The sequence below is a fragment of the Kitasatospora sp. NPDC059146 genome, assembly GCF_042786665.1.
Classification (GTDB): domain Bacteria; phylum Actinomycetota; class Actinomycetes; order Streptomycetales; family Streptomycetaceae; genus Kitasatospora.
Genome location: NZ_JBHZCY010000011.1, coordinates 37,406 through 94,782, shown reverse-complemented (window position 1 = coordinate 94,782; position 57,377 = coordinate 37,406). Strand labels below are relative to the sequence as shown.

Annotated in this window: 46 protein-coding genes and 2 pseudogenes (1 of these 48 cut by a window edge); 20 read left to right on the top strand and 28 right to left on the bottom strand. The window is 72.4% G+C overall.

The annotated features are described in order from the left end of the window. The 5 genes from ACFXPX_RS07370 to ACFXPX_RS07350 form a co-directional block, all read right to left on the bottom strand. Positions 1–326, bottom strand: the 5' portion of a protein-coding gene (locus ACFXPX_RS07370; protein ID WP_380525326.1) for a TlpA family protein disulfide reductase. Its footprint begins 280 nt before the window's first position; the window shows 326 of its 606 coding nt (coding positions 1–326); its start codon is at positions 324–326; the stop codon falls past the left edge of the window. A 218-nt stretch (positions 327–544) separates the two neighbouring features. Next, positions 545–1,645: a chemotaxis protein gene (locus ACFXPX_RS07365; RefSeq protein ID WP_380525325.1), complete on the bottom strand. Its 1,101-nt coding sequence runs from the start codon at positions 1,643–1,645 to the stop codon at positions 545–547. Between the two features lie 198 nt (positions 1,646–1,843). Next, the gene (locus ACFXPX_RS07360; RefSeq protein ID WP_380525324.1) at positions 1,844–3,064 is read right to left on the bottom strand and encodes an NAD(P)/FAD-dependent oxidoreductase; all 1,221 of its coding nucleotides are present in this window, start codon (positions 3,062–3,064) and stop codon (positions 1,844–1,846) included. After that, positions 3,061–3,258, bottom strand: coding sequence for a ferredoxin (locus ACFXPX_RS07355; RefSeq protein ID WP_375895754.1), 198 nt, complete (start codon positions 3,256–3,258; stop codon positions 3,061–3,063). The genes ACFXPX_RS07360 and ACFXPX_RS07355 overlap by 4 nt, the downstream gene beginning before the upstream one ends. Before the next feature lie 65 nt (positions 3,259–3,323). Next, entirely contained in the window at positions 3,324–4,523 is a 1,200-nt protein-coding gene (locus tag ACFXPX_RS07350) for a cytochrome P450 (RefSeq protein ID WP_375895757.1), read from the bottom strand. 280 nt (positions 4,524–4,803) lie between these two features. Between ACFXPX_RS07350 and ACFXPX_RS07345 the strand changes: the two genes are divergently transcribed. Beyond that, positions 4,804–5,361, top strand: coding sequence for a MarR family winged helix-turn-helix transcriptional regulator (locus ACFXPX_RS07345; RefSeq protein WP_380525322.1), 558 nt, complete (start codon positions 4,804–4,806; stop codon positions 5,359–5,361). A 7-nt stretch (positions 5,362–5,368) separates the two neighbouring features. Here the strand turns inward: ACFXPX_RS07345 and ACFXPX_RS07340 are convergent, their stop codons facing one another. The 3 genes from ACFXPX_RS07340 to ACFXPX_RS07330 form a co-directional block, all read right to left on the bottom strand. Continuing rightward, the gene (locus ACFXPX_RS07340; protein WP_380640004.1) at positions 5,369–6,232 is read right to left on the bottom strand and encodes an RNA-binding protein; all 864 of its coding nucleotides are present in this window, start codon (positions 6,230–6,232) and stop codon (positions 5,369–5,371) included. An 82-nt stretch (positions 6,233–6,314) separates the two neighbouring features. Further along, on the bottom strand, positions 6,315–6,896 hold the full coding sequence (locus ACFXPX_RS07335) for a hypothetical protein (RefSeq protein ID WP_380640002.1): 582 nt from the start codon (positions 6,894–6,896) through the stop codon (positions 6,315–6,317). A 26-nt stretch (positions 6,897–6,922) separates the two neighbouring features. Further along, positions 6,923–18,265 (bottom strand): LamG-like jellyroll fold domain-containing protein, encoded by an 11,343-nt coding sequence (locus ACFXPX_RS07330; protein WP_380640000.1) that lies wholly within the window; start codon positions 18,263–18,265, stop codon positions 6,923–6,925. A gap of 618 nt (positions 18,266–18,883) precedes the next feature. Here ACFXPX_RS07330 and mycP point away from each other — a divergent pair. Together mycP and ACFXPX_RS07320 are read left to right on the top strand one after the other, a co-directional pair. After that, positions 18,884–20,113 carry a type VII secretion-associated serine protease mycosin gene (mycP, locus tag ACFXPX_RS07325; protein WP_380639998.1) on the top strand — a complete coding sequence of 410 codons (1,230 nt, stop codon included), beginning with the start codon at positions 18,884–18,886 and terminating at the stop codon, positions 20,111–20,113. A gap of 32 nt (positions 20,114–20,145) precedes the next feature. Continuing rightward, positions 20,146–20,676 carry a hypothetical protein gene (locus ACFXPX_RS07320; RefSeq protein ID WP_380639996.1) on the top strand — a complete coding sequence of 177 codons (531 nt, stop codon included), beginning with the start codon at positions 20,146–20,148 and terminating at the stop codon, positions 20,674–20,676. A 21-nt stretch (positions 20,677–20,697) separates the two neighbouring features. Here the strand turns inward: ACFXPX_RS07320 and ACFXPX_RS07315 are convergent, their stop codons facing one another. Then, positions 20,698–22,038 (bottom strand): M14 family zinc carboxypeptidase, encoded by a 1,341-nt coding sequence (locus ACFXPX_RS07315; protein WP_380525321.1) that lies wholly within the window; start codon positions 22,036–22,038, stop codon positions 20,698–20,700. Between the two features lie 159 nt (positions 22,039–22,197). Here ACFXPX_RS07315 and ACFXPX_RS07310 point away from each other — a divergent pair, with 159 nt between their 5' ends. After that, the gene (locus tag ACFXPX_RS07310) at positions 22,198–25,002 is read left to right on the top strand and encodes a BTAD domain-containing putative transcriptional regulator (protein ID WP_380639994.1); all 2,805 of its coding nucleotides are present in this window, start codon (positions 22,198–22,200) and stop codon (positions 25,000–25,002) included. 62 nt (positions 25,003–25,064) lie between these two features. Further along, positions 25,065–25,820 (top strand): DUF6193 family natural product biosynthesis protein, encoded by a 756-nt coding sequence (locus ACFXPX_RS07305; protein WP_380639992.1) that lies wholly within the window; start codon positions 25,065–25,067, stop codon positions 25,818–25,820. 20 nt (positions 25,821–25,840) lie between these two features. On the opposite strand, the gene ACFXPX_RS07300 is transcribed toward ACFXPX_RS07305, so the two are convergent. Then, the gene (locus ACFXPX_RS07300) at positions 25,841–26,254 is read right to left on the bottom strand and encodes a hypothetical protein (protein ID WP_380639990.1); all 414 of its coding nucleotides are present in this window, start codon (positions 26,252–26,254) and stop codon (positions 25,841–25,843) included. Positions 26,255–26,363: 109 nt separating this feature from the next. Beyond that, positions 26,364–26,735 (bottom strand): peptidoglycan-binding protein, encoded by a 372-nt coding sequence (locus tag ACFXPX_RS07295; RefSeq protein ID WP_375895775.1) that lies wholly within the window; start codon positions 26,733–26,735, stop codon positions 26,364–26,366. Between the two features lie 542 nt (positions 26,736–27,277). On the opposite strand from ACFXPX_RS07295, the gene ACFXPX_RS07290 reads away from it, so the two are divergent. Beyond that, a complete protein-coding gene (locus ACFXPX_RS07290; protein WP_380639988.1) occupies positions 27,278–28,165 on the top strand; it encodes a PIG-L family deacetylase in 888 nt (295 codons plus the stop codon). A 45-nt stretch (positions 28,166–28,210) separates the two neighbouring features. On the opposite strand, the gene ACFXPX_RS07285 is transcribed toward ACFXPX_RS07290, so the two are convergent. The 6 genes and pseudogenes from ACFXPX_RS07285 to ACFXPX_RS07260 form a co-directional block, all read right to left on the bottom strand. Next, complete coding sequence (locus ACFXPX_RS07285) at positions 28,211–29,518, bottom strand: cation:proton antiporter (protein WP_380639986.1); 1,308 nt, start codon at positions 29,516–29,518, stop codon at positions 28,211–28,213. 210 nt (positions 29,519–29,728) lie between these two features. Then, a complete protein-coding gene (locus ACFXPX_RS07280; protein ID WP_380593601.1) occupies positions 29,729–30,091 on the bottom strand; it encodes a hypothetical protein in 363 nt (120 codons plus the stop codon). Between the two features lie 70 nt (positions 30,092–30,161). Then, positions 30,162–31,498: pseudogene (locus tag ACFXPX_RS07275) on the bottom strand (RNA-guided endonuclease InsQ/TnpB family protein); the annotation flags it as partial. A 350-nt stretch (positions 31,499–31,848) separates the two neighbouring features. After that, complete coding sequence (locus tag ACFXPX_RS07270; protein WP_380525312.1) at positions 31,849–32,307, bottom strand: MarR family winged helix-turn-helix transcriptional regulator; 459 nt, start codon at positions 32,305–32,307, stop codon at positions 31,849–31,851. Then, positions 32,300–33,067, bottom strand: coding sequence for an alpha/beta fold hydrolase (locus ACFXPX_RS07265; protein ID WP_380525311.1), 768 nt, complete (start codon positions 33,065–33,067; stop codon positions 32,300–32,302). Before ACFXPX_RS07265 ends, ACFXPX_RS07270 begins: the two co-directional genes overlap by 8 nt. Before the next feature lie 86 nt (positions 33,068–33,153). After that, positions 33,154–33,810 (bottom strand): TetR/AcrR family transcriptional regulator, encoded by a 657-nt coding sequence (locus ACFXPX_RS07260; RefSeq protein WP_380525309.1) that lies wholly within the window; start codon positions 33,808–33,810, stop codon positions 33,154–33,156. Positions 33,811–33,970: 160 nt separating this feature from the next. On the opposite strand from ACFXPX_RS07260, the gene ACFXPX_RS07255 reads away from it, so the two are divergent. From ACFXPX_RS07255 to ACFXPX_RS07240, 4 genes are all read left to right on the top strand, one after another. Further along, entirely contained in the window at positions 33,971–34,567 is a 597-nt protein-coding gene (locus ACFXPX_RS07255; protein ID WP_380525308.1) for an SRPBCC family protein, read from the top strand. A gap of 151 nt (positions 34,568–34,718) precedes the next feature. Beyond that, on the top strand, positions 34,719–36,161 hold the full coding sequence (locus ACFXPX_RS07250) for a uracil-xanthine permease family protein (RefSeq protein WP_380639984.1): 1,443 nt from the start codon (positions 34,719–34,721) through the stop codon (positions 36,159–36,161). Positions 36,162–36,284: 123 nt separating this feature from the next. Further along, a complete protein-coding gene (locus ACFXPX_RS07245; RefSeq protein ID WP_375895796.1) occupies positions 36,285–37,028 on the top strand; it encodes a heparin lyase I family protein in 744 nt (247 codons plus the stop codon). Positions 37,029–37,183: 155 nt separating this feature from the next. Continuing rightward, a complete protein-coding gene (locus ACFXPX_RS07240; protein WP_380593596.1) occupies positions 37,184–37,960 on the top strand; it encodes an SAM-dependent methyltransferase in 777 nt (258 codons plus the stop codon). A 109-nt stretch (positions 37,961–38,069) separates the two neighbouring features. Here the strand turns inward: ACFXPX_RS07240 and ACFXPX_RS07235 are convergent, their stop codons facing one another. The 7 genes and pseudogenes from ACFXPX_RS07235 to ACFXPX_RS07205 all read right to left on the bottom strand — a co-directional run bounded on the left by ACFXPX_RS07235 (position 38,070) and on the right by ACFXPX_RS07205 (position 42,069). Next, positions 38,070–39,266, bottom strand: coding sequence for an MFS transporter (locus ACFXPX_RS07235; RefSeq protein WP_380639982.1), 1,197 nt, complete (start codon positions 39,264–39,266; stop codon positions 38,070–38,072). Between the two features lie 162 nt (positions 39,267–39,428). After that, positions 39,429–39,998 (bottom strand): RNA-guided endonuclease TnpB family protein, encoded by a 570-nt coding sequence (locus ACFXPX_RS07230; protein WP_380640038.1) that lies wholly within the window; start codon positions 39,996–39,998, stop codon positions 39,429–39,431. 27 nt (positions 39,999–40,025) lie between these two features. Beyond that, a complete protein-coding gene (locus ACFXPX_RS07225; RefSeq protein WP_380639980.1) occupies positions 40,026–40,289 on the bottom strand; it encodes a hypothetical protein in 264 nt (87 codons plus the stop codon). Between the two features lie 211 nt (positions 40,290–40,500). Next, positions 40,501–40,734 (bottom strand): annotated as a pseudogene (locus ACFXPX_RS07220) (IS607 family transposase); the annotation flags it as partial. 72 nt (positions 40,735–40,806) lie between these two features. Then, entirely contained in the window at positions 40,807–41,019 is a 213-nt protein-coding gene (locus ACFXPX_RS07215; RefSeq protein ID WP_380525303.1) for a DUF397 domain-containing protein, read from the bottom strand. Positions 41,020–41,029: 10 nt separating this feature from the next. Continuing rightward, the gene (locus tag ACFXPX_RS07210; protein WP_380525302.1) at positions 41,030–41,245 is read right to left on the bottom strand and encodes a DUF397 domain-containing protein; all 216 of its coding nucleotides are present in this window, start codon (positions 41,243–41,245) and stop codon (positions 41,030–41,032) included. Next, positions 41,242–42,069, bottom strand: coding sequence for a helix-turn-helix domain-containing protein (locus tag ACFXPX_RS07205; RefSeq protein WP_380593595.1), 828 nt, complete (start codon positions 42,067–42,069; stop codon positions 41,242–41,244). The genes ACFXPX_RS07210 and ACFXPX_RS07205 overlap by 4 nt, the downstream gene beginning before the upstream one ends. Positions 42,070–42,196: 127 nt before the next feature. Here ACFXPX_RS07205 and ACFXPX_RS07200 point away from each other — a divergent pair, with 127 nt between their 5' ends. Together ACFXPX_RS07200 and ACFXPX_RS07195 are read left to right on the top strand one after the other, a co-directional pair. Then, a complete protein-coding gene (locus ACFXPX_RS07200; protein ID WP_380593594.1) occupies positions 42,197–42,421 on the top strand; it encodes a hypothetical protein in 225 nt (74 codons plus the stop codon). 31 nt (positions 42,422–42,452) lie between these two features. Further along, on the top strand, positions 42,453–42,959 hold the full coding sequence (locus tag ACFXPX_RS07195; protein WP_380525298.1) for an NUDIX domain-containing protein: 507 nt from the start codon (positions 42,453–42,455) through the stop codon (positions 42,957–42,959). Positions 42,960–43,001: 42 nt separating this feature from the next. On the opposite strand, the gene ACFXPX_RS07190 is transcribed toward ACFXPX_RS07195, so the two are convergent. Then, positions 43,002–43,169, bottom strand: a complete 168-nt coding sequence (locus ACFXPX_RS07190; RefSeq protein ID WP_380525296.1) for a hypothetical protein — start codon at positions 43,167–43,169, stop codon at positions 43,002–43,004. A gap of 486 nt (positions 43,170–43,655) precedes the next feature. On the opposite strand from ACFXPX_RS07190, the gene ACFXPX_RS07185 reads away from it, so the two are divergent. From ACFXPX_RS07185 to ACFXPX_RS07170, 4 genes are all read left to right on the top strand, one after another. Next, the gene (locus ACFXPX_RS07185) at positions 43,656–45,341 is read left to right on the top strand and encodes an RNA-guided endonuclease InsQ/TnpB family protein (protein ID WP_380639978.1); all 1,686 of its coding nucleotides are present in this window, start codon (positions 43,656–43,658) and stop codon (positions 45,339–45,341) included. 143 nt (positions 45,342–45,484) lie between these two features. After that, positions 45,485–46,447, top strand: coding sequence for a quinone oxidoreductase family protein (locus ACFXPX_RS07180; protein ID WP_380639976.1), 963 nt, complete (start codon positions 45,485–45,487; stop codon positions 46,445–46,447). A 32-nt stretch (positions 46,448–46,479) separates the two neighbouring features. Next, entirely contained in the window at positions 46,480–47,079 is a 600-nt protein-coding gene (locus ACFXPX_RS07175) for a TetR/AcrR family transcriptional regulator (RefSeq protein ID WP_380593591.1), read from the top strand. A 338-nt stretch (positions 47,080–47,417) separates the two neighbouring features. Beyond that, complete coding sequence (locus ACFXPX_RS07170; RefSeq protein ID WP_380525291.1) at positions 47,418–48,806, top strand: MFS transporter; 1,389 nt, start codon at positions 47,418–47,420, stop codon at positions 48,804–48,806. A gap of 65 nt (positions 48,807–48,871) precedes the next feature. Here ACFXPX_RS07170 and ACFXPX_RS07165 read toward each other — a convergent pair whose 3' ends face one another. Further along, positions 48,872–49,816: a hypothetical protein gene (locus ACFXPX_RS07165; RefSeq protein WP_380639974.1), complete on the bottom strand. Its 945-nt coding sequence runs from the start codon at positions 49,814–49,816 to the stop codon at positions 48,872–48,874. A 273-nt stretch (positions 49,817–50,089) separates the two neighbouring features. On the opposite strand from ACFXPX_RS07165, the gene ACFXPX_RS07160 reads away from it, so the two are divergent. From ACFXPX_RS07160 to ACFXPX_RS07150, 3 genes are all read left to right on the top strand, one after another. Next, on the top strand, positions 50,090–51,346 hold the full coding sequence (locus ACFXPX_RS07160; protein WP_380639972.1) for an RNA-guided endonuclease InsQ/TnpB family protein: 1,257 nt from the start codon (positions 50,090–50,092) through the stop codon (positions 51,344–51,346). A gap of 87 nt (positions 51,347–51,433) precedes the next feature. Continuing rightward, positions 51,434–51,730 (top strand): hypothetical protein, encoded by a 297-nt coding sequence (locus ACFXPX_RS07155; protein ID WP_380639970.1) that lies wholly within the window; start codon positions 51,434–51,436, stop codon positions 51,728–51,730. A gap of 55 nt (positions 51,731–51,785) precedes the next feature. Beyond that, positions 51,786–52,889, top strand: coding sequence for an NADH:flavin oxidoreductase/NADH oxidase (locus ACFXPX_RS07150; protein ID WP_375897118.1), 1,104 nt, complete (start codon positions 51,786–51,788; stop codon positions 52,887–52,889). Between the two features lie 163 nt (positions 52,890–53,052). On the opposite strand, the gene ACFXPX_RS07145 is transcribed toward ACFXPX_RS07150, so the two are convergent. Then, positions 53,053–55,266, bottom strand: a complete 2,214-nt coding sequence (locus ACFXPX_RS07145) for a DUF6571 family protein (RefSeq protein WP_380640036.1) — start codon at positions 55,264–55,266, stop codon at positions 53,053–53,055. A gap of 2 nt (positions 55,267–55,268) precedes the next feature. Beyond that, positions 55,269–55,580, bottom strand: a complete 312-nt coding sequence (locus tag ACFXPX_RS07140) for a hypothetical protein (RefSeq protein WP_375897123.1) — start codon at positions 55,578–55,580, stop codon at positions 55,269–55,271. A 332-nt stretch (positions 55,581–55,912) separates the two neighbouring features. Between ACFXPX_RS07140 and ACFXPX_RS07135 the strand changes: the two genes are divergently transcribed. Then, the gene (locus ACFXPX_RS07135) at positions 55,913–57,148 is read left to right on the top strand and encodes a cytochrome P450 (protein WP_380595136.1); all 1,236 of its coding nucleotides are present in this window, start codon (positions 55,913–55,915) and stop codon (positions 57,146–57,148) included. Positions 57,149–57,377 lie beyond the last annotated feature (229 nt).

Here is a 57,377-nt window from a genome sequence, read left to right as displayed (position 1 = left end):
TGGTAGTGCTGCCGCAGGCGTTCCAGGGCGGGCGCCTCCGTGCGGCAGGGGCCGCACCAGGAGCCCCAGATGTTGACGACGACGACCTTGCCCCGGTGGTCGGCGAGGGCCGCCGGGCCGCCCTCCAGGGTCTGCCCGGTCACCTCGGGGGCGTCCCGGCGCCCGTCGGCGGCGGCCCGGCCGATGCTGGTGCCCTTCTCGGTGACGAAGACCGCGCCCTCGCCGCCGGAGGAGCAGCCCGCGAGGAGCGCGGCGGTGAGGGCGGCGGCGAGCGCGGCGGGGGCCGCCGCGGTCCGGCGGCGGCGCGGTGGTGGGTCGACGTCCATGGCCGAAGCCTCGCACTGCTGACGCCGGGCGGGTCATGAGGGTGCGTCATCCCCGCCGCGGGGGCGTGCTGGGACCGGCCGGTGGAGCACCTGACGCGGCGTCTGCGGACCGTACTGCCGTGCGGGGCCGGGGAGTTGACGGCCGTCGCGCCCGGGCGGCGCGGCGCGGGACGGGCGCTGAGGCGCGGCCCGGGCGCGACGGTGAGGGGTCGGTGCGCTCAGTAGCGCAGGTCGGCGGCGATGCCGCGGGCGTCGGCGAGGGTGCCGTCGGGGACGAAGGCGACCCGGGCCCCGGTGTCGAGGGCGCGCTCGACGACCTCGTCGACGATGTCCTCGCGGGCGCCGGCCTCGCCGGCCTCGGCGGGGACGAGGTGCTCGCCGGCGTCGCGGACGGTGGCGCGGTGGTTCTCCTCGACCACCAGGAGCGCGACGCGCCCCTCCCCCACCGCCTGCCAGACCTCGTCGAGGCCGGCGGCGAACCCGGAGCGGCCGCGGGCCTTGTCCAGCCGGGCGAGGGCGTCGGCGGTCTCCTGCTCGGCGTGGGCCCGCACGGCGGGCCCGACCACCTTGCGGACGGTCTCGACGTCGGCCTGGGCGAGGCCGCCGTGCGGGATCTGGGCGGTGGCCTCCTTGGCGATCGGGCCCGCGGCGTCCAGCAGGGCCAGGGCGGGCGCCTCCCCGACCACGTACAGCGGGCGGGGGTCGGCGGCCAGGACCTTGCCGAGCGCGGTGTCGGCCTGGCGCAGGAAGGTCTTGGTCTCCTCGTCGCGGAAGGTGCTGGGGGTGTCGCCGATGCGCTCGCGGCGCTCCGGGTCGGGGTTGTCGAAGAAGGCGCGGGTCAGCGGGAAGCCGTGGGCGCGGTCCTCGGTGACCCGCTCCGGGGTGCCGCTCCACAGCACGGCCCGGTCGGCGGCGACGGCCAGCACCCAGTAGGGGCGCTCGGCGGCCTGGGCGGAGACCAGGTTGCGGGTGAGGAAGGTGTCGGACAGCACCACCCGGGCGGGGGCCGTGCGGGCGAAGGTCCACACCTGGTGCTCGCCGGGCGCGGCGAGGATCGCCAGGCCGTCCTCGGCGTGCACCAGGTCGACCTCGGCGAGGGCCTTGTCGAGCTGCCCGACCACGTCGATCCGGTCGGCCCGGGAGACCTCGGGGTCGGCCTGGAGGCGTTCCTTCGCCTCGGCCAGCAGGTTGCGCAGCCGTACCGGGTCCTGGGTGTTGTCGGGTTCGCGGCGGTGGGTGGGCATCAGGACGGACACCGCCGGGTAGGGCCGGGGCCGGCGCAGTTCGGCGAGGACGGCGGGGCTGAGGGCGGGGTGCATGGGGACCCTTTCCGAAGGCGGTCGGCCTTCTCTGCGTGGGCGCACGGTGCCTGGCGCTGCTGCTGCCAAATGCCCCTAATGTAGCGATTTGCCCCCGATACCGCCGGGTCGGCCGGCCGCCGCCCCTTGCCGGCCGGGCGGCCGGGCGGCCTCCCAGCACCCGGCCCCGGCCCCGGCCCCCGGCCCTCGGCCCCCGGCTCAGCCGACCGGGGCGGCCTCCCGTTCGGCGGCGGGCGGCCAGGGGCCGTGGGCGGCGACCTGGGCGCGCAGTCCGCGCAGGGCGCGGGCGGCGGCGATGCCCACCGCGCCGGTGACCCGGCCCTCCCGCAGACAGGCGGCGGCGAACCGGTGCTCGGCGAGGCTGCCGTCGACCAGTTCGAAGCGGTCGGCGGCGCCCGGGCTGCCGAAGGCCTGCACCCGCAGGCCGTACTGGTCGGTCCACAGGTACGGGACCGGCGCGTAGGCCTGGCGGGTGCCGTCCGGGCCGGCCAGCAGGTTGCGGGCGGCGAGCAGGGCCTGGTCGGTGGCGTTGGTGCGCTGTTCGAGGCGCCGGCGGCGGCCGGTGCGCGGGTCGGGCCAGGAGGCGGCGTCGCCGGCCGCCCAGACGCCGGGGCCGGCGGCGCAGTGGGCGTCGCAGGCCACGCCGTCGGCCAGCGGGACCCCGCTGCCGGCCAGCCACTCGGTGGCCGGCACCGAGCCGATCGCCATCAGGACGGCGTCGGCGGCCAGCTCGCCGCCGTCGGCGAGCCGTACGCCGGCGGCCCGGCCGTGCCGCCGGAGCACGGCGGCGGCCGCGCCCCGGTGGATCCGCACCCCGTGCTCGCGGTGCAGGCCGGTCAGCAGCGCGGCCGTCTCGGCGCCCAGGACGGCGGCCAGCGGCGCGGCGGCCGCCACCAGCCAGGTCACCTCGGCGCCGAGCCCGACGGCGGTGGCCGCCGCCTCGGCGCCGAGCAGTCCGCCGCCGACCACCAACAGCCGTGCGCCCGGCCGTAGTTCCTCGCGCAGGGCGAGGGCGTCGGGCAGCGTGCGCAGCACGTGGGCGCCGGGCAGCGGCGTCTCGGCGCCGGGCAGCCGGCGCGGGCGGACGCCGGTGGCCACCACCAGGGCGTCGCAGCGCACCTGCCGGCCGTCGGCCAGGTGCAGGGTGCGGGCGCCGCGGTCCAGGCGTTCGGCCGCCACCCCCAGGCGCAGGTCCAGCCGCAGCTCCGCCAGGGCGGCGCTCCCGCGCAGGGCCAGCTTGTCCGCCGGCAGCCGGCCGTCGAGCAGCTGCTTGGACAACGGCGGCCGGTCGTACGGGGGTTCGGGCTCGGCCCCGACGAGGGTGAGGCGGCCGTCGTAGCCGGCCCGGCGCAGCGCCTCGGCGGCGTGCAGTCCGGCGGCGCCGGCCCCGACGACGGCCACCTCGCGCAGTGCGGTCACACGTTCTCCAGGGTGATCGCCGCGGCCGGGCAGACCGCGGCGGCGTCCTGGACGGCCTGGTGGAGGCCGGCCGGGGGGCGGGCGTCGAGCAGGACGACGATGCCGTCCTCGTCGCGCTGGTCGAAGACCTCGGGGGCGGCGAGCACGCAGTGGCCGGCGCCGCAGCACTTCTCCTGGTCGATCAGGACGAGCATGGGGTTCCCTTCGGGGGTGGTGGGGAGTTCGGGGGCGAGGGTTCGGGGGGGGGGGCGGGCCCGGACTACCAGGCGATGGGCAGCTCGTGGACGCCGTAGATGAGCATCTCGCCGCGGAAGCGGACGTCCTCGAAGGCGGTGGCCAGGCGCAGTTCGGGCAGGCGCCGCAGCAGGGTGTCGAGGGCGATCTGCAGTTCCAGCCGGGCCAGCGGCTGGCCCAGGCACTGGTGGACGCCGAAGCCGAAGGCGAGGTGGCGGCGGGCGTCGCGGGTCAGGTCGAGGCTGTCGCCGTCGGTGAACTGCGCGGTGTCCCGGTTGGCGGTGCTGATCATGCAGACGACGCCCTCGCCGGCCCGGATCCGCACCCCGCCGAGCTCGACGTCCTCGGTGGCGACCCGGGTGAGGCCGGAGTGCACGATGGTCAGGTAGCGCAGCAGTTCCTCGACGGCGCCGGGGACGGCCTCGGGGTGGCGGCGCAGGTGGTCGAGCTGGGCGGGGTGGCGCAGCAGGGCGAGGACGGACAGCGCGGTCATGTTGGCGGTGGTCTCGTGCCCGGCGACCAGCAGCAGCCGGCCCATCGCGCCGATCTCAGCCGTGTTGAGTTCGCCGCGTTCGACCAGGCGGCTGAGGATGCCGTCGTCGGGGTGGGTGCGCTTGGTGTCGGTGAGTTCCTCCAGGTAGTCGGTCAGCCGGGCCTGGGCGGCGATGACGTCCTCGACCGAGGAGTCGCGGCGCAGCAGGACCCGGCTGCACTCCTGGAAGAACTCGTGGTCCTGGTAGGGGACGCCGAGCAGCAGGCAGATGACCAGGGAGGGCAGCGGCAGGGCGAACTCGCGGACCAGGTCGGCCCCGGTGCGGCCCTCGGTCATCCTGTCCAGCAGTTCGTCGGCGATGCGCTGGACCTCGGGGCGCAGCGCCTCGACCTTCTTGATCATGAATTCGCCGGTGAGCATCCGGCGCAGGCGGGCGTGCTCGGGGTCGTCCATCCGGATGAAGACGGGCTGGCCGTTGTTCAGCTGGCGGGCGCCGGCGCTGACGAAGGGGAAGCCGGGGCGGGTGGAGTCGGAGCTGAACCGGGCGTCGGAGAGCACCGCCTTGATGTCCTCGTGGCGGGTGAGCAGCCAGCTGGGGGAACCGTCCCAGAGGGAGATGCGGCTGATCGGCTCGTCCTGCTGGGCCTGCTGGTAGGCCGGCGGCGGGGCGAAGGGGCAGGTGCCGCGGGCGGCGGGGTGGGTGAAGCGGGGGGTCTGTGCGGCGGTGGCCATGGGGGGCTCCCCTCTCGGAGCTGGCTGTGCCGGATGGGTCGGTCCGGTCCGGCCCGCGGTGCCGTGCGGGGCACGCGAGGGTGCGGCCGTGCGGGGCACGCGGGTGCGGCGGGCGTGCGGGCCCGGAGCATTTACGTGCCAAAAGCAACTAACTCGCTGTCACGCTAACTCGCGGTCCGTGGCGGCGAAAGGGCCCATCCGGTGGGCGCCGAATCTGTCCGAAATCCGGTGACCGGTCTGCGCCGCAGCCGGGAGGCGCACCGGCCGCTAAAGTTCCCCCATGTCGGACGCCGCAGACGATCGGACCGCCACCGCGGACACCGCCACCGCAGACCTGGAGGCCGTACTGGCCTCGCTGGCCTACCTGCTGACCCGCTCCCAGGAACACGAGCGCCGCACCGCCAAGGCCGGCATCACCGCCGCACGCTCGGACGTCTACCTGCTGCGCGCCCTCGCCGAGGCCGACGGGCCCAGCCGGGTGGGCGACCTGGCCGCCCGGCTGATGGTCAAGCCCTCCCACGTCACCCGGCAGATCGACCGCCTGGAGGGCCAGCACCTGGTGGCCCGCACCCCCGACGCCCTGGACCGCCGGGCCCGCCGGGTCGCCCTCACCGCCGACGGGCGCGCTCTGCTCGAGCGGCTGAAACAGGCCAACATCACCGGCCTGACCGACGCCCTGGACGGCGTCCCGGAACCGGACGTCGCCGCGACCGTCAGCGTGCTGTGCCACCTGATCGAGCGCTACGTCCAGCGCGTACGGGGCTCACTGCTCTCCGAGGACGACCCCGCTCCCCCGCCTTCGGCCCACGCCGCCCTGCGCGACCCCGTCGAGTCCTGAGCCCGCCCTACTCGGGCCCCGGCTCCCGGTCCCCCGGCGCCGGCTCGGTGCGCCAGCGGGCGCGCAGGACTCCGTCGGCGTCCGGCAGCACCGCGGTGAACAGCGGGCCGCGCTCGCCGGCGTACACCGACAGGACGGCGGCGGCCCGGGCCCCGGACAGCTCGGCGGCCCGCTCCCTGAGATCCTCCGCGTCCGCGACCGTGCCGGTGATCCGGCCGTCGCGGCCCTCCCGGAGGAACTCGACCGGGCCGTCCTCGGGCAGGGCGGCCAGGGCCGCGGCGACGTCGGTGAGCAGTTCCGGCCACACGGCGAGTTGGGCGCGCGGGACCAGCAGGGCGCGCACCGCGTCGACCGCCTCCTCCGCCCTTGTCACCTCCGCCGCCGTCCTCGCCGCCGTACCGTCGCCGAGCCGGTGCCAGCGGGAGGCGTTGTCGGCGGGCACCTCCTCCAGCAGCGCCGCCCGGCCCTCCACCACGTACCGGCGCAGCCGGGCCCAGAACTCCTCGTCGGCGGGGCACTGCTCGCCCGGCTCGTCGTCCTCGGCCTCGTACGGGGAGGCGTCCATCGGTTCCGGGTGGAGGCCCAGCGCGCGGGTGCGCGCCACCGCCGCCGGGCAGGGCGCGTCGCTGCCGACGTAGAGGTACTGGTCCCAGCCGACGTGCACGGCGAAGGCGGGCTCGGGGCCGTACCCGGCGTCGGGCTCGGTCTCCAGGCGGCACCAGGCGCCGCTGTCGCGGAGCATCGCCCGCACCAGTTCCAGGCCGACCGCGACCGGCACCCGGGCGCCGTCGTGGAAGCCGGGGTGGAATCCGGTCGGGTCGGGCGGGAACAGCCCCGCCAGGCCGCCGCCCTCGACCGCCCCGGCACCCACGCCAGCACCACCCTCAATGACCGCACCGCCGCCGACCTCACCCGATACGGCGAGTGCGGTTCGCTGCCCGGGTACCGCTGATTCAGTTCTCGAAGTACCCGAGGGGCTCGATCCGGAAACGGGGGCTCAGCGGAGTCCCATCGCTCGGGGAGAATCGAGTGTCAGACCTTTTCGGAATCTGATTCATAAACGGGACGTGAATCCGACGGTCAAACAATTTTGCCAAGAACTCCGTCATCGGCCCGTGGAACTCGTATACCTCTTCCTTCGCATCCCCGAGCACCACCGTGGACCATGAGTCCGGATCATCCGTGTCAACTCGCCAATGGAATGTCTCGGCGGTCGCTGAGTTACCCCACCTCAGCAGTCCCCCGGGCTCCGGAAAGATGGGGAACGGTTGCTGCTCACGGACAATGGGATGCTGAGTCAGCAGCTCGTTCAGGATATTCGACTGATGCACAAGATCACTGGATGAATCCGCCACCCCCGGAATCAGAACGCCCAGATAGTTGCTCCAGCCGCCCGGACCGAAATGACCAACGTATTCAACATAGTCGAATGGCACTCCAATGCCAAGCTCTCGCTCGACGTCCTGCCAGGGCGCCACAAACCTGCGCGCCTCAGCTAGACCACCGAGCGCCGCCAGTTCTTCGATGAATCCCAAGATCTCCATCTTTCAGTCACACGCAGCTACATGTTGTCGATGGGCACGCTAATATTCAGGCCGCCCGTCCCGCGTGCATTGAACCATATTCGGCGGGGATTCGGATCCGTCTTGTCCCAGTACTCGACCTGAGAGCTGAAATAAACTGTCTGGGAAGGGTTCTGATCGAGCGCCGCTCGAACCTGATCTTCGTAGCTCTTCATAACGACGGAGTTTGCGTTCGTGTAGAGCGGCACCAGATTCCTCATCTCCAACCCTGAGCCACCCAACTGCCTGGCAAGGAGGTGGCCCCGAGCCTGCTTGGTGCCATCCACGAACCCCGGCGGATCATAGGTGCCGGCGGCCGTCGAGCGAGTATCGCCACCGATGATAAAGGTATTCTTGTTCGGATCCGGCATACGCCCCCGGTCCTGATAGTCGATATCTGCGGCATTTAGACAGGCGGTGACACCGGTTGCCCTCCCGGCCTGATCGCGAGGTTGGTAGTAGACCCACGTCTTCCGTGTCGAACGGCATCCCTTTTCGCTGTCCTGCTCGTCAAGTTTAGGGTTGTACGCGATAGCCGCGTCCTGAGGCCACAAGAACAGACCATCATTGGTCACTGCCCCGGGCTGGTACGGATCGAGCAGCGTCTGCCCACCAAGCTCGGGGAGCGGCTTCCCTTGTTGCGTCAGCCCGAGCTCCGGGCCGTTGAGCGGTGTGCCGGAGGGTGCCGTGGTCGAACAGTGCGTGCACTGGACGGGGTCGATCGTATGAGGGTCGACCTTCGGCTGGCTCGGGCTCGTCGACCCGCTGTCGTGCGGCCGTGGGCGATGGTGGCCGGTGGGGGTGTCGCAGCTGCTCCGGGAGAACGGGTTCAGGGCGAGGGCGCCGCCTTCGAAGAGGCCTGTCCAGGGGACGCTGCCGAAGATCTCCGGGATGGCTCCGGCACCGAGCGGGGTGCCGTACAACCCCCATGACGGCATATCGAGCGACCCGCCAGAGTAGCCGAACGGATGCATCGCGTTGTCGAGGCGCTGCTGTTCCAGCATCTGCTGGAGGCTGTACTCCTGACTGGCCGCCAGCCCGAAGTCTTTCTGTGCCCGGTCTGGAAGCGCGACCGGCACATCGGCTGGCGGAGGCGTGGACTCGGCAGGAGGCGTGCGGTCCTGGTCGTCCCCGCCACCACCACCGCCTCCCCACGGGGTTGTTACCGGGAACGGAGCGCAGGCGCGGTGTCCGCTGGGGTCGGCCGCGTTCATCGGGTCGCCGTTGGCGTAGGCGTAGAGGTTGGCGGCCGATGAGGTGCCGGTGGCGAGTTGGGCCGAGTCGCGGCTGGTGAACTCCGCGGTGGTGGGGTCGTACCAGCGGCTGGCAGTGCTGACCTGACCGCTTGCTGGGTCGGTCCAGCCGCCCTGGTACCCGAGCTTGCTGCCGGTCGTCGCCGCGCCGTCCGGCTTGCCCCACGGGTCGTAGGCTCCGGAGCCCGCCATGGCGGTGCCGTTCGCGGTGAACGTACCGACCAGGTCACCGTGGCGGTTGCTGTAGGCGAAGTTGGCGGCGCCGCCGGCGCTGACGGAAACGAGGCCACCGCTGGGCGCCCGACTGTACGTCTCCGTGCCGTCCGTGACGAGGTGACTACTCTCGTCGTCGTATCCGAACGTGCGGCCGGCCGTGGAGGCCAGTCGGCCGAGGGCGTCGTAGGAGTAGGTCTGGCTTCCCTGGGTCACGAGTTCGTCGAACGCGTCGTAGCCGGCGGTGGTGGTCGTACTGCCACTGCTGACGGATGACCTGGTGCCCCGCGGGGTGAACGTGTAGGTGTTGACCCCGGCAGTGAGCAGCTGATTGCGCTGGTTGTAGGTCGCGTTCGTGGCACCCGACTTGGTGAGGTTGCCGTTGTCGTCGTAGTTGTAGGAGGTGGTGCTGTCCCCCTTGTTCCAGATGGACAGCCGCCCGGCTTGGTCGTAGGTGTAGTTGGCGTTCGGCGTGCCGGTGAGCCCGGTCGTGTTCTGGGTCTTCAGACGGCCCGACGAGTAGTAGCCGTACGCCACGGACGCCTTGGTGACGCCGGACGTGCTGAGGGTGTCGCTGGTGAGGTTCTGCTTCCCGTCGTAGGTGAACGACCGGGTCGTGCTGCCGTAGTTGACGGACTGCAGGGTCCCGGACGGGTAGTAGGTGTAGCCGACCGTACTTGCGGTGAGCGGGTCGGCGAACGACTTCAGGCGTCCGGCCGGGTCGTAGCTGAAGTTGGCGGTTCCCGCCGCGTTGGTGCGGGAGCTCAGGAGGCCGTCCGCGTCGTAGGTGAAACTCGCCTGGCCCTGCGGACCGGAGCTGGTCCACAGCAGTCCGCGGTCCTCGTAGCTGAAGGTCTGCGGGCCGTTCGGGGTGGAGACGGAGGTGATCCGCCCGGCGAGGTCGTAGCCGACGTTGCGAGTAGGTGTCGGCGCCTCGCCTCCGCTGCCGCTCTGAGCGGTGATTCGTCCTGCGGGGTCGTAGGCGTTCTGGATCTTCACGCCGCCCGGCTTGAGGACGGTGATCGGCTGCAGGTTCGGATCGTATGCCGTGGTGTAGGTGCGGTCGACGGCGTTCGGGTAGGCGGAGGTCGCCGGTTCGACGGTGGACTCGGCCAGTCCGAGGGTGTTGTAGGTGAAGTAGGTGCTCTGCCCGTTGCCGTCGGTGTAGACGGTGCGGTGACCCGCGGCGTCGTAGCCGAGCGCGGTGGCGATGTTGTGGTTGGCGTCCACCGGCTGGATCTGGCGGACCGCCTGGCCGACTCCGTTGTACTCGGTGCGGCGGGTGTTGCCGTCCGCGTCAGTGGTTGCCAGGGCGTTCCCGTCGGCGTCGTACTGGATGCGGCTCGTCGACACCACCGCCCCGTTCTCGTCGAGGTTGGCGATGCTCAGCGGTCGGCCGGCCTGGTCGTAGGTCGTGGCGGTCGCCCGCCCGCTTCGGCCCGGTGAGTCGGCGGGCGCGGTGGTGCGCACAGGGGCGCCGACGAGGTCGTACGAGGTGGTGCTGGTGTTGCCCAGCGGATCGGTGGTACTGACTCGATCCCCCGCCGCGTCATAGGAGTTGAGAGTGGACTCCCGGTTGGGGGTGATCACGTTGGTCCGGTTGCCGGCGTCGTCGTATCCGAAGCTGCCGGTGTAGACGGCGGGCGTGCCGCCGCTGGCGCCGTGGGAGGTCTGGCGGACCTGCCTGCTGAACGTGACGGGGCGGCCGAGGTCGTCGTACGTCGACAGCACGACGGCACCCGTCGGGTCGGTGACCGACTGGCTCTCACCGTCGAGGTCGTAGCTGTAGAGCCACTTCGGGGTCACTCCGCCGGTGCTCGGCAGGTCCTTCTCGACCAGGTTGCCCAGCTGGTCGTAGACGCTGGTGGTGGTGTTGCCCTTGGCGTCGGTGAGGACCTTGGGACGGCCCATGGCGTCGAAGTCGGCCCGGGTGACGGCGGTGAAGGTGCCGCTGCCGTCGGGGGCGGTGTAGGTGTTGCTCGCGACGGCGAGGTGTTCGCCGGTGGCGTCGAAGGTGTGGGTGGTGGTGGTGACGGCGCCGGTCGGGTCCTTGGTCTCAGCGGTCTCACCGAAGGTGTTGTAGCCGGTGCGGGTCTCGGGGGCGACGGTCAGCGTGAGAGGCTGCCCGGTCGCGGGATTGAAGGTCGTGGTGGGCACCGGTGGTTCGGTGGTGACGACCTGCTGACCCGCGGCATCGTAGAGGTAACTGGCTGTGTAGGCGGCCGGATTGGCGCCGCTGACATTGCCGTTGGGGCTGGTCCGGGTGAGCGGCAGGCCGCGCTGGTCGTAGCTGAACGTGGTGGTGGAGTCCTGCGGCGGGTTCTTGACAGTCTGCGCGGTGACGTTCCCCGCGACGTCGTAGCTGAAGTCACTCTCCCGGGTCTGGGTCCCGTCGGTGATGGTGGAGCGCAGCACGTGGCCGGCCGCGTCGTAGGCGTTGCCGCTGGTGCGGTTGAGTCCGCCGGGGTCGACCGTGGTGCTGGTGGCCCGCCCTGCGGCGTCCCAGGTGTTGGCGACGGTGGTCTTGCCGCCGCCGGTGACGCGCTGGGTGAGGTGCCCGGCCGCGTCGTAGGTGTTCTGCTGCAGGAGGACGTTGCGCAGGGTGCCGTCGAAGGCCTTGGCGACCGGGTCGAAGGTGTGGAACGCGTCGGCGTCGACCTCGGCGACGGTGTTGTCGTCGTTGTAGTAGGTGTGGGTGGAGCGGCCCATCGCGTCGGTCACCTTGGCCAGGCGGCCGGCGGGGTCGTAGGCGCGGGACTCGAGGATCTGCCAGCGGGCGCTGACCGGACTGGTGGGGCTTCCGGTGTAGTTGGTGACGGCTACCTGCTGCAGCCAGCCCATCGGGGCGTAGTCGTAGCTGTAGGTGGTCCCGGCGGCGTCGGTGCTGCTGGCCTTGTTGCCGTACTTGTCGTAGGTGTAGCCGGTCGAGCGGCCGGCCGGGTCGGTGACCTTCGAGAGCTGGCTGGTCGTGCCGGAGTACGCCCAGCTGGTGGTGCGCGGCGCGTCGCCGCCGGTGAGGTCGGCGACGGTCCGGGTGAGGGGGTTGCCGTCGGTGTCGTAGGCGGTCGTGGTCCGGGGGGTGTGGACGGTGCCGGTGACGGCGTCCGTCGTGGCCGGGTCCGTGCGGGTGAGCGGATTGCCCTGGCCGTCCCAGGTGTAGGCGGTGGTGACCTTGGTGGGGGTCTGTCCCTGGCCGCAGTTGGTGCAGGCCTCGGTGCTGGAGGTGAGGTGGCCGAGGTTGTCGTAGGTGTAGGTGGTGACCAGGCCCAGCGGGCTGACGCTCCTGGTGAGGTCGCCGGCCGCGTTGTACGCGTTGACGGTGCTCAGGTTGGCGGGCACCGCCGCCTGGTTGGGGTAGGCGGCGTGGTCGACGTACGGGGACTGGGAGGTGACCAGCCCGGCGGGCTGGGTTCCGGTCGTCGGGTTGCCGTCGCTGCCGACGGCGGCCTCGCTGCCGCTGGTGCGGGCGAGGTAGGAGGTGCGGCCCTGCGGGAAGTCCGCGGTGGCGGGCACGGTGGTGGACAGGAGGTCGCCGGCCGGGTCGTAGCTGTACTGCGTGCGGTAGGTGGCGTCGCCGGACCCGCTGGAGCGGGCGTCGCTGCGGTCGGTCACCGTGTCGTTGACGGCGCCGAGGTGGTCCGTGGTGGCGTCGAGGTAGTAGTGGGCGTAGCTGGTGTGGCAGTGGGTGGTGTCCTGGCAGGTGGTGCGGGAGACCTCGTTGCCCCGGTCGTCGTGGCCGGTGGTGACGGTGTGTCCGTCGGCGTCGGTCACGGTGTGCAGGAAGCCGTTGGTGTCGTACGAGTAGCGGGTGGTGTCGCCCCAGGCGTCGCTGCGGGAGATGAGCTTGGCCGAGTGGGCGTCGTAGCGGTACGCGAGGGTGTTGCCCGTGGGGTCGGTGACGTTGGCGGCGGTGACGGGCGTGGCGGTGCCGCCGTCGCCCATGGCCTTGAAGTGGGCGGCGACCGTGGCGGCGTCGAGGCGGCTGGTGTAGTAGGAGGCTTCCGCGATGCTGCCGGTGAAGTGGTCGCCGCCGCCGGCGGGCCAGCCCCAGCCGGTGGTGGTGCCGGCGCCGAGGTAGACGTACGGGGTGCCGTTGAAGGTGATCTTGCGTCCGCTGGTGTCGGTGGCGCTGGCTTGGCCGTCGATGTAGATGGTCTGGCCGCTGTCGTCGGCGGTGAGGACCACCTGGTGCCACTTGCCGTCGTTGACGGTCCGGTCGGAGGTCATGACGGCGCCCGAGCCCATCCAGAACTCGCCGTGGACGCGGCCGTCGGAGCCGACGTACAGCGCCGGGTTCCAGCTGTGTCCCAGCGGGGAGCCGACGGGGAAGTCCTGGTAGCTGTACAGCGGGCCGCCGCTGGTGGTGTTGAACCACAGCTCCATGCTGGCGGGGCCGTGGGTGGGTGCGGCATCGGCGGGGAGCCGGACCTGCGAGGTGGTGCCGTCGAAGACCGCTGCGCGCTGGTTGCCGTAGTCGTTGGTCGGGCCGTTGGCGTTGAGTGTGACGCTGTTGTAGGTGCCGGCGGTCAGGTCGGGCATGGCGGTGCCGAGTTCGGCGGCCGCGTACCAGGAGCCGGAGGGGTCGTTGAGGCGCCAGTACTGGATCGGTCCGGCCTGGACGACGGCGGCGCGGTAGGCGCCCGCGGCGTCGAGGCCGCCGGTGGTGCCGGGCGTGGTGGCGGCCCGGTAGTGGTCGGCGACCGCGCCGGCGACGAGCGGGTAGCTGTAGATCGAGAAGTCGGCGATGGCGCCGTTGAAGTGGCCGACCTGGTCGGCGGGCGGGTTGGGCCAGCCGCCACCGGTCCAGCCGGCGCCGAGGAAGTCGTAGGCGGAGCCGTTGTAGGTGATGGGCAGCGCCGTGTTGCTGGTGGCGGTGGGCGCGCCGTCGAGGTAGAGGGTCTGGCCGCTGCCGTCGCCGGTCAGGGCGACGTGGTGCCAGTTCCCGTCGGCGACGGCGGTGGTGGAGACCAGGGCGTTGGTGGCCGAGCCGGTCCACAGGGCGCCGTAGAGCTTCTTGTCCGAGCCGATGTAGAGCGCCGGGTTCCAGCGGTCGGTGGAGCCGTTGGGTTTGCCGTCGATCGGGAAGGACTGGTGGCTGTAGAGCACGCCGGGGGCAGTGGTCTTGAACCAGAGCTCGACGGCCGTGCCGCTGTAGGGCTTGGGCGCGGTGTTGGCCGGCAGCTGGACGTAGGAGGTGGTGCCGTTGAAGCCGGTGGCGGTGGAGGTGCCGGACGCCCAGGGGCCGCTCTGGCAGCAGGTGGTGTTGTGGTAGCTGCCGTGGTTCTGCGCCAGTGCCGCGGAGGAGATCACTTCGGTGGCCTGGTTGCCGGTGGTGTCGCCCATGCGCCAGTAGCCGGTGGGGTGGGCGTCGACGACGGCCGCGTCGTACTGGGCGGCGCCGCTGGTGGTGGCCTGCTGGTAGAGGCTGGTGACCGTCCCGCTGTCCAGGCCGCGGGGGAACGCCATGACGTCCGCGATCTGGCCGTTGAAGTGGCCGGAGTCGTCGCTGGGGGCTGCGGGCCAGCCGAGGGAGATGGCGCCCGCGCCGACGAAGACGTGCTCGACGCCGTTGGGGGTGATGCTGCCGGTCAGTGGTCCGGCGCTCTGCGCGCCGTCCACGTAGAGCTGTTGGGTGGTGGGGCTGTCGGCGGAGAGCACGGCGAAGTGCCACTTATTGTCGTTCACCGTGGCGGCGCTGGCCATCGTGTGGGAGGCGTCGCCGGTCCACAGCTGGGCGTGGAGCTTGCCGTCGGTGCCGACGTACAGGGCCGGGTTCCAGTGCAGGCCCGCCTGGGTGTGGGGGGCGTTGACGGGGAAGGACTGGTAGCTGAGCAGGACGCCGGCGCTGCCGGTCCTGAACCAGACCCCGAGCGTTCCCGGGCCGGACTGGGGGGCGTAGGCGGCCGGCAGTTCGGCCCAGGAAGTGCTGCCGTTGAAGGAGGCGGATCCGGTGGAGCCCGTCATCGGTCCGGCGGCGCCGAGTGCGACATCGGAGTACGTGCCATTGTTGGGCGTGGGCCGGGGGCTGTAGACCTGGTTGGAGGCCTGGATCCCCTGGCTCTCCGACAGACGCCAGTATCCGGCGGGCTGGGAGCCCATGACCTGGCCGCGGTACTCCTGGGAGGAGCCGGACACGGTCGGGTTGCCGAGCTTCCAGGTGCCGCCGTTGCCGTCGGTGATCTGGGAGGCGCGGTCCTTGACGGTGTCGTAGGCGGCTGCGAGCCGGGTCTTGCCGGAGGGGAGCTTCAGGCCGGACAGCTCGGTGGAGGGCCGGCTTCCGGCCTGCCACAGGGCCTGGACGGTCGGGGCCCCGAGGGTCCGGTTGTAGAAGGCGACGTCGCTGATGCTGCCGTTGAAGTAGCTGGCCCGGCCGGTGAAGTCGGTGAACGGGCTGTCCTGCCACCAGGCGCTGGTGAAGCCGCCGCCGATGGCTCCGGCGCGCTCCCCCGGTGCGAGGACGGGGCCGGCCAGCGTGTCCTGGGCCTGGCCGTCGAGGTACAGCGTCTGGGTGACGCCGGCGGCCGACAGGACCGCGAAGTGCCACTGGCCGTCATTGACCGCCTTCGACGACTGCATGGGGACGGAGGAACCAGCCCAGAACTTGCCGCGGAGCTTGCCCGACTGGCCGACGTAGAGCGCCGGGGTGTAGTCGCCCGCCGTGGTGCCGCTGCCCGGGAAGTTCTCCGCCTGGTAGCTGAACAGCACGCCCGAGCCGGTGGTCCTGAACCAGAGCCCGACCGACATGTAGGACGAGCTGGACAGCCCGGTCTGCGGCAGCGTCACGTAGCCGCTGCTCCCGTCGAAGGTCGCCGCCGTCGCGGCCGCCGCCGGGCCGGGGGTGCCCAGGGTCACGCCCTGGGCGGAGTAGGTCGCGTTGTCGTTGCCCTGGTTCTCGATCACCTCGCTGGCCGCGGTGGCGCCGGAGGACTCACCGAGGCGCCAGTACGAGGAGGGTCCGGCGTCGAGGACAGCCGAGCGCAGGTGGGAGCCCGGGGTGTAGGTGTAACCGGTGCAGGGCCTGGTCGTGTTGGTTCCGGCCGGCGGGGTGCAGACGCCGTTCAGCTGGTCCGGGTTGCCACTGTCGTAGGTGTAGGTCCAGGTCTGGGCGGTGTTCCAGTCCGTTCCGGTCGTGGGGTCGGTGTAGACCTTGGCGACGTGCCGGTTGTCCGTGGTCCACTCGAAGTGCAGGGACCGGCCCGACGCGGTGTCCTTGACCGTGGTGAGCCTGCCGTTTGCGTAGGTGAGGTCCTGGACGTGGCCGGCCGCGTCGGTGACCCGGGACAGCGCGAAGGCGCTGCCGCTGGGTATGTGGAACTGGTAGACCACACCGTCCTTGGCCGTCAGGTCGAACCCGGCGTCGACCTTGGTCAGGGAGGCGAACTCGCCCGGCGGCGGGGTGAAGACGTTGCCGCTGCCCAGTCCGAAACGTCCGGTGCGGCCGTTGGCGGTGGTCAGCACGACCGCGCCGGTGCCGTCCTGGTCCGGCTGCACCTGCATGTCGAAGGCGGACGTCCAGCCGGCTCCGAAGAGCGTGGAGGTGCGCGGGTCGAGGGAGTTGTACGAGCGGGTCACGGTCAGGGCCGGCCCGACCGTCTTCACGCTCGCGTCCGTCGCGGCGGTGGTGTAGTTGCCCACGTGGGCGTCGAAGTCGTGCCCCGCGCCGTCGCCGGCGGCCCCTCCCAGGTGGGAGGTGATGACGGGCTGCTGCAACTGGGTGGAGAACGTCGCGTTCCCCGACCACGGACTCGCGCCGATGTGGTCACCGGCCATGACGGTCCACTGATAGCTGCTGTTCCAGGCCAGCTTGCCGGCCGGCACGGACCAGGTCTGGCTCGGCTGCCAGCCCGACTCGGCGAGCAGCTGGGAGTCGCCCGAGGCCGGGTTGGTGTAGACGCGGAAGTCGTAGTCCACGCCCGTGCCCGGGTAGTTGTCCGGGTCGTGGCCGCCCGCGTAGAGCTGCGGGGAGAGCGTGCCGACCACGGAGTTGGACAGCGGCACCATGGTGTCGATCTGCGGGTTGACGTTCTTGGCGGCCACCCACGTGCAGGTGTGGTACGGGATGCCGAAGTCGTCCTTGAGCGAGTACGTGCCGTTGACCACGCCGTCCCAGCACAGCTGGTAGCTGCTCCCCGGTGCCATCGGCGGGATGGTGGCGGTGAAGGTCACGGTGTCGCCCGTCTTGACCAGCCCCGGAACGCCCGTGGTGGTGCCCGCACCCGGCCAGTACTCGTGCCAGTTCGCGTCGAAGAACCTCGGCTTGACCCGCATGCTGTTGGAGTTCCACCAGTTCGCGGCGAGATTGGTCATGGTGACCTGCTGCGAGCCCGGGGTGACGGCGGTGGGCTGGATGTAGTCCCCGGGGATGGAGTAGTCGGCGGCCCAGTCGACGTAGGTGAGCTTCAGGAACGGCGGGTGCTGGGTGTTGACGCTGTCGAACTGCTTCCAGGCCTGGATGTCGCTGGTGTCGGAGGTGAGCGCGAAGCCGTAGTTGCCGGCGCCGTGGGTCCAGCCGTTGACGAGCTGGACGCCGGCGGTGGTCGGGTCGCCGCCGAGGTTGAACGGCACCGTGACGGGCGAGCCGGGGCAGTAGCTGCTGTTGGGCGCCTGGAAGTTGGCGGAGGCGAGCACCGCGGGGTCGTAGGGCACCTGGGAGAAGTTGTTGACACTGCCCGGGTCCCAGGCGGAGGTGATGGCGTGCACGGCGACGTCGCGAGACTGGCAGCCGCCGCTCCAGATGGCGTTCAGGTCCAGCTCGGCCTTCTGGACGTACATGTTGCCCAGGTTCGAGCCGAGGGAGTCGAAGACGAGGTAGCTGGCGTCGTAGGACGCTCCCCCGTTGTAGCTGCCGGTCTTGAGGCTGTTCTCGCTCGCGTGGTTGGTGGCGCTGTTCGACACGATGTAGGTGGAACGCGTGCCGTTGATCTGGCCGGTGGGGTCCACCTTGACCGGGAAGACCCGCTTGGGGTCCTTCAACCAGGCCGTGTCGAGGTCCATTTGCAGGGCCGACTTGCCGTCCACGGTGGTCAGCTTGTAGGTGACGGCGTCGGAGGTGGCCCCTTCGCCGGAGTGCGGGTCGAGTGCCGAGTCCTCCATGTACCCGTGCGGGATGGTCATCCGGACCTTGCCGGCCTCGTCGGTGAAGCGGACGTTGCCGGAGGAGTCCAGGGAGGCGGACAGTCCCGTGGTGTTCAGCGGGAACACCCAGGTGGTCGGGGCAGAGGTGCTGTGCAGGACCAGCGATTCCTTGATGCCCTGCGCGAGGGTGTTGTAGACGACGTCGGAGTCCGCGAGCGCCGCGGGGTAGGTCAGCGTGTTCGCCGCGGCGGTGGCCGCGACCGGCTTGGCGCCCCGGAGCGTGTAGGAGATGCGGTGGCCGGTGTCCAGGGTCCAGTCGATCAGCGCGCTGCCGTCGGCGCTCGGGGAGAAGCTGAGCGCCTGGTCGTTGGCGGCCTCGGCCCACCTGCCGTCCCGGCCCCGGGACAGGCCTGTGTCGATGTTCTCCCAGGTGCCGTCGGGCTTCCGGAAGTGGACGGGCTGGCTGTAGACGCGCATCGTCTTGGTGCCGTCGGGGTTCTCGAAGACCGAGGTGGTGGAGGTCCTGGCCCCGGTGACCTCGGTGGCCCCGGCGTCCGGGTCGGTCGGGCCCACCCAGCCGGCCGGCGAGTCCTTGGTCGGCGTGACCTTCCCGGTGGCGGCCTCGCCCTGGCTCTTCGGCGAGCCGTCCGGACCGGTCGCCTGGGGCCTGGGCAGCACGGGGGGCGTCGTCTGCTTGCCCTTCACCAGCTCCGGGGCGACCGGTGCGTGGGGCTTGCCGCCGTCCTGGCTGTCCGTCTTCTCGGCTGCCTCGCCGGGAGCGGGCACGTGCCCGGCTGCCACACCGGCGGCCTCGTGACGCGAGGTCTCGTTCGCACCGACCTGGTGCCCCTGCCCAGTGGCATCGTCAGAACGCTGCTGCGGAACTCGGGGGGCCTGTGCCGACACGGCCGGTGTCGGGGCATGCGCCTGGGCGAAGGCCTCCGCGGGCTGGAGTGCCACCGCCTGCAGCAGGGACAACGACAACAGCGCAACGGGCCAACGTCGCCTCGGAACGGACGTGCGGTCCGAGCCGGTTGCTCCGCTCCACGCACGACGGGCCGCACGCAGGGGATTGCTTCCGCCCCCCAGGCGCGACGTCTTCTGCGATTCACGGCGTGACAAGCGGCGCACGGCCGACCCTCCAGGAAAACGAGTCCGAGACCCCCCATCGGGCAGGCCGATAGATCTTCTATCGACCACGACCGCTTCCGGTCCAGCGTTCAACTGCCACCCGGCATCCGAGATGCCGGGCTATCTCCCGCTTTGCCTTCAAATGGCCCTGGCAAAAGTTCCGCAAAGCGCGGCCCTGACGCCTGATCACGAGGCCGCGGGGAAGGCGCATGTGTATAAGATCGCCACCGATCTAGGCATCTCCATGCCTTCTTGAGTTACCGTCACTCCGCCCCAGGAGCAGCACCCATGGCCGCAATACGCCGGTTTTTCAACGCCTGTGGTGTTGCCGTATTCACCGTGTCCGCCCTGGTCTCCGGAACGCCCGCGAGCAATGCCGAGAGCATCCGCTCCAGTGAATGGCCGCTGGACGCGGAGCACTTCAAGGCAGACCGGGTCTGGTCGATCAGCCGCGGCGCCGGAACGACGGTCGCCGTCGTCGACAGCGGGGTCTCGGCCTCGCATCCCGACCTGGCCGGACAGGTCCTTCCCGGCGCCGGCCTGATCGGTGACGGTGACGACGGCCGGACGGACACCTCGGGCGAATCCCACGGAACCGCCATCGCCGGCATCATCGCCGGCACCGGTGGCCCGGCTCCCGGTGAGGGCATGACGGGCCTCGCGCCGGACGCGAAGATCCTCCCAGTCCGCGTCGGCACCGGCAACCAGATCTCCGCACCGATGGTCGCGCGTGGCATCGTCTGGGCGGCGGACCACGGTGCGCGGGTCATCAACGTCTCCCTCGGCGCGCCCGATCCGGACCCGCTGCTCAAACAGGCCGTCACCTACGCGATGGGCAAGGACGCCGTCGTCGTCGCCTCCGCCGGCAACGAGGGCGACCGGGGGAACCCTCCGATGTATCCGGCGGCTTTCCCCGGAGTCGTGTCGGTTTCCGGAGTCGACGAGAGCGGAGGTTTCTGGAAGGCCAGCGAATCCGGCCGCGGCATCGTCGTCGCGGCACCCGCCGCCGAGATCTACTCGACCAATAACCAAGGCCGATACGTGAAGGCCGACGGCACGAGCTACGCGGCGGCCTATGTTTCGGCCACTGCCGCACTCATCCGCTCGGCACATCCGGATTTGACGGCGGGACAGGTGATCCACCGCCTCATCACCACGACAGTCGAACGAAACAAAAGCCCCGACCCGAGACTCGGTTTCGGCAGGGTCGACCCGGTCGCGGCGCTTTCCTCCACGGACGACGGAGAGCGTGAGAACCCCCTTCTTCGCGAATCGCACGATTCAACCGGCGCCGGATCCGGTTCGGATTCCGGCTTGTTCGTCGCTATAGCCTCAGGCACCGCAATCACCCTGGCCATCGGCGCCGCAGCCGTCCTGTGGCACAGGTCCCGCAGTCGCGGAAGCACCCGGAAGGCCGCGCGAAACCTGCCTGCGGTGACGGCGACCGGCAAGTCCGCCCGGCCGGGCCCCCGTTCACGCACCGCGTCCAACACATCCCGTTCCAAGCGGAACAGCTGACCGGTTTCCCGCTCTCAGGAGGGCCCCGTCCCATGCCACTTCGCCTCCGTCCACGCCGCCCGGCCCTGGTCGTTTCCGTCCTGGGCATTGCCACCGCTGCCGTGCTCGGCTGTCTGCTGTTCACCAGTAACAGCTCCCCCCGTGCGACCGCTGCCAAGGCGGACGACGTCTCGGGGCGGGCGAGCGCCTGCCTGGCGGCGGACAGCGCGAGCTCGACCGGCGGCGGCACCGTTGCCGGGATCTGGTCCGCCATGCAGTCGGCCGGAACACAGCACGGCACCAACGTCCAGCAGATGATCGAACCGGCGACCACGGCGGAACAGGCCGCTCCGCACCTCGCGGGACTGCTCGTCCAGCACTGCGATCTGATCGTCACCGTCGGCGCGCCCTTCGGCCGGGCGACGACCGGCCTCGCCTCGGCCGCGCCGTCCGTCCCGATCATCGCCGTCGACTCGATGCTGTCCTCCTCGCCCGCCAACGTCACCCTCCTGACGGGCTCCGACGCCGCGGCACGGATCGCCGAGCGGGTCAACAGCCTTCAGCGGCACACCGCGCGGTCCTGAGGTACCGCGCGGGGCGGGCGGTCAGGGGAGGGGGACGGCGGCCGCGGCGGCTTCGGCGGTGTTGGCGTGGTGGGCGGCCTGGCGGGTGACGGGGAGCCAGGTGGGGCGGAAGCGGTGGCGGTAGTGGGCGCACCAGGTGTCGAGGAGGGCGGCGGGGCGGGGGTCCTGGGCGGGGATGGCGCGGCGCAGCAGGGCGGCGGCGCGGACCGGGATGCGGTGGGCCCACAGGTCGATGCCGGCCAGGTGGGCGCGGGTGAGCGGGGGCGGTGCCGGGCGGGGGCCCTCGGGGGTGCGCGGGTCCCAGGCGTCGGCGAGTTGGCGCAGTGCGGTGAGCTGGGTGCGGGTGGCGCGCAGCAGCGGGGTGTCGTGCGGGTCCTCGTGCGGGGGGAGGGCGGTCAGTAGGGCGGTGAGCTGTCGGCCGCGCTCGCGCAGGTGGTCGGCGGCGGCGCGCAGGTGGCGGTCGGCGTCCTGGGCGGGGACGGGGGCGTCGTCGCCGAGGTGGTGGCTGGTCCAGGCGGGCACCTCGACGACGACGGTGCGCCCGCCGTGGCGCCGGGGGGCGAACCAGGTGGCGGCCCGGGCGCCGCCCCGGGCCTCGTCCTGGTCGGTGAGCATGCCGGTGGTGTTCTCCTGGGTGTCGATGTGCTCGGGCTCCATCAGGAAGACGCCGGGGCTGACGGCGGGCAGCCGGTGGGTGTCGAAGGAGCCGGTCTCCACCGGGATGCCGAGGGCGGCGGCGGAGCGGGTGAAGGGGGCGGCGAGGGCGGTCGGGTCGGCGGTGGCCTGGAGGAAGGTGCCGCCGACGTCCGCGGTGTGCAGGGAGAGCTGGAGGGCGGGCCGCAGTTCGTCGATCAGGTCGAGCAGGATCCGGCTCTCGGGGAGGCGGCCGCCGATCGCCGGGGCCCATTCGGGCTGCTCCTCGGCGGCGGGGCGGTAGTAGCCGGCGAAGTAGGCGGGCAGGGTGCGGGCGAGCAGGCCGCCGCCGGCCAGGTGGGCGCCGTCGGGGTCGAGGCAGAGCAGCAGGTGCCAGGTGGTGGCCGGGTGCCGGGCGGGGCGGGCCAGGGCCCGGTGGGCGAGTTCGACGAGGCCGGCGCGGCCGGAGAACTCGTCGGCGTGGGCGCCGGAGACGACCAGGACGTCGGCGCCGGGGCGGGGGCCGTCGGCGGGGCGGGGGTCGGCGGGGCCGATCGAGAGGAGCTGGAGGGGGCGCCCGGCCCGGGAGGTGCCGAGGGTGCGCAGCCGGCAGCGTCCGGGGTGGCGGGCGGCCAGGTGGTGGGCGGTGGCGGTGAGCTCGTCGAGCGTGGGGTAGCGGTCGTGGAGCAGGATCGCCCTGCCCGCGGCGGTCGAGGTGTCGGTCAGCATCGGTCCCCTGCCCTGGTGTCCGGAGGTGGTATTGGATCCGATCGGGTACGGGTCCGTCCAGGGCGCCGGGCGGGGTGGTGCGAGGTGCTCCGGACAGGGGGCACCGTGTGTTATCGACAGATCCCTTACTGTCATATGCTTGTTATATTTGCTGGTCAGGTGGGGGCGTTGGTGGACTTCCGGTTGTTGGGCTCGGTGGCCGTGGTGACCGCGGACGGGCGGGAGCTCGCCCTCGGCTCGCCCAAACGCCGCAGCCTGCTGGCCACGCTGGCGCTGAACCCCGGCGCGCCGGTCGGCATCGACCGGCTGACCGAGGCCCTCTGGGAGGAGGAGCCGCCCCGGCACGCCCGCACCGTCATCCACAACCACGTCTCCGGGCTGCGCGCGGTCCTGGCCGAGCACCGGGCCCCCGAGGCCGGGGTCGAGCTGGCCACCGACGGCAGCGGTGGCAGCGGCGGCTACCTGCTGCGGGTGCCCGAGGCGGCGGTGGACGCCCGGCGCTTCGAACGGCTCGTCCAGGAGGCCGGCGCCGCCCGTGAGCCCGACCGGGCGGTGACGGCCCTGCGGGAAGCGCTCGCGCTGTGGCGCGGACCCGCGCTCGCCGGCACCGAGCCCAGCCTGCCGCTGCAGTGCGCCGCCCGGGCGCTGGAGGAGCTGCGGCTGTCCGCCGTGGAGGAGCTGGCCCGCGCCCACGGGCGGCTCGGCGACCACGGCGCGGCTGCGGGCGTGCTGGCCGCCGAGGCCGCGCTCAATCCGCTGCGGGAGTCGCTGGTCGCCGCGCTGGTGACGGCTCTCGGCCGGGCCGGACGGCGCCCGGAGGCGCTGGAGTGGTTCCACCGCGCCCGCCGCACCCTGGCCGAGCAGCTGGGCATCGACCCCGGGGCGGAGCTCACCGAGGCCCACGAGCTGGTGCTGCTCGGCGACGTGGCACCGGGGCCCGCGACGGCATCCGGGCCCGCGACGACGCCCGCCCCCGCGCCGGTCCCCGCCCCCGCCCCCGTGCCGGCGGAGCCCGTCCCCGCGCCGTGGCCCTTCCCCCGGCGGCCCCGGGGGTTCTCCGGGCGCGAGGACGAGCTGGCCGCGCTCGACCGGGCCGCCCGCGCCCCCGGCGCCATCACCGTCGTCACCGGCGGGGCCGGGGTCGGCAAGACCGCCCTCGCCGTGCACTGGGCGCACCGGCGCCAGGCCGACTTCCCCGACGGGCGGCTGTTCGTCGACCTGTGCGGGCACAGTCCGCTGCCCGAACGCGCCACCGGCGCGGTGCTGCGCGAACTGCTGCTCGCCCTCGGCCTGCCCGCGGAGCAGATGCCCTCCTCCCCCGAGGCGCTGGCCGCCCGCTACCGGGAGCTGACCGCCGGGCGCCGGATGCTCATCGTGCTCGACAACGCCCGCCGCTCCGAGCAGGTCCGCCCGCTGCTGCCCGACGGGGACGGCTGCGTCACCCTGGTGACCAGCCGCGACCGGCTCGGCGGGCTGGTCGCCTCGGACGCCGCCCGACCCGTCCCGCTGGCCGAACTGTCCGCCCCGCAGTCCGTCAGCCTGCTCGCCACCACCCTGGGCCCCGACCTGGGCCCCGACCTGGTCGGCGCCGAGCCCGAGGCCGCCGCCCGGCTCGCCCGGCTGTGCGACGGGCTGCCGCTCGCCCTGCGCCTGGCCGCCGCCCGCCTCGCCACCTGCCCGCACCAGGGGCTTGCCGCGCTCGCCGACGAACTCGCCGACGAGCAGGGCCGGTTGGGGCTGCTGGAGGTGGAGGACACCAGTGTCGCCGCCGCCCTGGCGCTGACCGTCCAGCACCTGTCCACCCCCGCCCGCCGGCTGTTCCGCCGCCTGGGCACCCACACCGGCACCACCCTCGACAGCCGCACCGCCGCCGCCCTCGCCGACGTCGAACTGCCCCACGTCGCGGGCGCGTTGGGGCAGCTGGCCACCGCCCACCTGGTGGTCGAGATCGACCGGGACGCCTACACCCTGCACGACCTGGTGCGCCTCTACGCCCGCAGCCTGCGCACCCCGCCCGAGGAGGACGACTCCGACACCCTGCCCCGGCTCCTCGACCACCTGCTGAACACCCTGCTCGCCGCGAGCGCCGCCGCCGAGCCCGGCAGCGAACCGTGCTGCGAGCTGCCCGCCGGGGCCCGGCGGCCCGTCGAGGTGCGCCCCTTCCCCGACCGGGCGAGCGCCCTGGCCTGGTACGCCGCCGAACGCGACACCCTGCGCGGCGCGGTCGAGGCGGCGGTCGGGGCCGGACTGCACGACCGGGCCTGGCGGCTGGTGCTGCTGCAGTGGCCGCTGATCGTGTGGCAGGTCCGGGACGGCTGGGTGCCGCTGCTCGAACACGGGCTCGCCGCCGCCGAGGCCGACCTCGACCCCGGCGCCCAGTCCCGGGCCCGGGCCCTGCTCGGCTGGGTGCTGCTGGAGGAGGGCCGGCCCGAGCAGGCCCTGGTCCACCTCGAACGGGCCCCCGGCCTGGCCGCCCTGGCCGGCGACCGCAGCGCCCAGGCCGTCGCCCTGGTCAACCTCGCCGCCGCGCTCGCCCGCTACGGCCGGCCCGGGTCCGGGAACGTCCCCGCCCGGGTGCGGGACCTGCTGGGCAGCGCCCTCGCCCTGGCCGAACAGGCCGGCCGCGCCGACCTCGTCGCCCTCGCCCGCCAGCACCTCGCCGACACCTGCCTGGCCGGCGGCGACCCCGAGGCGGCCGCCCACCACGCCGCCTGCGGCCTCGCCGTGGCCGAACCGCCCTTCCCGGCCGCCCGCCGGGTCGTCCTGCAGACCCTGTACGGCCGCGCCCTGGCCGCCAGCGGCCGCCGCGCGGAGGCCACCCGCCACCTCGACGCCGCCCTGCTCGCCGCCCGCGCCCACCAGTACGACGAGGGCGAGGCCGCCGCCCGGGCCGCCCTGCGGGCCCTGTCCGGCGGCGCGGGCGCGGCCCGCGGACACCACCCGGGGCCCGACCGGCGCTGCTGACGGCGGCGCAGCGGCCCGTGCCCGCCCTTCCGTTCACCGCGCGGCGGCGACAGAGTGCTGCCATGGACTGCGACCTCTACCCCGACGTGGCTGCCGCGGGCAGCCTGGCCGCGCTGCTGGAGCGGACGGCGGCCGGCCTCGGCATCGCCCTCGCGGTGACGCCCCGAGCACCGGGCTCGCTCACCGCGGCGCGCATCGCCTCCTCGACCCCCGGCCGCGAGCCGCTCTCCGTCTACATCGACGAAGCCCCGCGCCGGCGGTTCGGCATCGCGGGCCGCAGCGGGAGCAACCAGCTCATCGGCGGCGGGACGACCGACCTCGCGGCCGTCGTCCGGGCGGGCGTGGCCTGGGGAGCGGGCCGGAGCCTGCGGGAGATGGCGGCGGAACTGCCCTTCGAGTGCGCCGTGGAGTTCGCCGACGCCCTCGCCCAGGGGGCGGCCGCGGTGGTGGCCCTGCAGTGGCGGCACGTGCGGGAGCACGCGGCCCGGACCGAGGACTTCCCCGAGTTCACCGCCCTCGTGGAAGCGGCCCACGCCGAACCGCGGCTGCGGCGGCTCTCCGTGTACCTCAGCCACTGGACGGTCGCGTTCAGCTCCTGCACCGACTTCCCGTTCCGCGACGAGGTGGCCGTCACCCCCTCGCCGAACGGCCCCTACTACGTCCGGGACAACCCGCTCTACAACTCGCCGGGCAAGGAGCCGCTGTCCCGCGTCCTCGCCGAAGCCACCTCGGCCGCCGAGGCCGTCGCCCTGGCGGCGGGCCACCTGCCCGCCGACCTCGGCCCGGCCGTCCTGGGCCGCGGGCTCGACGACGACTGACCGCAGGACCCGGCCGGGCGTCAGCGGTAGAGGCGGGCCGCCCGCCCGGGGGCGGCCAGGACGTCGGCGGCGAACAGGCCGTAGGCGTCGAAGTCCTCGGCCTCGACGAACGGGGTCGGGTCGTCGGCCAGGCCGTACCACTCCGGCGGCACCGGGTAGCGCAACTCGACGGCCTGGCCGACGGTCAGCACGCACTGCGGCTCGGCGATCCGGTGCCGGACGGTGGTGGCGGTGTCGAGGAGCAGGTCCCGCTCCCCCACCCGGATCCGCAGCCCGTCCCCGGCCCGGTAGAACACCACCTGGGTGCCGCCGAGCCGGCCGTAGTGGCCGTGCGTCGGCTGCCCGGGGTCGGCGGTGCGGTCGGGACCGAGCCGTCCGGTCGCCGGGTCGAAGTCGGCGACCCGGCCGTAGGCGTCGAAGTCGGCGATCAGCACGGTGGACCATCTCCTTGACGGGGCCGGTGCTCGGACGGCGCCCGGGGGCGGGGCTCCGGATGCCCCGCCCCCGGGTTTGCCACGAGCTGTTCCTACCAGCTGTTCCTACCTAGATGGCCGTGCAGTTGGGGTAGGCGTCCTTGGAGCTCCACCAGTCCAGCTGGCCCCAGGTCTGCGGGCCGACCTGGCCGTCGACCTGGAGGTTCGGCATACAGTTCTGGAAGATGCGGACGCGGCGCAGGGTGTCGTCACCGAAGACCCCGTCGACGGTGGTCTTGCCGAAGACGTCGGGGTTGAGCGAGTAGTTGAGCTCGCACTGGAGCTCCCTGACGGCGTCGCCGGTGGCGCCGTACTTGAGCAGCGGCTCGGCGGTGCTCCAGTCGCCGCAGCGGGTGCCTGCGGCCTCGGCGGTGCCGGCGGTGGCGACGGTGCCGGCGAGGAGCAGACCGGTGGCGGCCAGCCCGATGATGATCTTGCGCATGGGTTCCCTCCCGTTGGCGTGCGCCCGTTCTCGCGGCGCAGCGTGTGCCTCGACCCTAGCCAGGACCGATGCCCCAATGGGGTATCCAATTGACCGCCGGATCTGTGGGCCATTCGGGCCGGACGGGCGGTCAGGACGGTTGTCAGGGCCGGTAGCCGGCGAGGGTGTGGCGCGGGTGCCGATCCTCGGGGCCGCCGCCGGGTGCACGGCCCCATGCTGGTGCGCGCGGCGCCGGGCCCACCCGAGTACGGGTACTCGGGTGGGCCCGGGCGGATACCCGCTCGGGTAGTGCGGGCTACCCGGACGGGAGTCGGGGGCGGCCTCAGGGGGCCGCCTCGGGGACGGCCTCAGCGGGCGGGGGTGCCCTCGGGTGAGGATGCGTCAACTGTTGTGAATGGCTTGTCCGAAGAACATTCATATCAGTTCGCGGCGAACGGCGCGGAACGGCGCCGGCCACGGCGTCGGGCGAGGGCGGGAGGCGGGGTGTCGGAGCGGCCGGGCAGACTGGGGGTGGATCACCCGAACGAACCGAGGACGAGACCATGGCCGACCGGCCCCTGACCCTGATGGCAGTGCACGCCCACCCCGACGACGAGGCCACCGGCACCGGCGGCGTCCTCGCCCGCTACGCCGCCGAGGGCGTCCGCACCGTCCTGGTCACCTGCACCGACGGCGCCTGCGGCGACGGCCCCGGCGGCGTCAAGCCCGGCGAGGACGGGCACGACCCGGCCGCGGTGGCCGCGCTGCGCCGCAAGGAACTGGAGGCCAGCTGCCGGGTCCTGGGCGTCGAGCACCTCGAACTCCTGGAGTACGGCGACTCCGGGATGATGGGCTGGCCCGCCAACGACGCCCCCGGCTCGTTCTGGGGCACCCCGGTCGCCGAGGGCGCCGCCCGGCTGGCCGAACTGCTGCACCGCTACCGGCCGGACGTCGTCGTCACCTACGACGAGAACGGCTTCTACGGCCACCCCGACCACATCCAGGCCCACCGGATCACCATGGCCGCCCTGGAGCTGGTCCCGGACGTGACGTCCAAGGTGTACTGGACCACCGCGCCGCACTCGTCGATGAAGCGCTTCTTCGAGGCGATGCAGGAGTTCGGCACCGACTGGGACGAGCAGGCCGGCGAGGCCGCGGACGCCGGGGACGCCGGGGAGGCCGCCGCCGGGGCCGGACGGGCCCCCGAGCCCGAGCTGCCCCCGATCGGGCTGCCCGACGAGGAGGTCACCACCTGGGTGGACACCCACGCCTTCGGCGGCCAGAAGTACGACGCGCTGGCCGCGCACGCCAGCCAGGGCGAGAACATCTTCTTCCTGCGGATGGGCAAGGAGCGCTTCACCGAGCTGATGGGCACGGAGACCTTCGTCCGGGTCCGCGACACCACCGGCGCCGCCCTGCCGGAGCAGGACCTCTTCGCCGGCCTGCGCTGACGCGGGCCCGGTCGCCCCGGCCGGAGGGCGACCGGGCGCCCCGGGTCAGCCGCCCGGGGCGCCCGGGGCGCCCGGGGCCGCCCGGGCCTCCAGGAGCGGGCGCGGCGCCGGTGCGCCGGCCCGGCCGGCGAGGCGGTGCACGAGGGGGTTGACCGGCAGGGTGGCCGCGAGGGCGGTCAGCAGCAGGACCGTGAACAGCCGCTCCCCGATGATGCCCAGGTCCCGCCCCAGCGTCAGGATGAGGACCTCGCCCAGGCCCTTGGTGTTCAGCAGCACCCCCAGGGTGGCGGCCTCGCGGCGGGGCACGCCGGTGAGGCGGGCGCCGAGGACGGCCCCGGCGAACTTGCCGCCCCAGGCCACGGCCAGCAGCAGCGCGGCGGCGAGCAGGCCGGCGGCGTCGATGCCGTGCAGGTCCACGGACAGCCCGGTGAGGGCGAAGAAGACCGGGACGAGCAGGGCGCCGGCGTTGCGCAGCGGCAGTTGGACGGCCCGGCGCAGCTCCTCCCCCGCGTCCCGGGGCATGGCCAGGCCGAGGGCGAAGGCGCCGATCACCGCATGCAGGCCGAGCCGGGAGGCGGTCCAGGCGCAGAGCAGGGCGGCGCCGGCGACGGCGAGCAGGACCAGCAGCGGCCGGTCGGTGACGGCGCGCCGGGCGGGGCCGAGCAGCAGGCGGCGCAGCAGCGGGCGGACCAGCAGGACCAGGGCGGCCGCGCAGCCGGCGATCCGGGCGAGGGCGGCCGGCAGGCCGCCGTGGTCGGGGCCGTGGGCGGCGGCGGCCACGGCGGCGACGGCGCACCACAGGAGGATCTCGGTGAGGGCGCCGCAGGCGGTGGCGAGCACGCCGGTGCCGTCGGCCTGGAGGCGGTTCTCCTCGACGATGCGGGCCAGGACGGACAGGGCGCTGGCGGACAGCGCGATGCCGAGGAAGACGGTGAACAGGGCCGGGGTGGCGGCCGGTCCGGCCAGGGCGGGGTGGCGGGCGAGCAGGGCGGCCGCGAGGACGGCGGCGAGGGCGAAGGGCAGGGCGAGGGAGGCGGTGGTGACGGCCAGCACGGTGCGGGCCCGGCCGGCCAGCCGGCGCAGGTCGAGCTCCCAGCCGGCGGCGAACATGAAGAGCACGATGCCGAGTTGGGCGAGGACGGCGAGGTGGGCGCGGGCGGCGGGCGGGAAGAGCCGTTCGGTGGGGTCGCCGGGCAGCAGGCCGAGCACGCCGTGGCCGAGGACGACCCCGACGGCGATCTCGCCGACCACGGCGGGCTGGCGCAGCCGGGTGCGCAGCGGGGTCAGGGCGACGCCGGTGAGCAGGACCACGGCGACGTCGGCCAGGACGGTCGTGGCGGAGGTGCTGTCCATCGTGGCGTTCCCCTGGTCGCACGTACACGGTCGTGCACGGTTCACCGCATTGTGTGCGGTCGGCGTGGGGGCGGGTGGGGTGCGGCGCGGGCGGATCGGGGTGCGGTGCGGCGCCGTACGCCCCGGAACGCGTGCGCCCGCCCCGGCCCGCGTGGGGTGCGGGCCGGGGCGGGCGGTGCGGTTACGGGCGGTGGCAGTGGCGCGGGGGCGTCAGGCGGGGACGATGGCGAAGGCGCCGTTGCTGAGCGGGGTCTCGGTGTACTGGCCGCTGTTGATGGCCTGCGGCGAGTAGCTGTCGAAGACCTGGCCGTTGACGGTGACGCCGGAGAAGTCCAGGCGGTCGAAGGACGGGTAGCTCTGGCTCGGGGACTCTATGACGGCCTCGGCGCTGACGTTCTGTCCGTCGAGCTGCTGGTCGGTGGTCTCGGTCCAGCCCTTGGTGGTGTCGGTGATCCGCAGCGTGTAGGTGGAGCCGCCGCTGTTGACCACGGAGGCGGTGAAGCTGTCGCCGGCGTCCACCGGGTCGTTGAAGTACTGCGGCGGGTCGACGTTGGCTGCAGGAGCAGCGAGCACGAGATTGCCGATGCGGGAAAGGGCCGTGACTCCTCCCCCAGCTGACGCCGGGGGCTTCTCGCTAACCCTTCCGAGCGTCGCGACGGACCAGCCCGGCCCGTAGAACATTGACGGCTCCCACCGTGTCAGCGTGCGCCTGGTAGCCGCACACGACGCAGTGGAAGGTGTCCTGGGTGGGCCGGTTCTCCGCCGCAACGTGCCCACACTGATCACGGGGGCAAGTGCGGGAGGTGTTGCGGGGGTCCACGGCGATCACCTCCCGTCCGGCGCTTTCAGCCTTGGCGTGCAGGATCGTCAGGAACACCCCCCAACCGGCATCCGAGATCGACCGATTGAGCCCGGCCTTCGCTCTGGCCCCGTTGGGCTGGAAGCTGTCTGGCCGGTCGGAGTCGGGCTTCGGCACGGGAGCCTTGACCATGTTGCGGATCTTGAGGTCTTCGTGCGCGATCAGGTCATGTTCACGGACCAGGACTAAGGCGGTCTTGTGGGCGTGATCGAGACGCTGGCGACGAACCTTGCGGTGCAGGTCGGCTAGGGCCTGTCCGGCGGATCTTGGCAGATCAGCGCGCGGCGTTGGGCGCCCGGCTGGGCGTGCGCCCGAGTCGGCCTCGTACTGGACGTACTTGGGCGATTCGGGCGTGCGTCCAGGCGGGATGCCCGGCGTCGCGCGCCTGGCAAGATCCGCCGGACAGGCCCTAGGCGCCGGACGGCCTTCTTGCGGCGGTTGCCACGCCGCTTGCATCGTGACAGGGCCTGCTGCGCGGCTTCGAGTTTCGCGGCTGCCTTGGCCCTGTGGCGGGGGTTGGGGACGAACTCACCGTTGGAGTCGGCGAGGAAGTTGGCTATGCCCATGTCGATGCCAACCACGGAGCCGGTCGCGGGCAGCGGCTCCGGTTCACCCTGTTCGGCAGTCAGCACCACGTACCAGCGCCTGCCCTCACGCTTGACCGAGAGGGTCTTGACATTCCCCATCACCAGCCGGTGCCGATTGACTTTGACGTGTCCAACACCTTGGAACCGGACACGGGTGACCGGATCATGTGGTGTGGAATCCCAGCGGCAGCCGTCCCCGTCCCTGGGGAAGTCCACCGTGTCGAACCAGTTCACCCCACGAAAGCGCGGATAGCCCGGCGTCTCACCGGACTTGACCCGGCGGAAAAATGCGGCAAACGCCTTGTCCAACCTGCGCAACGTGGCCTGCTGCGAGGAAAACGACCAGCGGCCCTGACGCTCCGGATCGAACGCCCGGATCTCCTTGAGCTGCGCCGACTGATCGCCGTACCGGATCGTGGTCTTCGACCCGTGCCCGAAGGCGTCACGCCGTTCCTGCAACGCGCCATCGTAAAGCGAACAATGATCCCCCAACGTCTGAGCAAGCGCTTGCTGCTGACCCATGGTCGGCCGCATGAGGAACTTATACGCACGGATCACCCGGCCAACCCCCTTTCGGTCAACGCGATCACCATAATGCGCCCCACTGACACTGATAGTCGCAACTGGGTCTCCGGTGGTCGTGGCTCTGCCACTGACTGACGCTCTGCTGGGCTGTCCAACGCCAGGAATACGGTGCTTCGCGCATACCCATGCGAGATCAGGTGATGGACCGCTTCGGGGCCCGGACCCGGTTCCAGACGGGCATCCAGGCGGCACGGGCGAAGCTGCTGTGACGTCCCGTCGGCATCTCCTGCGAGCGGAGCGTGCTGTCGGTCGAGGCCGTGGTGCCGGTCGGCGCCGTGGCGCCGGTCGGGGTCGTGGTGTCAGTCGAGGCCGAGGCGCTTGTTGAGGGCCTCACCCGAGGGCAAGGGGTCGATGAACCGGTGCAGGAAGGCGAGCATCGCGTCGGTGTCCAGGCCCTCGGCGGCGGCGTCCATCCCGGCGTATAGAGACTCCTCGATCTCGGCGACGGCGGTGGCCAGGCGCACGCCCTCGGGGGTGAGGCTGAGCTGGAGGTAGCGGCGGTCCGCCTCGTCGGGGCGGCGCTCGACCAGCCCGGCCGCGACGACGCGCTCGACCAGGCGGCTGGGGTTGGTGCCGCTCTCGCACACCAGCAACTGCCCGAGCCCGTTGAGGCTCAAGGTGCCGTGCTGCTGGAGCAGGCGCAGCACCTCGGCCTGCGACGGGGTGATGCCGTGGGGCTTGAGAGCCTGGATCAGCAGCCGGTTGCCCTCGCGCTGGGCCGCCAGGATCGCGAACCGCAGGTGTTCGGCCTTACGCACCGGCGTCCTTCCGGGTGGTGGGGTCGATGGTCGGCAGGGTGTCGAGGAAGTCCTCGACCGCAGCAGCGTAGGTGGCCGGGTGGGAGAAGCGGAACATGTGACCGGTGCGCGGCAGCACGACCTCCCGGGCGTCGGGGATGCCCGCGAGCATGACCTTGGCGGCGTCCTCGCCGATCAGCACGTCGTGCGAGGGGCTCAGAAGCAGGGTCGGGACCTGGACCCGGCCGAGCACGCCCACGTAGTCGGCGGTGAGGACGGCCCGCAGTCGGGCGCCGAAGGAGCCGGCCGGGGTGTTGACGAGGAACAGCTCACGGCTGCGCGCCTCGCTCCAGGGCACCTGCCCCTCGCCGTCGAACGGGGAGGCGAGCCGGTGGGCGTGGGCGCGCAGCGTCAGCTGCCGGTACAGCGGGCCGCGGGCCGAGCCGATCGCCCGCATCAGGGCCTTCCACGCCGTGGAGTCGACCGGGTTGGCCGCGAATCCGCCGGACAGGACCAGGGCGCGCAGGCCGCGCGGGCGGCGGGTCGCGAGCGCGAGGGCAATGTTCGCGCCGAAGGAGTCGCCGACCAGCACGTAGTCGTCCAGGTCCGCGACCGCGTTCTCGACGTGGTCGGCGTAGCGCTCGATGTCGTCGACGACCTCGGGCAGGCGCAGCGTCCGCCGGGGCGCCTCACCGTAGGGGGCGAGCTGCTCGGCGCTCCACGGAGCGCCGGAGAAGCAGGGGACGAAGACAAGGGTCGGGGTTTTCGCTGTAGTGCTCATACCGAAGACAGTACACGATATATGTCACGACACATGTGTTGTGACATATGTAATACGGATCACATTCAAGGGCCGGCGGCAGGCGCTCAGGCGAGCAGGTCGTCGAGTTCGGCGGCGTAGAGCAGGGCCGGGTCGAAGCCCATCCCGGCGAAGTGGCCGGCCAGCTCCAGGGACAGCACGCCGTGCAGGCGGGTCCACAGGCTCAGGAAGCGGTGCAGCGCTTCGGGCGGGGCGGGGTGGCCGGAGGCCCAGTCGCGGTGGTCGGCGAGGTGGTCGGCGAGCACGGCGGGGGGCGACCCCCGCCCGGCGGGGGCGGCGGCGCAGGCGTCCAGCAGGACCGTCATGATCTCGCCGGAGATCGCGGTGGTGTCCTCGGGGGCGTGGTAGCCGGGCACGGGGGTGCCGTAGATCAGGAAGTAGCGCTGGGGGTCCGCGAGGGCCCACAGCCGCAGGGCGTGGGCCAGCGCGCGCAGGTCGGCGCCGCCCTCGGCGCCCACCCGCAGGGTGTCGGCGAGGCTGCGGTAGGCGTCGCGGACGAGTGCGGTGATCAGCTCGTCGCGGCCGGCGAAGTAGCGGTAGAGCGCGGGCCCGCTCAGGCCCATCCGCTTGGCGATGGCGTTGAGGGAGAGCGCGGAGGCCCCGGCCGCGGCGATCTGCTCCCGGGCGTGCCGCTTGACCTCCTCGCGCACCTGGGCGCGGTAGCGCTCCCTGGGGGTCGCGGTGTCCGCCTCCGCCTTCGCCATGCTCCGCCGCCTTCCGTGCCGGTGGGCTACATCCTCACGTTTTGGTTAGAGGTTATCACTGGCCCTGTTGACCCCGGCCGGACTCAGGAGTTACAACTTCTAACGAACGACAGAACACCTAACGGATCCACCAGACCTCCGTCGACCCAAGGGGACCGCCATGTCCGGCATCCGCACCGCCCTGTCCGCCGCCCTGTCCGCCGCCGCCCTCGCCGCCGCCCTCGCCGCCACCGTGCTCGGCACCGCCGCCGTGCCGGCCCAGGCCGCCACCGCCGCTTCCCCCGCCGCCCGGGTCCGCTACCGCACCGAGGCCGTGATCCACGCGCCGCTGTCCACCGTCTGGCGGCTGCAGACCGACGTCGCCCGCTGGCCGTCCTGGCAGCACGCCGTGTCGGGCGCCGAGCGCCTGGACCGCGGTCCGCTGCGGGCCGGCTCGGCGTTCCACTGGACCACCCCGCTGCCGCCCAACCCCGCCACCACCGCCCCCGCCCTGGACATCACCTCCACCGTCCGGCAGCTGCGCCCCGGCGCCTGCATCCGCTGGACCGGCCCCGCCGTCGCCGAGGGCCTGCACATCGACGGCGTGCACGTGTGGACCTTCACCCCGGTGCGCGGCGGCGTCCTGGTGCGCACCGAGGAGACCCACACCGGGCCGCAGGTCGACGCGGACGTCCCGGCCGCCACCGCGATCCTGCGTCAGGGCCTGGACGCCTGGCTGGGCGACCTGGCGAACGCCGCCGTCGACGCCCGGGGCTGACGCCCCGTCGCACTCCCCCGGCCCCGGCCCCACCCCCGCCGCCCGCGTGCGAGTGCGCAGGTCAGGAGCGGGCCGGTGGCGCGATCCGGGACCGGGACGCACCAGAATGGTGCGGACACCCCCCGGAAGTTGACAGAAAGTGAACCCCCACATGGATCTCGGCGTGCGCTGGAAGCTGCACGGTGACGGGCGGACGCCCGCACCGGGAGCGGTCGTCCGCCCCGACGAACGGCTCTCCTGGCCCCGTACGGCAGGGCTCGGCGCCCAGCACGTGGTCGCCATGTTCGGGGCGAGCTTCGTCGCCCCGGTGCTGATGGGGCTCGACCCCAACCTGGCGATCATGATGTCCGGCGTCTCGACCGTGATCTTCCTGCTGGCCACCCGCGGCCGGGTGCCCAGCTACCTCGGCTGCTCGCTGTCCTTCGTCGGGGTCGCCGCGGTGATCCGGGCGCAGGGCGGCACCAGCGCGACGGTGACCGGCGCGGTGCTCGTGGTGGGCGTGGTGCTGTTCCTGGTGGGCCTGGCGGTGCAGTACTTCGGGGCGCGGATCATCCACGCGACGATGCCGCCGATCGTCACCGGCGCCGTCGTCATGCTGATCGGCTTCAACCTCGCCCCGGTCACCGCCTCCACGTACTGGCCGCAGGACCAGTGGACGGCGCTGCTGGTGATGCTGTTCACCGGGCTCGCGGTGGTGTGCCTGCGCGGCTTCTGGTCGCGGGTGGCGATCTTCCTCGGGCTGGTCTTCGGGTACGGGATCTCCTGGGTCTTCGACCGGGTCTTCGGCAGGATCCACTCGGTGAGCCCGGGCGGGCAGCTGACCGACCACTGGCGCCTGGACCTCTCCGGCGTCGGCAAGGCGGACTGGATCGGCCTGCCCGCCTTCCACGGCCCCTCCTTCCAGTGGTCCGCCGTCCTGGTCGCGCTGCCCGTGGTGATCGCGCTGGTCGCCGAGAACGCCGGGCACGTCAAGGCGGTCGGCGAGATGACGGGCGAGAACCTGGACGACAAGCTGGGCACCGCGATCTCCGCGGACGGCATCGGCTCGGTGCTCTCCACCGCGCTCGGCGGCCCGCCCAACACCACCTACTCCGAGAACATCGGCGTCATGGCCGCCACCCGGGTCTACTCCACCGCCGCCTACTGGGCCGCGGCCGGCTTCGCCCTGCTGTTCGGCGTCTGCCCGAAGTTCGGCGCCGTCGTGGCGGCCATTCCGGGCGGGGTGCTCGGCGGCATCACCGTCATCCTGTACGGCATGATCGGGCTGCTCGGCGCCCAGATCTGGATCAAGTCCGGGGTCGACCTGCGCAACCCGCTGAACCTGGTGCCGGCCGCGGCGGGCATCATCATCGGCATCGGCAACGTGACCCTCAAGTTCAGCGACACGTTCAGCCTCAGCGGCATCGCGCTGGGCACCCTGGTCGTCATCACCGGCTACCACGCGCTGCGGGCGCTGGCCCCCGCGCACCTCAAGACCCAGGAGCCGCTGCTGGACGAGGGCACCTCCTCGTACGACGCGCCGCCGCCCGGAAGCTCCCGGGGCGAGGGGGACTCCCGGGGCTCCGGGGGCGAGGGGCAGCGGCCCACGCCGTAGGCAGAATTGACCCGAACATGACCTAAAAGTACTTCCGCCGGTCGTTCCGCCTGGTCGGCCCGGCCGTCGGGTGGTCGAATCGCAGCCAGCGATTTCGACCACCCGATTTCCGTTGGGAGCGTCATGTCCCCCCTGTCCCGTCACCGCCGGCTCGCCGTCGGGGCCCTGGCCCTGGCCACCTGCGCGGTCTCCTGCGGCTCGGCCGCCGCCGACAGCCCCGCCGCCGCCCCGGCGGCGGCGGGCAAGGTCCTGTGGACCCCGAGCACCAAGACCGGCCCCTCCTCCTTCCCCGGCGTGCAGTGCGCCGCCCCGAGCACCTTCGGCGTCGTCAAGGACCCCGCCAAGGGCGACGTGTGGCGGGCCTTCCAGGCCGCGAACCAGGAACGCTGCGAGACGGTCGGCCCGGACCTCAGGAGCGGCGACACCTTCTACCTGGGCTGGTCCTCCACGGTGGACATCAAGGACGACCAGAGCCGGTACGTGTTCCAGCTCAAGTGCTCGCCCAGCGAGGGCACCGCCAACCACCCGATCGAGATCGACATCACCAACAGCCGGGTGCGGCTCCAGGAATGGGACACCGAGCACGTGGCGCACCCGCTGTGGACGGCGCCGGTGAACAACGGCGAGTGGCACGCGTACGCGCTCAAGATCCACCTGGGCCGCACCGACGGGACGATCGACTTCTGGTTCGACGGCAAGAAGCAGACGTTCAGCACCGGCGCGGGCACCTTCAAGGGCACCACCTGGGACGGCGACCGCAACTACCTCAAATGGGGCTCCTACCACCAGAACCCGGGCGCCGCGACGAACACCTTCACCAGCCCGGTGATGGCCACCACCCTGGCCCTGGCCACCGCCGGCTCGTAGGCACGCCCACGGCCCCGGACCCGGTCCCGGACCCGGACCGCAACGGATGCGGGCGATCGCCGCAGCCGTCCCGTCGGCCCGCCCGCCGCCCGCGCGGGCGGGCCCGTTCCCGGTAGCGTCGCGACGACCGTGGGGGACGAAAGGGGCAGGCGGACATGGCGCAGGAACAGGGTGACGTACGGGTGGTGCGGACCGAGGACGAACTGCTGGAGCTGCTCGACGGGCTGTTCGCGCAGGCCCGGCGGGAACGGGCGCCGCGACACGCCGACCGGAGCCGGCCGGTGCCGGCCCTCAGCGGGAAGCCGGACGAGAGCCTGGCGGACCTGCTGGACCGCGGGGTGATCGGGGCGTCCCCGGGTGGACGCGGACTCGACCTCGGCTGCGGCAACGGCCGCAACACCCTCCACCTGCGGATGCACGGTTTCGCCATGGACGGGCTGGACCGCGACCAGCGGGCCCTGGACCAGGCGCGCAGCCGCCAGGAGCAGTTCGAGTACCACCTCGGCTTCGACCTGGGAGTGCGCTTCCACCACGGGGACGCCTTCGGGCCGGTGGCGGCCGCCCTGACCGGTCCGTACGACCTGGTCTACGACTCGGGCCTCTTCCAGCACCTGCCGCCGCACCGCCGGCCCGGCTACCTCGCGCTGCTGGCGCGGCTGACGGCGCCCGGCGGACACCTGGGACTGGTCTGCTGCGCGCCGGACGGCGACGGGGCGGGGACGCGGACCCCGGACGCGCAGCTGTACCGGGACGGCGCCCCGCACGGCGCCCCGGCCTACACCGCCGACGAACTGCGCCGGATCTTCGTCGAGGGGCCGCTGGGCCTCCAGGAGGTGGAGCTGCGGCGGATGCGCGACGAATCGGCGCCGGACGCGAGCCGGTTCGGCCGGCCCGGCCTGTGGGCCGCACTGTTCCGGCGGCCCGAGCGATGAAGCGCCCGGCCCGCCCGACCCCGGCGCCGGCGGCGAGCCGCCCGCCGAGGGTCCGGCACGGTCCCTGACGGAGCCGAGCCGAGCGCGGGCGCTCCGCCGCGGGGGGGCGTCAGCGGATCCGGGCCACCCGGGCCGCCGCCACGGCCACCAGCAGGCCCAGGCCGACGCAGGCCGCGCAGACCAGGAACATCGTCCGGTACCCGGTCGCCTCGGCGACCAGCCCGAGCGAGCCGCTGCCCGCGGCGAGGCCCACGGTGAAGCAGGCCCCGAAGGTCGACAGCGCCGTGGCACGCCCGCGTTCGTCGACCGAGCGCACCACGAACAGCCCCAGCACCGGGTAGATCTGCCACATGCCGATCCCGGTGAGCACCCCGCCGACCACGCCCAGGACGAGGCCGTTCGACAGCCCGATGAGCGCGACCCCCAGGGCCTCGACGAGGAACAGGGCGGCGAGCGCCACCGGTCGCGTGGCCTCCCAGCGGATCCAGGTGCTCGCCACCCGCAGCAGCACCACGGTCAGGGAGTAGGCGGTGACCACGGCCGCTCCCCCGGCGACCCCGAGGGCGTCGAACTTGGCGACCGCGAAGCCGGAGACGGCCGCGAAGCCGAACGCGGTGAACACCAGCGCCACACTGGACAGCACCGTACCCAGCAGCGCCCGGCCCCGCACGATGCCGCCCGCCCCCTCCTTCGCCTTCGGCGGCACCCGCACCTCCGGCACGGCCAGGGCTATGGGGATGACGAGCAGGGCCAGCAGCCCGGCGATCACGAACGTGGTCGTCGTGCCCACCAGGTGCTCCACCAGCGTGCCCAGCGGGGCGCCCAGGCCGATGGCCACGTAGATGACGGTGCCGGCCAGCCCCAGCGCCCAGCTCTGCCGGTCCTTGGCGACGAGTTGGACGGGCCAGACCCCGGTCGCGGCCAGCATCACGCCCATGCCGATGCCCACCAGCATGCGCAGGCCCACGAGTTGGGCGATCGACCCGGCGAGCGGGTAGGCGATGGTGGCGAGCGTGGTCACGATCGCGCCGCCGACGGTCAGGACCCGGGCACCGAGGCGGTTCATCAGCACGCCCGACACCGGGCGCGCCAGCAGGGCCGTCAGCGCGTAACCGCCGACGACGGCGCCGACCTCGGCGGGCCCGCCGTGGAGTCGTCCGGTGACGTGGCCGGGCAGGATCGGGATGGTCAGGGCGAACGGCATGTAGCCGATGCCGCTGGCCAGCGAGATCAGCAGGGCATGCCGGACGGATCTCTTGTCGGTGGTCTCGGTCGCAGGCTGCTGCGACAGCTGATCGGTCTGCACGCGCACAGGTTTCACTCCCGTTGATTGATCCTCAGCGATTCTCACACTGAGTCTCTTCCTGCTTCACCGACCTCCGCCAACTCCGGAGAGTAAGGTCTTACGTGGTCTCCACGAGGCGTTTTTCCTCTCCGGACAACTCCCCGGCGAGGGTTCTCAAGTCAGTCAGAAGTTCGGGTCGGCGAGCATCGCCGCGAGGAGGTTGCCTGCCGCGTTGTCGTCCCGGTCGTGGTGGACACCACACCCGGGACAGACCCATACGCGGTCCGAGAGGACCAGGCCCTGATTGATCCGCTTGCAGTCTCCGCAGGTCTTGGAGGAGGGGAACCAGCGGTCGGCTGTCCAGATGCGGGAGCCGTACCAGTCGGCCTTGTACTCCAACTGCCGGACGAACTCCCCGAACCCGGCGTCACTGATGGCGCGGGACAGCCTGCGGTTCTTGACCATGCCCTTGACGTGCAGGGTCTCCACGGCGATGGCCGACTTGGTTCTCGTCAGCTCGGTAGTGGTCTTGTGCAGAAAGTCTTTACGCCGGTCGGCGACCCGCAGGTGGATTCGGCTCACGCGTCGGCGTGCCTTACCCCGGTTCTTCGATCCCTCCTTGGACTTGGACAGCTTCCGGTTCGCTTTCCTGAGAGCACGCAGAGCCGCCTTGAGTGGCTTGGGGGCGTCGATCTCCCTGCGGGTGCCATCGCTGTCGCGGATGACCGCGAAGGTCTTCGATCCGAGGTCGATGCCACACGCGGGAGCGTCGTGGCTGACCTAGCGGCGCTTGTTGACGCCATCGCGGTCCACCTCGATCTGAAAGGAGACCCACCACCGTCCGGCCTGTTCGCGGACGGTCGCGCCGACTATGCGCGCCTCGCCGGTAGCCATTCGGCTGGTGAGCCAGGACATGTCCTCACAGGTGGTCACGTCCCCGATGGCGGGCAGCCGCACGGTATTCGAGTCCAGGGGTTTGGCACGGTCGGCGTCGTAGCGGAACCGCGAACCGTCCTTGCGCTTGCGCCAGCCCGGGAAGCCCACCTTCGCGCCCTTGCGCTTGCCTTGTTTGGACTTGAGGTAGTTGGAGAATCCGGCCGCCCGGACCCGGCACGCTTCTTTCGGGATGCGGGAGGACAGCCCCTGCGGCCTACCGTGGAGTTCTCCACCACTCGGGACAGCCCGCAGTGCCGCCCCATCGACACGGCCTGGTCCGAATCGGGCGCGAGCTCGAACCTGACTCCCTGCTTGTGGGTCACTCGGTACTCTCCGCAGCCGCAGTCAACGCCCTCTCCGCTCGGTCGCGGGCGACGCGGCGACCGTACAGGCGCGCGCAGAACGAGGTGAGGACGTCCGTCATGTCCCACACCTGATAGTCATCCACCTCATCGTCGCCCACAACACGCACGGTATGGCCCTGCGCTGACAGCGCGGGTTCGATGTGCCCCACCCCGAAACAGGCCGGCCGGTAGCGGTGCTCCACCACGATCACGGGTTGACGAACGCCCTCACCGGTTGGTGACGGCCCGGACCGCAGGGGGTGCGGTCCGGGCCTACCGTTTCAGACGCTCCCGAACTCCCCGCTGCGGACGGCGGCAACGAAGGACTTCCACGCCTCGGACGGGAAGACCAGGGCCGGGCCCTGGGGGTCCTTGGAGTCGCGGACGGGAGCCAGCCCGGGGAAGTTCGGAGCCACCTCGACGCAGGTTCCGCCGTTGTTGCTGTAGGAGGACTTGAACCACCGGGCATCGGACAGATCAAGGCGGTCGGACATGGCATTCCTCTCAGATCTCGCCGAACTCGCCACTGCGCACGGCAGTAACGAACGACTTCCACGCCTCTGCCGGAAAGACCAGAGCCGGGCCGCTGGGATCCTTGGAGTCACGAACAGGCATCACCCCTGGAAAACCTGGCGCAACCTCCACGCAGTTGCCCCCGTTGTTGCTGAAACCGGACCTTCGCCATCTGGCGTCGGTCAGGTCGAGAGTGGGGCCGGTCATTCAAGGTCCTTCCGAACGGCACGGATCACATCGAGCGAAGGCATCTTGGGCAATGACTCCACCTGGAGTTGATCGTAGTCACCGTCCCAGGCTTCCACCGCCCTGTGCCCCCGCTCCACGATCCCACGTGCCTGGGACTCGGCATAGCCGACGACCGAGCGGTCGCGAAGGGTCAACAGGACTATCGGCATCGTGAACGGGACGTGCTCCCCGAGGGAGAAAGGGGCCACCTGCAGCGTGATGTGCGGAAGCTCGGCCAAACCCTCAAGGTGCAGAAGTTGCTGGAGCATGACATCACGCCCTCCCACTGGCCGAAGCAGACAGCTCTCATCCATGACGGCATGCACCACTGGCGGCGGGTCGCGACGAAGCACCAGCTGACGCCCCATCAGGAAGTCGACTCGCTCCTTCGCCTGGGACTTGGTGATGCTGCCACGAAGGACGGCCGCACGAGCCAGGGCCGACGCGTACGCCTCAGTCTGAAAGAGGCCCGGCATGACGTTCAACTCAAAGGTGCGGATCTTTCGGCACCTCGCTTCGGCCTCGACGTACTCGTCGAATCCTTCCAGCAGGCTGGCGTTCGAGATTCGCCGCCACAGCTCGACGAACACTCCACCCGTCTCGAACACCTGGTCGGCCGCAACCGCAAATTTACGTGTTACAGGCTTCTTCGCTCCTTCGATGTACGAGATCAGCCCATGGCTGTAGCCCATGCGCCTGCCAAGCGCACTCTGAGACCAGCCCCTTGCGCGCCGCTGCCTGCGGAGTTCATTCCCGAAGCGCACGGCAGGAGACAACGACTGATCGTCTTCATCGATCCCCACGATCTTCCTCGTCTTGTCACTCGGCAGAACTGTGAAGGTTGAAGCCTGGCGATCGTAGAGGACGGAACGCCATCATGGCTACACCCGGTGATTCGCCGGATGCGCAGTGCAACCTCCGGAGACCCCCATGCCTTCTCCCCCCTTCCAACTCCACGAAGTGGTGCAGGACTTCAGCAACCCGACAGATCCCCGCGAGGGGGTCTTCGTAGAGGTGCTGTTCGGCAAGGCCGTCCTTCGTCCCCTCGGGGCGACCGGGCCGGAGTGGAAGGTCGACCCGTCCTTCCTCCACTCCCTCACCCCCCGGGAGACCGCGCCGGGGACCTGCGGAAAGCCGCGTCGTCGGCCGCTGTAACACCATCGAACTCCCCACACCTGGAGCAGAATTGAGCAGGATCCTCCTCAAGCACCGCCCGCCCGCGCGGCGTTCGGGCCACCATGTCTTCGTCCTCACCGAGGACCCCGACGGGTCGGGCGAGCCCCTCGTCCTCCTCGCCGATCCCGTCCACCAGGACGGCTTCACGCTGCCCGGCGGCAGCGCCGAGCAGGACGAGCTCCCCCATCTCGCCGCCCGCCGGCACCTCGACACCCAGACCGGGCTCGTCCTGGGCCTGCGCACCGTCCTGACCATCGACTACGTGCCCGCCGCCGAGTTCCCCGAGGGCCTCGACTTCGTCTACGCGGGCGGCACGGTCACGCCCCAGCAGGCCCAGGCCGTCCGCCGCCACGAGCCGCCGGGCGACATCCGCGGCCTCCACTGGGTCCCGCAGTCCAGGCTGCGCGAGGTCATGGCCGACGACCAGTACCGCCGCGTCGACGACGCCTGGGACGCCTGGGACCACGGCGCCTGCCTCCCCCTCCTCATCCGGGGCGTCCCGGTCCCGGTGAGCTGATCGGCACCCGCCGCACCGCGCCGCGCGGTCCGGGCCCGCGGCTCACGGTGACTTCTGACGTGCCGCCGCGGACTGGCTCCGCTGGAAACGGGACCACGCCGCGGCGATCCACAGCAGCGAGACCCACCACGCCATCCCCACCACCGCGATCACACCGGTGCCGACCATCCCGAGGAGCGCCCACCACCCGGTCCCGTCGACCAGCAGCACGAGGAAGCCGACTATTGCGAACGGCGTGGACCCCAGCAGCGCCGCGAGGCCGTAACGCGGTTTGGCGTCCGTTCCCCCACCACCACCGACAAGGCGTGGCCAACAGTGTCCCCACGGCCCGGCAGCGGGTCCTGAGTACGGGTACTCAGCTTCACTCCACCGTGCGGCGTGCGCTTCCCTCCCCTACGGTGCACCAGACCAGGACACGATGAGGGTGGGCAGGGCGGTGAGGTCCAGCGGCGGCAGGGCCCCGAGTCGTAGGCCCACCCCGACCAGTCGTAGATCCAGGCCGGTTCGGCGCCGTTCCGGTTCATCGGGGACCTCCGTGCATACCCCAGGCTTTGGCCGGGGGTGGGGTACCTCCCGCTTACGGGGGAGAAACGGACTGCCTGCGGAGCAGGTCAGGTGGCGGTGTTTCGCTGTCAGGGCGGACCGCTGTGCGGGTGGCCGCATCTGGTTGTCAGTGCCTGTCGGTAGGTTGATTTCGTGCATCTCAGGTACTCCTATCGCATCTATCCGACGAAGGGTCAGCGGCAATCGCTGGCCCGGACGTTCGGATGTGCGCGGGTGGTGTACAACGATGCGCTCGCCCTGCGGAAAGCCGCGTGGAAGGCGGACGGGTCGAGGATCCCGACCGGTGCCCTGGCCAAGTCGGTGATCACCGAGGCGAAGAGGACGGATGCCCGGTCGTGGCTGGGGTCGGTGTCGGTGGACGCGTTGCAGTCGTCCCTGCGCGATCTGGATACCGCGTACCGCAACTTCTTCGACTCGGTGTCCGGCAGGCGGGCCGGTCGCCCGGTCGGGCTGCCAGTGTTCAAGTCGAAGCGCGATGCCCGGCAGTCGCTGCGGTTCTCCCGCAACGGGTTCCGGCTGCGGGGCAACGGGAAGCTGAACCTGGCGAAGATCGGTGACGTGCGGGTGAAGTGGTCGAGGGCGCTGCCCGCCGACCCGTCGTCCGTGACGGTCGTCCTGGATGCGGCTGGCCGGTACCACGCCAGTTTCGTGGTGGACGTCGAACCCGAGCACCTGCCCGAGGTCGATGCCGAGGTCGGCATCGACCTCGGGCTGACCACCTACGCCGTCCTCTCCGACGGCAGCGTAATCGACAACCCCCGCTTCCTCCGCAAGGCGGAGAGGAAACTCAAGGCCGCGCAGCGGGCGCTGTCCCGCAAGGCGAAGGGGTCGAAGAACCGGGCCAAGGCCCGCCGCAAGGTCGCCAGGGCCCATGCCAAGGTGACCGACACCCGCATGGACTGGCTGCACAAGCAGACCACCAGGATCATCCGCGAGACCCAAGCGGTGCACCTGGAGGACCTGAACGTGCGCGGCCTCGCCCGGGGCCGTCTGGCCAAGTCCGTCCACGACGCCGGATGGGCCGCCTTCCGGCGCCTGCTCGAAGAGAAAGCGGCCCGGTACGGGCGGCACGTCGGGATCGTGCCCCGCACGTTCCCGTCCTCCCAGCTCTGCTCGGAGTGCGGACACCGCGACGGACCCAAGCCACTCGCGGTGCGCGAGTGGGTCTGCGGTGCGTGCGGTGTGCTGCATGACCGTGACCTCAACGCTGCTGTCAACATCCTGGCCGCCGGGCAGGCGGACAGGCAAAACGCCTGCGGAGGACCGGTAAGCCCCGGCGTGGCGATCCCACGCCGGGCACGGTCTGTTGAAACAGGAACCCACCGGAACACCAGCGGACCGGGGCGCAGGTCCCGTGCCGCAGGCGCGGCCGGAATCCCCGCGCTTCAGCGCGGGGAGGATGTCAACAACGACAACGTCATCGACCTGCCCCCAGGGGCAGCCCGCCCAGTTGAGCTGGCGCCTCCCGGATCCAGGACCCCGACGCGTTCGGGCGCACCGCCGCCCGGCACCGACACACTCTTCTGCACCACGAACTGCCCGGCCAGGGGCAAGGTCTTCGCCAAGCCCGGCACCATCATCGGCTTCGGCTGGCTCAACCAGCAGTTCGCCATCAACGCCCAGAGCTACGCGGGCTACCTCCAGGCGGACGACGGCCACCTCTACACCTTCTTCGTCGGCGTCAACGGCGCGGCCGTCCCGAACATCCAGGGCTTCTTCGACGTCAACGACGACGTCGACCAGATCGCCGTCCTCCTCCAGCAGGAGGCCTGCAAGCAGGACCGCGCCGCCGGCCCGCACCGCCCGACCGCCTCCTGAACTCCGCTGCCCCGCCCGGCCGGTGGTACCGGCCGGGCGGCACCACTGAGTTCCCAGTTTCTGGACTTGTGGGTCCATTTTCGGGCGCCTACCGTGCTGGACGTCCCCTCCCGGGACGAACCCGCACAGGAAGGTGTCACCCCATGCACGCGATCCGCATCCAGGAGCACGGCGGCCCCGAGGTCATGCGCTGGACCGAGCTGCCCGACCCGGTGCCCGGCCCCGGCGAGGCGCTGGTGCGCCTGGGCGGGGCCGGGGTCAACTACCTGGACGTCGGGGCCCGTTCGCAGGGCGCCGGGGGCTGGGCGGCCCCCGTCGTGCTGGGGGCCGAGGGCATGGGGTACGTCAGCGCGCTCGGGGCGGGGGTGACGGACCTGGCGGTCGGCGACCGGGTGGCCTGGTTCTACCACCCGGGCAGCTACGCCGAGTTGCTCGCGATCCCGGCCGCCGCCCTGGTGAAGGTGCCCGAGGGCGTCGACGACGCGACGGCGGCCGGCCTGCTGATGCAGGGCCTGACCGCCAACCACCTGAGCACCGAGACCTACCCGGTCGGCCCGGGCGACACCGCCGTGGTGCACGCCGCGGCCGGCGGGGTGGGCCTGCTGCTCACCCAGCTGGTCAAGGCCCGCGGCGGCCGGGTGATCGGGCTGGTGTCCCGCGCGGAGAAGGCCGCCGCGGCCGAGGAGGCCGGCGCCGACCACGTGCTGGTCCACTCCGGCGCCGGATTCCAGGATCGGGTACGGGAGTTGACCGGCGGCCGCGGGGCCGACGTCGTCTACGACGGCGGCGGCGCCGACACCTTCGCCTCGTCCCAGCTGGCCCTGCGCCCGCACGGCGTGCACGCCTACTACGGGCCCTTCATGGGCGTGCCCACCCTGCGGCCCACCGACCTGCCCGACAGCATCCTGCTGACCTACCCGGTGGTGCACCACCACGTCCCCACTCGCGAGGCCCTGGTGCGGCGCAGCGCCGAGGTGTTCGACCTGGTGCGGGCGGGGCGGCTGACCCAGCGGATCACCGGCCGCTACCCGCTGGCCGAGGCGGCCCGGGCGCACGCGGACCTGGAGTCCCGGCGGACGACCGGCAAGCTGGTGCTGGTGCCCTGAGCGGGAAGGGCGTGGACTCCGGGAGGTACGAGGTGGCACTGACCCGCAAGGGCGTGGCGACCAGGGCGCGCATCGTCGAGGGCGCGGCCGGGCTGATCCGCGAGGAGGGGGTGTTCGCGCTGCGGCTGGAGGACGTGATGGCCCGCACGGCGACGAGCAAGAGCCAGTTGTTCCACTACTTCCCGGACGGGAAGGACGGGTTGCTGCTGGCCGTGGCCCGCCACGAGGCGGCGCGGGTGCTGGAGGACCAGCAGCCGGAGCTGGGATCGCTGGACGACTGGGCGGCGTGGCAGCGCTGGCGGGACAAGGTGGTGGCCCGCTACCGCGCCCAGGGGGTGAACTGCCCGCTGCACACGGCGCTGTCGCAGCTGGGCTCGACCACGCAGGCGGCGCGGGCGGTGGCGGCCCGGCTGCTGGAGCAGTGGCAGGAGCAGCTCGCGGCGGGGATCCGCCGGCTCCAGGAGGGCGGCGCGGTCACGGCGGAGCTGGACGCCGGCCGGGAGGCGGCGGCGCTGCTGGCCGGGATCCAGGGCGGGGTGCTGATCCTGCTGACCACGGGGTCCGTCGTCCATCTGGAGGCGGCGCTGGACGTGGGCCTGGAGCGGCTGCGCGGGGCCCGTCCGGGGGCCTGAAAGTGGCAGGTCCCACACCGTTGGGCGCCGAAAGTGACGAGGGTCACCCGTGGCGGTCCGCCGGGCGGGCGGAGGGCGGCAGGGCCCGTGAGGACTGGGCGGGGCGTAAACCGGCACGGGCGAAGGGCCTGTCCGCTTCGGGACCTTGGGCACGAATCCGGCCGACCTTCGCCCCGGTGGTTCACCCTCCGTACCCGGGCAACCGTGGACGGTCGCCCGGTGTGATCGGGCGATGGCGTCGTCCACGGTGGGCGGCGTCGTTCCCCGCCGTCTACCCGGCGCACGGTGACGCGTGCAGAGCACGTGGCCGCCGTACGTCCCGGAGGACCCGCAGACCCATGTCCCAAACGATCGACAACGCCCCGTACACCGCCTTCCACCGCAGGCTGGCCCTGGCCTGTTCCGGTGGGCCGCTGCTCGACGGCTACATCCTGAGCATCGTCGGTGTCGCCCTGATCGGGATGCGCCCCGAGCTGGGACTGTCCACCGCCGAGGTCAGCCTGATCGGCGCCGCCGCCCTGGTGGGCATGTTCGTCGGCGGCGCCGTGTTCGGCGTGCTGACCGACAAGATCGGCCGGGAGGTGATGTACACCGCCGACCTGCTGGTGATGGTCGCCTGCTCGGTGCTCTCGTTCTGGGTCGACTCGGTGTGGGCGATCACCGTGCTGCGCTTCGTGCTCGGCATGGCGGTGGCCGCCGACTACCCGATCGCCACCTCCCTGCTGGCCGAGTGGCTGCCCGCCAAGCACCGCGGGCGGCTGCTCGGCCAGCAGATCGTCGCCTGGTACGCCGGCTCGGTGCTCGCCTACGTGGTGGGCTACCTGTTCCTGGAGCTGGCCGGGCCGGGCAGCTGGCGGTGGATGCTGGCCAGCTCCACCGTGCTGTGCGTGGTCTTCCTGGTGATCCGCCGCGGCTCGCCGGAGTCGCCGCGCTGGCTGGCCGCCAACGGGCGGGTCGGCGAGGCGGTGCGCGTGGTCGAGAAGCACCTGGGGGTGCGGGTCGACGGCCGCGAGCTGATGCCCGACCCGGCCGGGCGCGCCCGCGCCGCCGGCGGGCTGCGGCTGCTGATGACCCCGCCCTACCGGCGCCGCACCCTGTTCTGCGGCCTGTTCTTCCTGTGCCAGGTCGGCCCGCTGTTCGCGATGCTCACCTTCGGCCCGCAGATCCTCTCCTCCTTCGGCATGCCCGGCGGCACCGTGACGGAGACCCTGGGCACCGGGCTGATCAGCCTGGTCTTCCTGCTGGGCTGCTACCCGGCGCTGCGCCTGATCGACACCAAGGGCCGGCGCCCCGTCATCGTCTGGTCCTTCGCGCTGATGACCGTGCCGCTGGCACTGCTGGGGGTGTGGCCCACCGCCCCGGCGGCCGTGGCGCTGACCGCGCTGTGCGCGTACGCCTTCCTGTGCGGGGGGCCGAACGTGCTGGACTGGACCTACCCCAACGAGCTGTTCCCGACCGAGGTCCGGGCCACCGCCGTGGGCATGGCCACCTCGGTCAGCCGGATCGGCGCCGCGGTGGGCACCTACCTGCTGCCGCTGTCGCTGACCGGCCTGGGCACCGGCCCGACCATGCTGATCGCCGCCGGGGTGACGGCGCTGGGCCTGCTGGTGTGCGTGCTGTGGGCGGAGGAGACCCGCGGCACCGCGCTGGGCGCCTCCCCGGCCGCGCCGGGTACGGACCGGACGCCGGGCGTCCCGGCGCAGCGGGTGGCGCAGACGGTGCGCTGACGGTCGGCGTGTGAAGGCGGCGGCGCCGCCCGGGGTCCTTTCCCGGGCGGCGCCGCCGTCGCTCCTCACCATGGCTCGTCCGCCGTGTCGGCGACGCCGTTCAGGCGGTCGAGCGCGGCCCGCAGGACCCGCCGGTCGAGGTAGCCCGGGTAGCGGGGGTGGGGCGGGAGGGGGTCGTCGCGTTCGACTCCCGGAGGCAGGCCGCCGGTGGCGGGCGCGAGTTCGCGTTCGTCGCGGAAGGCGAGGGCGGCCCAGAACTCGGCGGCCAGCGGCACGGCGGCCACGCCGGGGGGTGGGGGCCAGGACTCGCCGGTGCGGGGGTGGCGCGGGACGACGGCGAGGTCGGGGCGGCGGTGGGGCAGCGGTCGGCCCGGTCCGGCCAGGGCGGCCCGCAGGGCGGGGCGGGCCGGTCCGGCGGCGGGGGGCGGCAGTTGGGCGAGGAGGGGGCGGAAGGCCTGGGCGAGCGGGCCGGTGGCGAGGTCCAGGGGCGCGCCGTCGGCGGCGTGGACCAGGTGGGCCAGGGTCACGGCGGCCTCCACGTCCCAGCGGATGCTCCGGTTGCCGTCGCCGTCCGACGGGTCGGTGGCGCACCACCGGTCGGTGACGGTGTGCCAGTCGGCGATCGGGGCGTCGGGGCCGGCCGGGACGGGGCGCACCGCGGAGGGTTCCAGCCAGGTGGCCTGCCACAGCGAGCAGTCGTCGATCCTGGTGGCGACCTTGCGTCCGCAGCCGGCGCAGGTGACGTTGGGGCCGTAGCGGCCGTCGATGCCGCAGCAGGCGCCGAGTTCGCGGCGCTGGACGAGGGCGGTGCCGTGGGCGTCGCCGGGGGCGATGACGGTCGGGCGGGGCCCGCGGGCCGGGTCACCGTCGACGGCGTAGGTGCCCGGGTCCATCAGGACGGGCATGGCCACGCCGTTGCCGAAGGGCAGCCCGGCGTAGACCGGGTAGGGGACCCGCGTCAGCGGCCCGGTCAGCGCGGTGCCGCACGCCCTGCACTCGAAGACCTCCACGCCCGCCCGTTCCCCCTTCGTCCGCCCCGCCGACGGGCGAGTATCTCCGCCCTGGCGGGCCGGCGCCAGCGGATTTCCGGGGCCCGGATCTGACGGCTTGTCAAGTTCGCGCCGGAGCCGTCCGACCGGCAGTAGCCTCGGCCTCTGCGACGACGCAACGATGCTCCGAGGGCGGCGGTGGTCGAAGGAAGGTCAGAGGCGGTGCCCGCCTGGGCGCACCGCCCAGCTGGCGGCCGCGTCTGACTGTCAGTGCCTGCCGGTAGGTTGATTCTCGTGCATCTCAGGTACTCCTTTCGTATCTATCCGACGGCGGGTCAGCGGCAGCTGCTGGCACGTACGTTCGGGTGTGCGCGGGTGGTGTACAACGATGCGCTCGCCCTGCGGAGGGCCGCATGGAAGGCGGACAGGTCGAGGATTGCGACCGGTGCTCTGGCCAAGGCGGTGATCACGGAGGCGAAGAGGACGGATGCCCGGTCGTGGCTGGGGTCGGTGTCGGTGGACGCGTTGCAGTCGTCCCTGCGCGATCTGGACACGGCCTACCGGAACTTCTTCGACTCGGTGTCTGGTAAGCGGCAGGGACGCCCGGTGGGGCTGCCGGTGTTCAAGTCGCGCAAGGACAGCCGGCAGTCGCTGCGGTTCTCCCGCAACGGATTCCGGTTGCGGGGCAACGGGAAGCTGAACCTGGCGAAGATCGGTGACGTGCGGGTGAAGTGGTCGCGGCCGCTGCCTGCTGATCCGTCGTCGGTGACGGTCGTGCTGGACGCGGCCGGGAGGTACCACGCGAGTTTCGTCGTGGACGTGGAACCCGAGTACCTGCCCGAGGTCGATGCCGAGGTCGGCATCGACCTCGGGCTGACCACCTACGCCGTCCTCTCCGACGGCAGCGTGATCGACAACCCCCGCTTTCTCCGCAAGGCCGAGAAGAAGCTCAAGGCCGCACAGCGGGAGCTGTCCCGCAAGGCCAAGGGGTCGAAGAACCGGGCCAAGGCCCGCCGCAAGGTCGCCAGGGCGCACGCCAAGGTCGCCGACACCCGCAAGGACTGGCTGCACCAGCAGACCACCAGGATCATCCGCGAGAACCAAGCGGTGCACCTGGAGGACCTGAACGTGCGCGGCCTCGCCCGAGGCCGCCTGGCCATGTCCGTCCACGACGCCGGATGGGCCACCTTCCGGCGCCTGCTCAAGGAGAAGGCGGCCCGGTACGGACGTCATGTCGGCATCGCGCCCCGCACGTTCCCGTCGTCCCAGCTGTGCTCGGCGTGCGGACACCGCGACGGACCCAAACCCCTGCACATCCGGGCGTGGGCCTGTGGCGCATGCGGCATGCTCCATGACCGTGACCTCAACGCCGCTCGGAACATCCTGGCCGCCGGGCAGGCGGACAGGCTAAACGCCTGCGGAGGACCGGTGAGACCCGGCGTGGCGATCCCACGCCAGGCACGGCCCGTTGAAACAGGAACCCACCGGAACGCCGGCCGCACCGGGCGCAAGCCCCGTGCCGCAGGCGCGGCCGGAATCCCCGCGCTTTAGCGCGGGGAGGATGTCAAGTTCGCCGCGTTCCGGTTCGAGGACGAGGACGGCCCCGGCCGCTCGCGGCGGCTGGCGGACTTCCACCGGATGCTGGGCGCGGTCGGCCTGGCCTTCACCGCCCTCGGCGCGGACCCGACGGCCCCGGGCGCGCCGGCCGCGGGCACGACGGCGCCGGACACGACGGCACCGGGCGCGACGGCCCCGGGCGGCGGCGTGTTCGAACACGACGGCCTGGCCCACGCGGTGGCCGTGCTGCGCTGCTGGGACCTGACCCTGCGCGGCGCCGACCGGGCGCGGGCGCTCGAACTGGCCGAGTCTGAGGCCCCCGGGCAGGCGGCCGCCGTTGAAAGTATCGTCCTGTGCAACTATTGTTTGGACATATAAAGCGCATCAGCAAGCGCCTGTGTCCTGGCGCTGCCGTTCCCACCGGGAGTCCGACATGAGCACCACCCTCTTCACCCCGTACACGCTGCGGGAGCTGACCGTTCCCAACCGGGTCTGGATGCCGCCGATGTGCCAGTACAGCGCCGCACCGGCCGGAGAGGCCGCCGGGGCCCCCACGGACTGGCACTACACCCACCAGGCGGCGCGGGCCGCCGGGGGCACCGGGCTGATCATCACGGAGGCCACGGCGGTCAGCCCCGAGGGGCGGATCAGCCCGTACGACCTCGGGCTGTGGAACGACACCCAGGTCGAGGCGTTCCGCCGGATCACCGACTTCCTCAAGGCGCAGGGCACCGTCCCGGCCGTCCAGCTCGGGCACGCCGGGCGCAAGGCCTCCACCGAGCGGACCTGGGTGGACCGCGGACGCGCCCTGAGCCCCGACGAGGAGCACGGCTGGACCCCGGTCGCCCCCAGCGCGCTGCCCTTCTCGCCCGAGCACACCACCCCCGAGGAGCTGACGGTCGATCAGATCGCCGAGATCGTCGGGCAGTTCGCCGACGCCGCGCGGCGCGCCCTGGCGGCGGGCTTCCAGGTCGTCGAGGTCCACGGCGCCCACGGCTACCTGATCCACCAGTTCCTCTCCCCCGAGACCAACCGCCGCACCGACGCCTACGGCGGCTCCTTCGAGGGCCGCATCCGCTTCGCGCTGGAGGTCGTCGACGCGGTGCGCGAGGTGTGGCCCCAGGAGCTGCCGCTGTTCTTCCGCGTCTCGGCCACCGACTGGCTCACCGAGAACCCGCAGGACGGGCGCGAGGGCTGGACCTCGCAGGACACCGTCCGCCTGGCCAAGGAGCTCCAGGCGCACGGCGTGGACCTGCTGGACGTCTCCACCGGCGGCCTGGTGCCCGACGCCGCGATCGAGGCCGGCCCCGGCTACCAGGTGCCCTTCGCCGAGGCGGTGCGCGACCAGGTCGGCCTGCCGGTGGCCACCGTCGGCCTGATCACCGAGCCGGCCCAGGCCCAGGAGATCCTGGCCGCCGGGCGCGCCGACGCCGTCCTGCTCGGCCGCGAGCTGCTGCGCAACCCCTCCTGGGCCCGCCGCGCGGCCGGCGAGCTGGGCGGCGAGGTGCACACCCCCGTCCAGTACCACCGCTCCTGAGAACGCGCTGCGGCCGCCGCCCCCCCGCGGGGGGGGGGGGGGCGCCCGGGCGGTGTGCGGGGGGGCGGGCTTGACGCTGGGGGCGGCGGTGGCGCGGGGCCCGGCGTGGGCGGCGGGCGGCGGCCGCAGTCGAGTTGACGGTGCGTCAGGAATTGACGATGCGTCAGGAGTTGCCGCGGCCCAGGAAGTGGCCCGCGGTGGTGGCGCTGGTGGAGCGGCGGTCGTGGGAGGCGTCCTCGACGACGTGGATCATGCTGCTGTCCGGGTCCGTGCCGCGGTCCTTGGCCCAGCCGCTGACCAGGTGGGTCATCTCGTTGTTGGCGTCCAGGTAGGTGTCGGAGATCTTGGCGTTGGCGACGCTGTTGTTGTGGTCCTTCATCTGGTTGTCCCACTCCCAGGCCCAGGTGTCGACCAGGCGCTGGGCGCTGTCGCCGACCCACGGGATGGGGGTGAGCGGGGCGCCGACCACGTGGTAGGCCACCTTGGCCTTCCAGTCGGCCTGGAGGTTGGCGTCGTCGCGCTGGCCCATGGCGACGTCGGCGCGGATCGCGTCGTAGACGCCCAGGCTCGCGGCGCCCTTGTTCATCACGTCCTGGATGTCGTTCTGCGAGGGGTTGGGCCCGATCGAGGACAGCTCCTGGGCGATCTTGGCGCTCTCGGCCTGGTGCAGGGTGGCGTACGCGTCGGGGTTGTCGGACAGTCCGCGCATCACCCGCACCAGGCTGTCCTCGCCGACGCCCATGTGCACCGTGCCGTTCGCGTCGGTCCACACCGTGCTGCCGTGGTCCAGGTACTGGGAGTTGCGGCCGTTGAAGATCTCGTGGCTGTCGTTGGTGTAGTCGGCCAGCGCGTTGGCCAGCGGCTGGCGCAGGTTGGCGTTGACCTTGGTGCCGCCCTGGCCCTCGTCCAGGGTGGTGACGGTGTCGTGCATGATCCGGGCCTGGGCCTCGGTGTGGTGCCCGGTGTGCGGGGCGCCGGCCGGCTGGCCGGTGGTGGCGGCCTCCAGCGCCGCGCCCAGGCCGCTCTGCGCCAGCGGGTCGGGCGTCTTGAACGGGCCGGCCATCGACGTGACCCAGCCCTCGGGCCACTTGCGGTCCTTGAGCAGGTAGTGCAGGTGCTGGTTGCCGCCGCCGGAGTTCGGGTCCAGGTAGGCGGTGGCGGCGTCCGGCTCGCGGCCCATGACCGCGAGCACGTTGTCCAGCGGGTCGGCGCCCAGCGCGGTGCCGTTGTGGTTGGCCTTGTAGGCCCACGCGTCGGGGGTCTTCTTCTCCGCCGCGGTGATGTCGTCGGCCAGGTCGCCGAGCATCCCGGCCGAGTACTTCGCGTCGCCCTTGGCCATCAGCGTGGTCAGGACCTGGTACCCGTACACCGGCTCGGTGTTGGAGCCGTAGTTGTGGTCCGCGTCGCAGCCGACCTTGGCCATGCCCGCGCGCCAGCGCCGGTAGAAGTCGGTACTGGTGTCCTGGGTGGCGGAGGCCAGCGCGTGGGTGAGGCCGCCCTGGAGGTCGGTGTAGGCGGCCTTCTTGTCGCCGCCGGGGCTGCTGAGCTTCCCGGCGAGCTTGAGCGTGCCGTCCGGGCCGAGCCGGTCCAACAGGCCCTGGGAGAAGGCGGGGTGGTCGGCCTTGTCCTTCATCAGGTCCTGCAGCTGGACCAGTTGCTCCGGGGTCAGGTCGTCCAGGTGGGTGGCCAGGTCGGCGGCGCGCTGGGCGTCACCGGCGTCGCCGCCGCCCACGGCCTGGCCGTTGAAGGTGGTGTCCAGCGGGTTGCCCGCCTTGGAGGCGCCGCGCAGGGCGGCGGCGATGCGCTGGTCGGCGCGGGTGGCGGCCTGGACGCCGGCCGCGATCGCCTTGGTCCACCTGTCGGCCGCGTCCTGGTAGGACTGCCGGCCCTCCGGGTCGTGGTGCAGGGCCTGGCGGGTGGCCGGGTCGAGCGTGCTCTCGTCGAACACCGCCGTGCCGGTGCCGGTCACCTTGAAGCCGTCCTTGACGGCGCCGTCGGCCGCGTCGCGGGTCTGCTTCTGCGCGGCGGCGAAGTCGGCGTGCGCCTCGTCGAGCAGCGAGGCCATCGCGTTGGCCTCGGTCTGGGCGTCGACGATCTGGCCCTTGGTGGCCAGCAGCGCCGTGTTGGCCAGGTTCGCGGTGCCGCCCGTCCACCAGGGGCCGCCGGTCAGGCCGTTGCCGCTGCCCGGCAGGCCGGGGCCGCCCGGGGTGAACAGGCCGTTGCCGCCGATGCCGCCGCCGTTGCCCGCGCCGCCCAGGACGTCCTGCTCCATGGTGGTCTGCATGGTGTGGAAGCGCGTCGCCATCGCGCGCCACTGGGTGGCGGCGGCGGTCAGCGCGTCCGGATTGGCGTTGATGACGTCCTCGTATCCGAGCATGGTCACTGCACCTGGAGGGACTGGGCGATGGACAGGTTGGTACTGCGGTAGTTGGCGCCGGTGCTCTGCATCGCGCCCGCGTTGGCGTTCAGCCGCCCGGTCAGCGCCTTGACCTGCTGGTGCCACTCGTCCAGCGAGTCCTTCAACGCCCCGGCGCTGTCCCAGTTCTTGAGGCCCGTGACCGCCGTCCCGGTGGCGTCGTCGGCGACCGCGCCCGCGCCCGGACAGTCGTGGGCCAGGTTGGTCAGCGTGGCGTGCGCCTTGTCCAGCGCGGCGTGGTTGACCCCGAACCCGCCCGGTGCCGGTGTGCTCATCCGTCGTTCCCCCATGTGTGGTGACCCGGCGGTGTGGTCGCCGGGCGCCGATGATCGTAAGTCCGCGGAGCACCGGTTGACGCAAGGGAGGCATCAGAGATTTGTCACCGTTTCGTCACCGCCCGGCGCCCGGCGGACCGTTCGGGTACGGCACACCCGCCGGGCCGGGCCCGCGCAGCACCCCGGCGACCGTACGGCCACCGGGCCCGGCGACCGCACGGGGCCGTCCGGGCGGGCGCGCGGCGACCGCGCCCGTACGCCGTTGACGCCCGACCGGCCCCCCTCTACAACGGGGCTCAGACCCGGCCCCGAGCTCCCCGAGGAGCAAGCCCATGGCCCCGGACGCCCCCCGCTGCCCCGTGCTCGACATGACCGCCCGCACCCTCCACCAGCAGAACGCGCGGCTGCGCTGCGCCGGACCGGCCGTACGCGTCGAACTCCCCGACGGCATCATCGCCTGGTCGGTGACCCGCGCCCCGGTGATCCGCGCGCTCACCGGCGACCCCCGCGTCTCCCGCGACGCACGCCGCCACTGGCCCGGCCTGGCCGCGGTGCCCGAGGGCTGGCCGATGGGCCCGATCGCCTTCCAGCAGAACTTCTTCAACCGCTACGGCGACGAACACCGCTCCGCCCGGCGCCGGATGGCGACCTCCTTCTCACCCCGGCGGGTGTCCGCGCTGCGCCCCCGGATCGAGGCCACCACCGCCGCCCTCGTCGGCGCGCTGGGCGAACTCGCCCCCGGCCAGGCCGTGGACCTGCGCCGGGCGCTGTCCCTGCCGCTGACCATGACGGTGATCTGCGACCTGTTCGGCGTCCCCGCCGACCTGCGGCCCCCGATCGGCCGGGCGATGGACGCCCTGCTGACCACCACGGCGGCCAACGAGCAGATGACGCTCTCGCGCGCCGAGATCAACGTGGCGCTGACCGACCTGCTGGAGCTCAAACGGCGCGAACCCGGCCCCGACCTCGCCAGCGACGTCGCCGCGCTCAGCACCGGCGGCGACACCGGACGCACCGAGGAGGAGTCCCGCGACACCCTGTTCCTGATGCTCGGCGCCGGGTACGAGACCGCCGTCAACCTCATCACCAGCACCGTCCAGGCCCTCCTCACCCACCCCCGCCACCTGGCCGCCGTCCGCACCGGCGCCCTCGGCTGGGAGGACGTCATCGAGGAGACCCTGCGCCACGAGAGCCCCGTCATGCACGTCCCGCTGCGCTACCCGCTGGAGGACATCGACCTCGGCGAGGGCGTGGTCATCCGCCGCGGCGAACCGATCCTGCTCGGCTTCGGCGCGGCCGGCCGCGACCCGGACCTCCACCCGGACCGGCCCGACGAGTTCGACCCGACCCGCCCCGACAAGGAGCACCTCGCCTTCGGGCACGGCCCGCACTTCTGCCTCGGCGCGCCCCTGGCCCGCCTGGAGGCCGAGGTCGCCCTGGCCGGCCTGTTCGGCGCCCACCCCGACAGCGCCCTGGACCCCTCCCGCCCGGCACCCGCCCGGCTGGAGTCGGCGATCATCAACGGCCCGGCCGAGCTCTGGATCGTCCCGACGCCCGCCGCGCCGTGATGGCCCAGGGTCCGTCTTCGGACTCCCGTCGTTCGCCCGGAGGGCGGGCGGGGCGGCGTTGGGGTGCGTGCATCGCAAGGCGGAGGAGGGAGGCGATGCGGTGGGGGCACCTCCCGGCCGAAGGCTGGGGGCCATCGGGCGACCGACGACAACGCGGCGAGGTGCGTGCCCCGGCGGCGCCCCGCAGGCGGGAGCCCGAAGACGGACCCTAGGGGCCCCCCACCCCCCG

Excerpts from the sequence above, each read along its gene's own strand:
- ACFXPX_RS07365 (WP_380525325.1), bottom strand. The coding sequence starts at position 1,645 with ATGCACCCCGCCCTCAGCCCCGCCGTCCTCGCCGAACTGCGCCGGCCC.
- ACFXPX_RS07355 (WP_375895754.1), bottom strand. The coding sequence starts at position 3,258 with ATGCTCGTCCTGATCGACCAGGAGAAGTGCTGCGGCGCCGGCCACTGC.
- ACFXPX_RS07350 (WP_375895757.1), bottom strand. The coding sequence starts at position 4,523 with ATGGCCACCGCCGCACAGACCCCCCGCTTCACCCACCCCGCCGCCCGC.
- ACFXPX_RS07345 (WP_380525322.1), top strand. The coding sequence starts at position 4,804 with ATGTCGGACGCCGCAGACGATCGGACCGCCACCGCGGACACCGCCACC.
- mycP (WP_380639998.1), top strand. The coding sequence starts at position 18,884 with ATGGCCGCAATACGCCGGTTTTTCAACGCCTGTGGTGTTGCCGTATTC.
- ACFXPX_RS07320 (WP_380639996.1), top strand. The coding sequence starts at position 20,146 with ATGCCACTTCGCCTCCGTCCACGCCGCCCGGCCCTGGTCGTTTCCGTC.
- ACFXPX_RS07315 (WP_380525321.1), bottom strand. The coding sequence starts at position 22,038 with ATGCTGACCGACACCTCGACCGCCGCGGGCAGGGCGATCCTGCTCCAC.
- ACFXPX_RS07305 (WP_380639992.1), top strand. The coding sequence starts at position 25,065 with ATGGACTGCGACCTCTACCCCGACGTGGCTGCCGCGGGCAGCCTGGCC.
- ACFXPX_RS07295 (WP_375895775.1), bottom strand. The coding sequence starts at position 26,735 with ATGCGCAAGATCATCATCGGGCTGGCCGCCACCGGTCTGCTCCTCGCC.
- ACFXPX_RS07290 (WP_380639988.1), top strand. The coding sequence starts at position 27,278 with ATGGCCGACCGGCCCCTGACCCTGATGGCAGTGCACGCCCACCCCGAC.
- ACFXPX_RS07285 (WP_380639986.1), bottom strand. The coding sequence starts at position 29,518 with ATGGACAGCACCTCCGCCACGACCGTCCTGGCCGACGTCGCCGTGGTC.
- ACFXPX_RS07265 (WP_380525311.1), bottom strand. The coding sequence starts at position 33,067 with ATGAGCACTACAGCGAAAACCCCGACCCTTGTCTTCGTCCCCTGCTTC.
- ACFXPX_RS07260 (WP_380525309.1), bottom strand. The coding sequence starts at position 33,810 with ATGGCGAAGGCGGAGGCGGACACCGCGACCCCCAGGGAGCGCTACCGC.
- ACFXPX_RS07255 (WP_380525308.1), top strand. The coding sequence starts at position 33,971 with ATGTCCGGCATCCGCACCGCCCTGTCCGCCGCCCTGTCCGCCGCCGCC.
- ACFXPX_RS07250 (WP_380639984.1), top strand. The coding sequence starts at position 34,719 with ATGGATCTCGGCGTGCGCTGGAAGCTGCACGGTGACGGGCGGACGCCC.
- ACFXPX_RS07245 (WP_375895796.1), top strand. The coding sequence starts at position 36,285 with ATGTCCCCCCTGTCCCGTCACCGCCGGCTCGCCGTCGGGGCCCTGGCC.
- ACFXPX_RS07240 (WP_380593596.1), top strand. The coding sequence starts at position 37,184 with ATGGCGCAGGAACAGGGTGACGTACGGGTGGTGCGGACCGAGGACGAA.
- ACFXPX_RS07215 (WP_380525303.1), bottom strand. The coding sequence starts at position 41,019 with ATGTCCGACCGCCTTGATCTGTCCGATGCCCGGTGGTTCAAGTCCTCC.
- ACFXPX_RS07210 (WP_380525302.1), bottom strand. The coding sequence starts at position 41,245 with ATGACCGGCCCCACTCTCGACCTGACCGACGCCAGATGGCGAAGGTCC.
- ACFXPX_RS07200 (WP_380593594.1), top strand. The coding sequence starts at position 42,197 with ATGCCTTCTCCCCCCTTCCAACTCCACGAAGTGGTGCAGGACTTCAGC.
- ACFXPX_RS07180 (WP_380639976.1), top strand. The coding sequence starts at position 45,485 with ATGCACGCGATCCGCATCCAGGAGCACGGCGGCCCCGAGGTCATGCGC.
- ACFXPX_RS07170 (WP_380525291.1), top strand. The coding sequence starts at position 47,418 with ATGTCCCAAACGATCGACAACGCCCCGTACACCGCCTTCCACCGCAGG.
- ACFXPX_RS07155 (WP_380639970.1), top strand. The coding sequence starts at position 51,434 with ATGCTGGGCGCGGTCGGCCTGGCCTTCACCGCCCTCGGCGCGGACCCG.
- ACFXPX_RS07150 (WP_375897118.1), top strand. The coding sequence starts at position 51,786 with ATGAGCACCACCCTCTTCACCCCGTACACGCTGCGGGAGCTGACCGTT.
- ACFXPX_RS07145 (WP_380640036.1), bottom strand. The coding sequence starts at position 55,266 with ATGCTCGGATACGAGGACGTCATCAACGCCAATCCGGACGCGCTGACC.
- ACFXPX_RS07140 (WP_375897123.1), bottom strand. The coding sequence starts at position 55,580 with ATGAGCACACCGGCACCGGGCGGGTTCGGGGTCAACCACGCCGCGCTG.
- ACFXPX_RS07135 (WP_380595136.1), top strand. The coding sequence starts at position 55,913 with ATGGCCCCGGACGCCCCCCGCTGCCCCGTGCTCGACATGACCGCCCGC.